This window comes from Shewanella sp. 6_MG-2023 (genome assembly GCF_030547195.1).
GTDB lineage: Bacteria > Pseudomonadota > Gammaproteobacteria > Enterobacterales > Shewanellaceae > Shewanella.
In genome coordinates this window covers 1-57,671 of the sequence record NZ_JAUOQU010000027.1, presented here as the reverse complement: position 1 = coordinate 57,671, position 57,671 = coordinate 1, and the positions used below count along the sequence as shown (strand labels likewise).

The 57,671-nt window shown below is 40.1% G+C and carries 50 protein-coding genes, 1 pseudogene and 1 riboswitch (1 of these 52 running past the window's edge); of the genes and pseudogenes, 26 read left to right on the top strand and 25 right to left on the bottom strand.

Annotated features, from left to right (window positions below):
• The 3 genes from Q4533_RS15300 to Q4533_RS15290 form a co-directional block, all read right to left on the bottom strand.
• Nucleotides 1-535, bottom strand: partial view of an HNH endonuclease domain-containing protein gene (locus Q4533_RS15300; protein WP_303503161.1) — the beginning only. Its footprint begins 599 nt before the window's first position; only the first 535 of its 1,134 coding nucleotides appear in the window; the start codon lies at nt 533-535; its stop codon lies beyond the left edge, outside the window.
• 28 nt (nt 536-563) lie between these two features.
• The gene (locus tag Q4533_RS15295; RefSeq protein ID WP_303503159.1) at nt 564-2,609 is read right to left on the bottom strand and encodes a DNA phosphorothioation-associated putative methyltransferase; all 2,046 of its coding nucleotides are present in this window, start codon (nt 2,607-2,609) and stop codon (nt 564-566) included.
• Nucleotides 2,610-2,829: 220 nt separating this feature from the next.
• Entirely contained in the window at nt 2,830-3,408 is a 579-nt protein-coding gene (locus Q4533_RS15290) for a hypothetical protein (protein WP_303503157.1), read from the bottom strand.
• Nucleotides 3,409-4,119: 711 nt separating this feature from the next.
• Between Q4533_RS15290 and Q4533_RS15285 the strand changes: the two genes are divergently transcribed.
• The gene (locus Q4533_RS15285) at nt 4,120-5,103 is read left to right on the top strand and encodes an MDR family oxidoreductase (RefSeq protein ID WP_303503154.1); all 984 of its coding nucleotides are present in this window, start codon (nt 4,120-4,122) and stop codon (nt 5,101-5,103) included.
• 112 nt (nt 5,104-5,215) lie between these two features.
• Here the strand turns inward: Q4533_RS15285 and Q4533_RS15280 are convergent, their stop codons facing one another.
• The 4 genes from Q4533_RS15280 to egtB all read right to left on the bottom strand — a co-directional run bounded on the left by Q4533_RS15280 (nt 5,216) and on the right by egtB (nt 9,023).
• On the bottom strand, nt 5,216-6,142 hold the full coding sequence (locus tag Q4533_RS15280) for a LysR family transcriptional regulator (RefSeq protein ID WP_102476273.1): 927 nt from the start codon (nt 6,140-6,142) through the stop codon (nt 5,216-5,218).
• Between the two features lie 124 nt (nt 6,143-6,266).
• Nucleotides 6,267-6,647, bottom strand: a complete 381-nt coding sequence (locus Q4533_RS15275; protein ID WP_102436146.1) for a nuclear transport factor 2 family protein — start codon at nt 6,645-6,647, stop codon at nt 6,267-6,269.
• A gap of 124 nt (nt 6,648-6,771) precedes the next feature.
• Nucleotides 6,772-7,761: an L-histidine N(alpha)-methyltransferase gene (locus Q4533_RS15270; protein WP_241903446.1), complete on the bottom strand. Its 990-nt coding sequence runs from the start codon at nt 7,759-7,761 to the stop codon at nt 6,772-6,774.
• Nucleotides 7,758-9,023, bottom strand: a complete 1,266-nt coding sequence (gene egtB / locus Q4533_RS15265; RefSeq protein WP_303411677.1) for an ergothioneine biosynthesis protein EgtB — start codon at nt 9,021-9,023, stop codon at nt 7,758-7,760. Before egtB ends, Q4533_RS15270 begins: the two co-directional genes overlap by 4 nt.
• A gap of 439 nt (nt 9,024-9,462) precedes the next feature.
• Between egtB and Q4533_RS15260 the strand changes: the two genes are divergently transcribed.
• Nucleotides 9,463-9,987 carry a DUF3087 domain-containing protein gene (locus Q4533_RS15260; protein WP_102476277.1) on the top strand — a complete coding sequence of 175 codons (525 nt, stop codon included), beginning with the start codon at nt 9,463-9,465 and terminating at the stop codon, nt 9,985-9,987.
• Nucleotides 9,988-10,085: 98 nt separating this feature from the next.
• Here the strand turns inward: Q4533_RS15260 and Q4533_RS15255 are convergent, their stop codons facing one another.
• Complete coding sequence (locus Q4533_RS15255) at nt 10,086-10,508, bottom strand: organic hydroperoxide resistance protein (protein ID WP_102436154.1); 423 nt, start codon at nt 10,506-10,508, stop codon at nt 10,086-10,088.
• 422 nt (nt 10,509-10,930) lie between these two features.
• Between Q4533_RS15255 and Q4533_RS15250 the strand changes: the two genes are divergently transcribed.
• Nucleotides 10,931-11,575: a hypothetical protein gene (locus tag Q4533_RS15250; RefSeq protein WP_303503147.1), complete on the top strand. Its 645-nt coding sequence runs from the start codon at nt 10,931-10,933 to the stop codon at nt 11,573-11,575.
• Between the two features lie 22 nt (nt 11,576-11,597).
• Here Q4533_RS15250 and Q4533_RS15245 read toward each other — a convergent pair whose 3' ends face one another.
• Both Q4533_RS15245 and Q4533_RS15240 read right to left on the bottom strand, forming a co-directional pair.
• A complete protein-coding gene (locus Q4533_RS15245; RefSeq protein WP_303445722.1) occupies nt 11,598-12,509 on the bottom strand; it encodes a TIGR03899 family protein in 912 nt (303 codons plus the stop codon).
• Nucleotides 12,510-12,540: 31 nt separating this feature from the next.
• A complete protein-coding gene (locus tag Q4533_RS15240; RefSeq protein ID WP_303411671.1) occupies nt 12,541-13,740 on the bottom strand; it encodes an MFS transporter in 1,200 nt (399 codons plus the stop codon).
• Nucleotides 13,741-13,926: 186 nt separating this feature from the next.
• Here Q4533_RS15240 and Q4533_RS15235 point away from each other — a divergent pair, with 186 nt between their 5' ends.
• The 5 genes from Q4533_RS15235 to Q4533_RS15215 all read left to right on the top strand — a co-directional run bounded on the left by Q4533_RS15235 (nt 13,927) and on the right by Q4533_RS15215 (nt 19,854).
• Nucleotides 13,927-15,351 carry a hypothetical protein gene (locus Q4533_RS15235; RefSeq protein WP_303503145.1) on the top strand — a complete coding sequence of 475 codons (1,425 nt, stop codon included), beginning with the start codon at nt 13,927-13,929 and terminating at the stop codon, nt 15,349-15,351.
• Nucleotides 15,352-15,437: 86 nt separating this feature from the next.
• A complete protein-coding gene (locus Q4533_RS15230) occupies nt 15,438-16,601 on the top strand; it encodes an imelysin family protein (RefSeq protein WP_303503143.1) in 1,164 nt (387 codons plus the stop codon).
• Between the two features lie 251 nt (nt 16,602-16,852).
• Complete coding sequence (locus Q4533_RS15225; protein ID WP_303503190.1) at nt 16,853-18,493, top strand: di-heme oxidoredictase family protein; 1,641 nt, start codon at nt 16,853-16,855, stop codon at nt 18,491-18,493.
• 251 nt (nt 18,494-18,744) lie between these two features.
• Nucleotides 18,745-19,266 carry a menaquinone-dependent protoporphyrinogen IX dehydrogenase gene (hemG, locus tag Q4533_RS15220; RefSeq protein WP_303503141.1) on the top strand — a complete coding sequence of 174 codons (522 nt, stop codon included), beginning with the start codon at nt 18,745-18,747 and terminating at the stop codon, nt 19,264-19,266.
• Between the two features lie 57 nt (nt 19,267-19,323).
• A complete protein-coding gene (locus tag Q4533_RS15215; protein ID WP_303503139.1) occupies nt 19,324-19,854 on the top strand; it encodes a cytochrome b/b6 domain-containing protein in 531 nt (176 codons plus the stop codon).
• A 112-nt stretch (nt 19,855-19,966) separates the two neighbouring features.
• On the opposite strand, the gene Q4533_RS15210 is transcribed toward Q4533_RS15215, so the two are convergent.
• Nucleotides 19,967-20,722: a thiol:disulfide interchange protein DsbA/DsbL gene (locus Q4533_RS15210; protein WP_303503136.1), complete on the bottom strand. Its 756-nt coding sequence runs from the start codon at nt 20,720-20,722 to the stop codon at nt 19,967-19,969.
• A gap of 500 nt (nt 20,723-21,222) precedes the next feature.
• Between Q4533_RS15210 and Q4533_RS15205 the strand changes: the two genes are divergently transcribed.
• The 6 genes from Q4533_RS15205 to Q4533_RS15180 all read left to right on the top strand — a co-directional run bounded on the left by Q4533_RS15205 (nt 21,223) and on the right by Q4533_RS15180 (nt 28,601).
• Nucleotides 21,223-21,789, top strand: coding sequence for a phosphoribosyltransferase (locus Q4533_RS15205; protein WP_076541549.1), 567 nt, complete (start codon nt 21,223-21,225; stop codon nt 21,787-21,789).
• A gap of 141 nt (nt 21,790-21,930) precedes the next feature.
• Nucleotides 21,931-23,901 (top strand): U32 family peptidase, encoded by a 1,971-nt coding sequence (locus Q4533_RS15200; protein WP_303503134.1) that lies wholly within the window; start codon nt 21,931-21,933, stop codon nt 23,899-23,901.
• A 79-nt stretch (nt 23,902-23,980) separates the two neighbouring features.
• Nucleotides 23,981-24,319, top strand: coding sequence for a DUF3622 domain-containing protein (locus Q4533_RS15195; RefSeq protein WP_102440458.1), 339 nt, complete (start codon nt 23,981-23,983; stop codon nt 24,317-24,319).
• A 175-nt stretch (nt 24,320-24,494) separates the two neighbouring features.
• Nucleotides 24,495-25,079, top strand: a complete 585-nt coding sequence (locus Q4533_RS15190; RefSeq protein ID WP_133126429.1) for a hypothetical protein — start codon at nt 24,495-24,497, stop codon at nt 25,077-25,079.
• A gap of 215 nt (nt 25,080-25,294) precedes the next feature.
• Nucleotides 25,295-25,514, top strand: a riboswitch (cobalamin riboswitch).
• Nucleotides 25,515-25,646: 132 nt separating this feature from the next.
• Nucleotides 25,647-27,632, top strand: a complete 1,986-nt coding sequence (locus Q4533_RS15185; RefSeq protein WP_303503132.1) for a TonB-dependent receptor — start codon at nt 25,647-25,649, stop codon at nt 27,630-27,632.
• A 216-nt stretch (nt 27,633-27,848) separates the two neighbouring features.
• Nucleotides 27,849-28,601: an HDOD domain-containing protein gene (locus tag Q4533_RS15180; RefSeq protein ID WP_102476285.1), complete on the top strand. Its 753-nt coding sequence runs from the start codon at nt 27,849-27,851 to the stop codon at nt 28,599-28,601.
• An 89-nt stretch (nt 28,602-28,690) separates the two neighbouring features.
• Here the strand turns inward: Q4533_RS15180 and Q4533_RS15175 are convergent, their stop codons facing one another.
• Entirely contained in the window at nt 28,691-29,623 is a 933-nt protein-coding gene (locus Q4533_RS15175; protein WP_102440462.1) for a LysR family transcriptional regulator, read from the bottom strand.
• Nucleotides 29,624-29,969: 346 nt separating this feature from the next.
• Here Q4533_RS15175 and Q4533_RS15170 point away from each other — a divergent pair, with 346 nt between their 5' ends.
• Nucleotides 29,970-30,188, top strand: coding sequence for a dodecin (locus Q4533_RS15170; RefSeq protein ID WP_076541563.1), 219 nt, complete (start codon nt 29,970-29,972; stop codon nt 30,186-30,188).
• 37 nt (nt 30,189-30,225) lie between these two features.
• Here Q4533_RS15170 and queG read toward each other — a convergent pair whose 3' ends face one another.
• From queG to Q4533_RS15155, 3 genes are all read right to left on the bottom strand, one after another.
• Nucleotides 30,226-31,398, bottom strand: coding sequence for a tRNA epoxyqueuosine(34) reductase QueG (gene queG / locus Q4533_RS15165; RefSeq protein ID WP_303503187.1), 1,173 nt, complete (start codon nt 31,396-31,398; stop codon nt 30,226-30,228).
• 179 nt (nt 31,399-31,577) lie between these two features.
• Entirely contained in the window at nt 31,578-33,509 is a 1,932-nt protein-coding gene (locus tag Q4533_RS15160) for a tetratricopeptide repeat-containing diguanylate cyclase (RefSeq protein ID WP_303503130.1), read from the bottom strand.
• Nucleotides 33,510-33,512: 3 nt separating this feature from the next.
• Entirely contained in the window at nt 33,513-35,408 is a 1,896-nt protein-coding gene (locus Q4533_RS15155) for a tetratricopeptide repeat-containing diguanylate cyclase (protein WP_303503127.1), read from the bottom strand.
• 1,180 nt (nt 35,409-36,588) lie between these two features.
• Here Q4533_RS15155 and Q4533_RS15150 point away from each other — a divergent pair.
• Nucleotides 36,589-37,023 carry a DUF3069 domain-containing protein gene (locus Q4533_RS15150; RefSeq protein WP_102440466.1) on the top strand — a complete coding sequence of 145 codons (435 nt, stop codon included), beginning with the start codon at nt 36,589-36,591 and terminating at the stop codon, nt 37,021-37,023.
• Between the two features lie 30 nt (nt 37,024-37,053).
• Nucleotides 37,054-37,737: a Crp/Fnr family transcriptional regulator gene (locus tag Q4533_RS15145; protein ID WP_102440467.1), complete on the top strand. Its 684-nt coding sequence runs from the start codon at nt 37,054-37,056 to the stop codon at nt 37,735-37,737.
• Between the two features lie 160 nt (nt 37,738-37,897).
• Here the strand turns inward: Q4533_RS15145 and Q4533_RS19695 are convergent.
• From Q4533_RS19695 to rpiA, 5 genes and pseudogenes are all read right to left on the bottom strand, one after another.
• Nucleotides 37,898-37,969 (bottom strand): annotated as a pseudogene (locus tag Q4533_RS19695) (GlyGly-CTERM sorting domain-containing protein); the annotation flags it as partial.
• 30 nt (nt 37,970-37,999) lie between these two features.
• Nucleotides 38,000-38,971 (bottom strand): DUF4097 family beta strand repeat-containing protein, encoded by a 972-nt coding sequence (locus tag Q4533_RS15140; RefSeq protein WP_241903591.1) that lies wholly within the window; start codon nt 38,969-38,971, stop codon nt 38,000-38,002.
• Nucleotides 38,968-39,585, bottom strand: a complete 618-nt coding sequence (locus Q4533_RS15135; RefSeq protein ID WP_102440468.1) for an anti-sigma factor — start codon at nt 39,583-39,585, stop codon at nt 38,968-38,970. The genes Q4533_RS15140 and Q4533_RS15135 overlap by 4 nt, the downstream gene beginning before the upstream one ends.
• Nucleotides 39,582-40,127, bottom strand: coding sequence for an RNA polymerase sigma factor (locus Q4533_RS15130; protein ID WP_102440488.1), 546 nt, complete (start codon nt 40,125-40,127; stop codon nt 39,582-39,584). Before Q4533_RS15130 ends, Q4533_RS15135 begins: the two co-directional genes overlap by 4 nt.
• Before the next feature lie 382 nt (nt 40,128-40,509).
• Nucleotides 40,510-41,172 (bottom strand): ribose-5-phosphate isomerase RpiA, encoded by a 663-nt coding sequence (rpiA, locus tag Q4533_RS15125; RefSeq protein ID WP_102440469.1) that lies wholly within the window; start codon nt 41,170-41,172, stop codon nt 40,510-40,512.
• Between the two features lie 559 nt (nt 41,173-41,731).
• On the opposite strand from rpiA, the gene Q4533_RS15120 reads away from it, so the two are divergent.
• From Q4533_RS15120 to Q4533_RS15110, 3 genes are all read left to right on the top strand, one after another.
• Nucleotides 41,732-42,721 carry a cytochrome-c peroxidase gene (locus tag Q4533_RS15120; protein ID WP_102476288.1) on the top strand — a complete coding sequence of 330 codons (990 nt, stop codon included), beginning with the start codon at nt 41,732-41,734 and terminating at the stop codon, nt 42,719-42,721.
• A 262-nt stretch (nt 42,722-42,983) separates the two neighbouring features.
• Nucleotides 42,984-43,640 carry a cupin domain-containing protein gene (locus Q4533_RS15115; RefSeq protein WP_303503125.1) on the top strand — a complete coding sequence of 219 codons (657 nt, stop codon included), beginning with the start codon at nt 42,984-42,986 and terminating at the stop codon, nt 43,638-43,640.
• Nucleotides 43,641-43,732: 92 nt separating this feature from the next.
• Nucleotides 43,733-44,104: a HopJ type III effector protein gene (locus Q4533_RS15110; RefSeq protein ID WP_102476290.1), complete on the top strand. Its 372-nt coding sequence runs from the start codon at nt 43,733-43,735 to the stop codon at nt 44,102-44,104.
• A 25-nt stretch (nt 44,105-44,129) separates the two neighbouring features.
• Here Q4533_RS15110 and Q4533_RS15105 read toward each other — a convergent pair whose 3' ends face one another.
• Together Q4533_RS15105 and Q4533_RS15100 are read right to left on the bottom strand one after the other, a co-directional pair.
• Nucleotides 44,130-44,717, bottom strand: a complete 588-nt coding sequence (locus Q4533_RS15105; protein WP_144210697.1) for a NapC/NirT family cytochrome c — start codon at nt 44,715-44,717, stop codon at nt 44,130-44,132.
• Between the two features lie 250 nt (nt 44,718-44,967).
• Complete coding sequence (locus tag Q4533_RS15100; RefSeq protein WP_157936463.1) at nt 44,968-46,053, bottom strand: GGDEF domain-containing protein; 1,086 nt, start codon at nt 46,051-46,053, stop codon at nt 44,968-44,970.
• A 452-nt stretch (nt 46,054-46,505) separates the two neighbouring features.
• Here Q4533_RS15100 and Q4533_RS15095 point away from each other — a divergent pair, with 452 nt between their 5' ends.
• From Q4533_RS15095 to Q4533_RS15085, 3 genes are all read left to right on the top strand, one after another.
• Entirely contained in the window at nt 46,506-47,261 is a 756-nt protein-coding gene (locus tag Q4533_RS15095; RefSeq protein WP_303503121.1) for an outer membrane protein OmpK, read from the top strand.
• A 268-nt stretch (nt 47,262-47,529) separates the two neighbouring features.
• On the top strand, nt 47,530-48,486 hold the full coding sequence (locus Q4533_RS15090; RefSeq protein ID WP_303503119.1) for a GGDEF domain-containing protein: 957 nt from the start codon (nt 47,530-47,532) through the stop codon (nt 48,484-48,486).
• Nucleotides 48,487-48,902: 416 nt separating this feature from the next.
• Nucleotides 48,903-50,015 carry a hypothetical protein gene (locus tag Q4533_RS15085; protein ID WP_102440479.1) on the top strand — a complete coding sequence of 371 codons (1,113 nt, stop codon included), beginning with the start codon at nt 48,903-48,905 and terminating at the stop codon, nt 50,013-50,015.
• Between the two features lie 311 nt (nt 50,016-50,326).
• Here Q4533_RS15085 and Q4533_RS15080 read toward each other — a convergent pair whose 3' ends face one another.
• Together Q4533_RS15080 and Q4533_RS15075 are read right to left on the bottom strand one after the other, a co-directional pair.
• Nucleotides 50,327-50,767: a PACE efflux transporter gene (locus tag Q4533_RS15080; RefSeq protein WP_303503116.1), complete on the bottom strand. Its 441-nt coding sequence runs from the start codon at nt 50,765-50,767 to the stop codon at nt 50,327-50,329.
• Between the two features lie 368 nt (nt 50,768-51,135).
• Complete coding sequence (locus Q4533_RS15075) at nt 51,136-51,480, bottom strand: TM2 domain-containing protein (protein ID WP_102440481.1); 345 nt, start codon at nt 51,478-51,480, stop codon at nt 51,136-51,138.
• 689 nt (nt 51,481-52,169) lie between these two features.
• On the opposite strand from Q4533_RS15075, the gene Q4533_RS15070 reads away from it, so the two are divergent.
• Nucleotides 52,170-52,661 carry an Sbal_3080 family lipoprotein gene (locus tag Q4533_RS15070; RefSeq protein ID WP_303503114.1) on the top strand — a complete coding sequence of 164 codons (492 nt, stop codon included), beginning with the start codon at nt 52,170-52,172 and terminating at the stop codon, nt 52,659-52,661.
• A gap of 473 nt (nt 52,662-53,134) precedes the next feature.
• Nucleotides 53,135-53,509 (top strand): hypothetical protein, encoded by a 375-nt coding sequence (locus tag Q4533_RS15065; protein WP_303503112.1) that lies wholly within the window; start codon nt 53,135-53,137, stop codon nt 53,507-53,509.
• A gap of 488 nt (nt 53,510-53,997) precedes the next feature.
• On the opposite strand, the gene Q4533_RS15060 is transcribed toward Q4533_RS15065, so the two are convergent.
• A complete protein-coding gene (locus Q4533_RS15060; protein WP_102438692.1) occupies nt 53,998-54,327 on the bottom strand; it encodes a hypothetical protein in 330 nt (109 codons plus the stop codon).
• Between the two features lie 866 nt (nt 54,328-55,193).
• Here Q4533_RS15060 and secA2 point away from each other — a divergent pair.
• Nucleotides 55,194-57,521 carry an accessory Sec system translocase SecA2 gene (gene secA2, locus Q4533_RS15055; protein ID WP_102531041.1) on the top strand — a complete coding sequence of 776 codons (2,328 nt, stop codon included), beginning with the start codon at nt 55,194-55,196 and terminating at the stop codon, nt 57,519-57,521.
• The last annotated feature ends 150 nt before the right edge of the window (nt 57,522-57,671 follow it).

Here is a 57,671-nt window from a genome sequence, read left to right as displayed (position 1 = left end):
GAGCATGTATCGTTAATTTAACCAACTTATCTGTTTTACAATGTTCAATTTTATAAATTGGATATTTATCATCGAAATGAAGACAAGAGAGCGTGGTGGTTAATGCATTTTTGATGGCATCTTTCTTACCTTGCAATTCATCACTAAAAAAAGGCTGTAGCAGTCTATAGGGGACATATTTTAGTATATCTTTAGTGATTACTTCATCGTTATTCCGGCTGATTGTGTCTGTAATCAATTCAAAATGATTTTTACTGCTACTCGCGAGATCAATATCCAACAAAGACAATACATAAAGATGTTTATAAATTTGGTCTTGTGACCCTAAGTTGAGTTTGTAATAAACAGAAGGTACCCAAGCATGAGCAAGAATAAGGCTCGAGAGTTGTTTGCTATCAATAACACCATTTACATGTAAATTTGAGCTTATGATTGTTAACAGTGATTTGAACAGAAGTAGTTTATATGAGTTTGTTGTGTTGTTGAAAATTCTGCTAAACGCCGCTATGTCTAGCGTTGGATCATTGGGTAGCATTTGGATTTATGTTTTCCGTTTCAACACATTAAGATTTTTGTACTTTACCAGATTTTATTGTGTGATTGACTATTATCTTGTTATATTTTTTCAGAATAGATTCAATATATTGTAATGATAAATTAGCTAGTTCATCAGTTTCCTTGAACAACATATTTTGTAGTTTTTGTTCGAAAATTAATTGCTTCTGATAACACGAAGAGTTATTTGCTAGATAACAATGCTTATCCATCAACACCGGCCGTTTATCTACTTCCACATAGTCAAAAAAATCCACATCAAGCTGCCACATTTTGACTTTAATGCGTTCGCGTAATGTTGGAAGTGGAGTCGTGTCGAAGTTGTCATATCCCATAAAGCTGACTTTGCCAGATGTAATATGAATTTTGATTAAATCGATTTCATCAAGTTCACCATAAAGTTGTACTGCTGCCCCAACATAAACACGCAGCAATGCTGGTAAGTAGCTTAAAAACTTTTTATGTAGTTCTAATGAATGACCTTCATTTAGCTTACTTGCAGGTAGAGTTTCATGTGCTTTAATGCAAGCCTGTTCGATAAGGCTTGTATCTGCAATCGCAAACAAAAGTGCTTTAGCTTTTGCTACGGCGATTTTGTAAGTGTCAAAAAAAATCTTTATATCGCGCTTTTGCTCGTCAGGTAAATGTACGTATCCTTTGCGTTGCTCAAATTGACATAACGCGAAATAAACTAACAAGTCTTCTTGCCGTAATTTGATAGCTTGTTCAAACTCTTGCTCAGCTTGTTCTCCTTGAACTTGCATAAGTAATTTAAATGCTTTTTTAGCATTACCAAAATGCATTTTGATGTTGGCTGAATCGGTAAACTCTTCATCAATGGGGATTCGCCCAAGCTCTAGGCATCTATCCCAAAATTGGCTCAGCAAATCTTGGTGTTGGGTGAACAGTAACCTAGCTTGCTCTTCACTTGTTGGCGCTGGAGTGGTTATTTGGTGCCATTGATGGTGACGTTGATGTCGCCTTGCAAGGAAGCGTTGTTCTTCTATTTTATCTCTAAAGACATAATAAATACCTGGAGCAATCGCAATGGCATTTTCATCCAATACTCTCTCAATGTAGCCCTTAAGCTCGGCTTGTGCGTAGTACTTTTGAAATGTATTACGTGAGGTAATAACTCCATCTTTATAGGGAGTGAACTGGCTGATGTAACTGTCATTTGCCAGCATTGCAGATACAACGAGTAATTTAGTACACAGTTGCCAAGCACCAATCACGGCCTCAGAACGTTCAACTTGATCTTCAATGACATTAATAACAAAGCCGATATTTACAACGTCAGATGTAAGCTTTCCTGCATCGGGACAAAAATTAGGATCCCAGCCTAATGCTTCAAGGCCATGAGCTTGAAGCTCGCGTAAGTCATCACCGCGGCCGCAACCATAATCAAATAGACTGTAGTCACCATTTAAAAAACCTTGCTTGGCGAGTTGTTTCATTGGTGAGCTTAGTTCATGTCTGACTAAGGCCGTTTTGTGTCTATCGATAGTGCTTTCATTGTTGGGTGATGAATTTAATGCTGAGGCTCTAAACAATCTACCATCAACCAGTTCGTACCCATGTTCTGCAATTATTCGCTCCCATGACTGTTTAAATCCAATCATCCGGCTTTTTTCATACAAGCCTGCATTTTCACCTTCTTGGGTGATGTGCACAAAGCTTTCATAAGCTTCGTGTGTAATGGGTATCATGGTTTCTTTACGGTGAAGAATTGGTGGGTTATCGCTTTCTTCATACTTTGTGATTCTATGGGTTAGCTTGACTAAATCGATGGTGACACTTTGAGTTAACGCTGGATAAGGTTCGGTAAAAAAGGTTGGATAAGACAGCAATGATAATTTGAATTCATTTTTGTTGAGTTTGACTAAATCCCAACTACCTTGTTCAATTTTAAGCGCATTGCTGACTGCATAGATAAAGTCCGTTAACTCTGCGGAAATTTCGCTTAAGCCGTCTTTGTGGATGTAATGAGCATCAGGTAGCTTTTTACCAATAGGCATTGTTGATACAAGTTGCTTAAACAGTGTGGCATCCATTTAGACGTTCCATCCTAATAAATTCATGATTAGTTTTATTTAATTTGTTTTAAACTGTTCACTTGGTAGAAATAACCATTTCCACGTTTTATAGATTTTATTCTATTGGCTACTCTGAGATGCATCAACTCGCAACTCGTTACCTTGAGAAGCTTCATGGTTTCTTGGCTGTTAGTGTATTCGATCGTTTCAGCCGCTGAGTCGATAATTATCTTATCCATTAGTAACTCACTTTATCAATAAGCTGTATCACTTTATCACCTGGCCCCTTAAAAGAAGGGGAGCGGTGCTTGGTTGCATTGTGTGTTTTCATTAGCTGCAAAAACTGATTCATCTCAGGGCCATAACTAATATGGAGAGGTGCGTTTTTACCATAGTAATACATTCTATCGAACTTGAGATTTTGGCTTATCCATTTGGCTACAACTTGCATATCAACTGATTTATCTTGAATAAAGAAGTCACAGGCAGCGCCTAAACGATTGCAAATTATCTTATGGTTACGGTTCAATTCATGTGAGCAATGCTGATCTAGTGAGGGGGCAATATGTGGATTTTTATTTTTAGCTATCAGCCTTGCTAATTGTGGTGAGCAAAAACCGTAAGTTAATTCTAGTGGGCCGAATTGCTCATAAACTGGATCAAGGATTTGTGTGGCAAGCTGACTAAGTGCTATCCATGTTTGGGTCTGCTTTGGCAGATTATCGGTTTGAGTTAACGCAAGCGTTTCACCGCATTGAATTAATTGTTCAAAGCTAAAATATTGACTAGCTTGTTGACTAAGATGAAATTCTTCCAATGTAAATCTGACCTTATGAAAGCAGTAACCCACAATAACGTTATTCGGTTCTTAAAAAAAGTAAGATTTGGTCATTAAGTAAGGTTAAAACTGGCGAAATTACATTTATTCAAAAAGAATGACAGATTGAAATGTTCTGATTACAGTTTATTTTTTTTATAGATATTCATTTTTAATTCCGCTATTATTTTAACCTATCTATCTGATTATTATTGTATAAAACGTAATTGCACTATTATTGTATAAAACGTAATTGCACTATTATTTTAGAAATGGTGTCTCTTGCCAGCACCTTTGTATTATCAAGGATGAACAATGAAATCATTTTTGAATACTCTAGATATTCTTCTAGGGTACCTTTAGGTGTCACCTTCTTCCTGACTATTTACGCCTTTGTATTAAACTTAAGCTACGATCATATTAGGGCTTATATCATAAAAAAATAAGGCGTTAAAGCAACAGGTAAGCTGCTCTTTATAGGTTAAATAGTGACAGCCATATCGGCGATGGCATTGTTAAAGTACCACCAAGACTCGCTGATGCTAAATGTAGTAGTACGAGCTGGCAGGATTTGTCGATAGTAGCGGTTTTATTATCTGGCTTGAATACTGCGATATGCGCCATGCGAATTAATAGTATGCAAAAGATGCAGTGTATTCATGGTGGTTTTTACACTATGATAATTTTATCTAAAATGTAAGGAGCGCCACCATGTTCAACGCACTTGTATTAACCCAAAATGATAAGCAGACCCAAGCTGAGGTTCGCCAATTATCTGTTGCAGATCTTCCTGAAGGTGAAGTGTTAGTTGATGTAAGTTATTCATCGCTAAATTACAAAGATGGCTTAGCTGTTACTGGGTTAGGCAAAATTATTCGTCAGTTTCCTATGGTGCCTGGGATTGATTTTGCGGGTGTGGTGAGTGAGTCTGCAGATCCGCGTTATAAAGTTGGTGATGAGGTAATCCTAACGGGTTGGGGCGTTGGTGAAAACCATTGGGGCGGTATGGCCCAGAAGGCTCGTGTTAAAGCTGATTGGTTAGTACCTATGCCTCAAAATGCTGATGCTGCTAAAGCTATGATGGTTGGCACTGCAGGGTTAACTGCGATGTTGTGTGTGCAAGCATTACAGCAGGCTGGTGTTACACCTGAACAAGGTGAAGTGCTAGTAACGGGTGCCAGTGGCGGTGTTGGCTCTGTTGCTGTGACGTTACTGTCAGCGCTTGGCTATAGCGTTGTGGCAAGTTCTGGCCGTGTTGAGTCTAATGGTGAGCTACTTAAACAGCTTGGCGCTAGTGATGTTATCGACCGCAGCGAGTTTGAACAAGCGGGTCGCCCTTTAGATAAACAGCGCTGGGCTGGGGTGGTTGATACCGTCGGTAATCAAGTGTTGGCTACCGCGTTAACCCAAATCAATTATGGTGGTAGTGCCGCTATTTGTGGTTTAGCAGGTGGCTTTGCCTTACCAACCACAGTGATGCCGTTTATTTTACGTGGAGTTAACTTGTTGGGTGTTGACTCTGTTGCTTGCCCGTTTGAAAAACGCGTGAAGGCATGGGAGCAAGTTATTGCCTTGTTGCCAGAGAGTTTTTACCAGCAAGCCTGTCAAACTGTTGCTCTTGAACAAGTACCTGAATTTGCACAGCAGATTGTTAAAGGTAAGGTGACGGGGCGGGTATTAGTTAATTGCCAATAATTTATTAGCTTGAAGCTATTCATTAAAGATTAATTTTTTAGCTCAAGCATTTATTTAAAAGATCGTAAAGCGGCTTTAATAGCCGCTTTTTTGTGTCTTTTTTTAGTGCTCATTATTGCCTGTTACTGATAAGCAAAGGCTTAATTAAGTCGACTATTTTATCCCTTAGCCAGCGCTGACCTTTATCTAATTCACAGCGTGCATGCCAAAATAAATTGTAGTTTAGTGGCGCTATTGCAAACGGCAGTGGCTTTACAATTAAACCGTGTTTGGCTGCGGCGATTTCAGCCATACCCTCTGGCAAGGTAATAATTAATGGATGCAGCTCAAGCAGTGCCAGTGCACTGTCTAAGTTTGGCGCCCTTAATAACTCTTTACGTTGTGGGAATTGCGCGATAGATGAGTCGACAATGGCTTTAACACCATCACTAATGGCAATGGTAGCGTGGGGAAAGTGTAGGTAATCTTCTAGAGATAGGGCTTTATCTGCAACAGGGTGGTTATTAGAAACTAAACAGCTAACGCCCACTAAACCTAACCTTGTTTGTTGTAATTGCTCTGTTTGATCTATGGCGCGGCAAATTGCCATGTCAGCGCCTTGTAAACTTAGTTGCGATTGAAGGTATTGATGCTGCACCGGAATGACCTCAATGCCAATATTGGGTGCTAGTTGATAGAGCTTAGGTAACACCAGTGGCAGCAGACCTTGTGCGGCAAAGTCAGTGGTAGCTATGGTGAATTTTTGTTGGCATTCTTTGGCAATAAATTCACTGGGGGTAAGCAGTTGTAGTAATTGACCTGTAGGGCCTTGCAGCTGTTGATAGCAATCTAGGGCATATTGGGTTGGTACTAATTGTTGGCCGACCCGTGAAAAGAGAGGGTCGTTGAGCATTTCCCGCAAGCGACTTAAGATTCGACTGGTGGCAGATTGACTCAAGTGCAGCCGTTTTGCCGCTTTTGTAACACTGCACTCTTCGACTAAGATTTGTAATGCGATAAGCAAACTAAGGTCTTGTCGGTAAATTTCTTCAAGTTTCATAAGATTATTAGCAATTATTAGTCGATTTAGGTTTGATGGTTAAGCTATCACGTTAATGATTTACTGGTTTTGAAAGACTTCTATAGATAAGCAAGAAATAGCTTAATTTACGCCTAATGACGGCTTAATACATTGTATTACTATGTTTTGATTCAGCAGGTATTTGTTGAATAGAGTCCCAATGTTCGACTATCTTGCCTTGGTCATCAAATCGAAAGAAATCCATGGTGACATACTGATCGTTACCTGGCCACACTTGATGGGTATGCAGCGCCACTAAATCATCTTCTGCTATGGCCCTGACAAACTCAATCGTTTTTCCTTTATATTCAGCCATCTCAATGAAGTAATCGATGAAAGCCTGTTTACCATCTGCCACAATCGGATTGTGTTGAATGTATTCTGCGCCAACATATTTTTCAACGGCCTTAACAGGGTCGCCTAAATAAGCGCAGCGGTAAAATGCGATAGCATTGTGTTTATTGGCTTGAAGATCTTGGGCCATAGTTCGCTCCTGAGTTTGAATGGTTTTAAGTCTCTTTCATGCAAGGTATTAAATCGCCACTGCCAAAGCCTAGTTTGCCGCGGTTGTTATCGCAAGATGACGTCATAGTATTAAAATAGGGTGGTTACTTGTTAACTTGCCACAATGAATCAATGAAATAGTCGCGCTCATCTGAAAAGTGTTTAATGACCTCAAAACCGGTATGTTGGCTAATAAAGTCAATATCACTTTTGAGAAACTTAAAGGAGTACTCTAAATGAATCGGTTCAAAGGCGTCGAAATGAAATTGTCTTTTTAGCGCCGAGATATAAACATTTTGAGGCTTTGAGGCGATGACGTAGCTTTCCATAGCGCCCAGAAGGGGGCTGTAAATGCCAAAGTGCTGAAAATTATCCACCACAAAGTTAGCCCCAAGCTCGTTGTTGATCCGTGTTAATAAATTCAGGTTAAAGTCTTTGGTGAGTCCACTGGAGTCGTTATAAGCTCGGGTCAGTACATCGACATCTTTTTTTAGGTCAAAACCCACCAGAGCGTAGTCGCCAGCATTCATGCTCATCCACAAACGACGTAAAAAGCCTTGGTTTTGAACTCGATCAAAATTGCCAATATTGGAGCCTAAAAACAATACCAGTTGTTTGTTGGTCGATTTTTCTCTCACCAGCCTTAAGCCTTCAAAGTATTCCGCTACTATGCCGTGACATTCAACATTAGGGTGATCGCAAATGTTGTCTTCTAACATCAGCATGGCTTCTTCTGAAATGTCGATGGGGTAGTAATTGACTTTGCAGTTGTGATCCACGAACCCATCAATGATTAATTGGCTTTTATGACCGTCGCCTGCTCCGAGTTCGATAATATCAATTTCCTGTTCACCTATAAGCTCCGCCAGTTCATGTTTGATGGTGTTTAAAATTTCAAACTCAGTGCGAGTGGGGTAGTAATCTTCATGTTGGGTAATTTGCTGAAAAATCTTACTGCCAGTATCGTCGTAGAAGTATTTAGCTTGTAAGGTTTTTGGGCTAGCGCTAAGGCCAGTTAATACATCAATCGCAAATTGCTCTTTATTTATTGCGTCAATATTGTCACTTTTATAATCAATTTTAGAAATCTTCACACGATATCCTTTGCTAATCTGATCCCTGAAAACATCCATTGCTGGTGTGGTTGATAAAAATTTCTATAACTATGTCGATAGTGATGTGGCGGTGTGGCAATACAGCCGCCTCTAAGCACAAACTGATTACACATAAACTTGCCATTGTATTCTTCTAACTTGCCTTCAAAGGGCTTATAGCCGGGGTAGGCTGAATAATGGCTTTGGCTCCAACACCAGACTTGACCTGAAGTATCACCTGCATTGATGGGGTGTAACTGAGGTTGATGATAACTTGCTGGTGGCAGGCCTTGGGCTGAGATTAAGGCTTGATTGTCGCTACTGCGTAAATAATGCTCTAGCTCTTGCTCTGTGGGTAAGCGGCATTGGCGCCAATTGGCAAAGGCGTTGGCCTCAAAATAACTGACATGAACCACAGGGGCACTTAAGTCTAAAGGTGTTAGGCCATGAAGGGTGTATTCAAACCATTTTCCATCGAGATTTCGCCAATACAAAGGCGATGTAATACCGTTCTCGTTAAGCCAATCCCAGCCCATGCTTAACCAGTATTTTGGCGTTTGATAGCCTGCTGACTCAATAAACGCTAAATACTCACCATTAGTGATAAGAGTGTCAGAGATTGAGAAATCTGTCAGGTAAGTTTTATGAGGCGGTGATTCATTATCAAATGCGTAGCCTTCGCCACAATGACCAATTTCCACCAGTTGCTGAGTATAAGTGTGCCATGAGCCAGTGACCGCTTGTGCGCTCATTAACGGTGTTTTGCTGTAGCGAGGACTGCTGGGATTGCAATGCAGAATATACTTAATGTCCATATACAGAAGCTCTTGATGCTGCTGCTCATGATGAATACCAATTTCAATAATGGTAGCAATTTCTTCTGATATCCCAGCATTGAGTAAGCTTAGAATTAGCTCATCAATTTGCTGACGGTATTGGGCTATTTGCGCTACCGTAGGCCTAGACAAGTTACCGCGATCTTTTTGGGTCCAATGCAGGCCTGCTGATTTATAGTAAGAGTTAAAAATTAAGCTAAAATGCTCATCAAAGCGCTGATAACCTGCAACAAACTGGCGTAATATTAGCTCTTCAAAAAACCAAGTAGTATGTCCCAAATGCCATTTAGGTGGACTGACGTCGGCGCAGGGCTGAATACACAGATCTTCTATTTCTAACGGGGCGCATATTTCGGTTGTGGCGGCTCTGGTGGCAATATAGCGTTTAATTAACTGGTTACACTCTAAGCTCCCCTTGATATCCATCTATAAATCCCTTTCTGCAACGATATACTTAGAAGCACTATGACAATAATTCCTTTCAAGCTGATGACAGGCAACAGCAATAGGCATCTATAATTCATCTTTTGGCTTTTATGTGTCTTTTAAGACTTATCAACTGAGCTGGTTGTTTTTAATTTTTTCTAATTGGTTAAAATAACTACTAATGTTAAGCCTAGTCAAAATAAACCAAGATGAAAGTTTTTTATCATAAAATCATCTAGGTAGCATTTTACTAAGTGGTTAAGTTAAATCTGAAAATATTGGCTATAGGCTGTTGACGCGTGCACATTAAAAACTAAGGCTGAAGTTTTGCTACTAACACGACAAAGGTTTACTCCCTAATTAAAATAGCCTTAGCAATGGCTACTTTGCGATCTTATTCAGTGTAAAATAAGTCATCATATTTTTTTAAGGTTGTTGCATGCAGTTAATGAAGGTTGATAAGGCGCTATATCGTCAACGTTTGAATGTGGTTCTAGTGTCATTAGTGGCGAGTTTAACCCTATTATCCCTCGGTTTTGGTACCGTGCTAATTGAATTTTTTGGTAATAAAACGGTGGCCAGTGGTGAATCTACTGGGCACTTTCACCTAAACTTGTTAGGCGTTATCCTCGCGGTACTCACCTGCAGCTTAGTAATGAACTTTTATAAGAAGCATGAATACCTAAAAGAGATTTACTGGGTATGGAAGTTAAAACAACTGCATAATCGAATTTATCGCAAACTGGCTAAAATCAAACTGGCCGCTAGGGACAATGATCCAGATGCGTTAACGGTTTTATTGTTTTATTTGACGACTCAAAAGCAAGTGTTTGAGTTAGACAATAACACCCTGACACTGGCCACACTTCAAGCTGATATCAGTGCTATCGAATCAAAACTTGCCGATTTAAACCTTGAAATAACGACAAAGGACTTCTCTGAAAATTTACTCGAAAAGTTCTAAATCATTTAAACAAAAAGCCCCTAATTACGCTATAAATGAGTAATTTGGGGGCTTTTTTGATCAGTGTTTAGAGCAATAGTCTCAACAGCTGTTTATGCTTAAACCAGTGACAGCTCAACGCGAATGTTACCGCGAGTTGCATTGGAATAAGGGCAAACTTGATGAGCTTTTTCGATTAAGGCTTGCGCTGCTACTTTATCCATTGCTGGTAAATCAATGCGAAGTGCCACCTCAATGGCAAACCCAGCGCCTTGGGTATTTGCGCCAATGCCCACGGTTGCTTCTACTGACAAATCAGCACTGAGTATTTTCTTATCTTGGGCCGCAACAAATTTCATCGCGCCAATAAAACAGGCTGAATAGCCGGCTGCAAAAAGCTGTTCTGGATTAGTTCCTTCTCCGCCTGCGCCACCTAATTCTTTTGGTGTACTTAACTCAACAGAAAGTTTGTTGTCTGAAGATACTGAGCGTCCATCACGACCGCCGGTAGTTTTTGCTGATGCTGAATAAATGATGTCCATTATTACTCCAAATTACATAATTAAAATCATTATCTTGATATGCACACTTGAATTTAGGTTGTGCGCAACCTAACTGGGAGTAACAATAAACCCAAATTAGATTGCGCGCAACCTAATTGTGATTTATTTATTTTTCCCAAGATTATTTTGAAAATGATATGGCGCTAAATAGCTGGCGCTAGATTTACTCACAGTGGGTGGATGACTTAAGTATGCTTGAGATAATTGATTCGAAAGTCGTTGAATCACGAGCTGGTTTCAAGTAGGTGGCTAACTCTTTCTAGGTATAGGGTAAATGTTGAAAGCCTATAATTTTATTGGTTTTTATTAAAACTGAACATTTCTACATGTTTGAATAAATGTAGCTTGCGTGTTAATATTTTTAGGCTATCTTAAAGTATAAACATCAGGGAGGATTGACAATGACTTCAACATTAACCAAAGAAGAGTTAGCCTGTTTCAGTGAACTTTTTGCCAAGCAGCCTCCTGTTGTTAGTAAAAGTGATACTGATTCCGTTGCTGTGACCACTGAAATGCCCGAGGCTTTAGCCAGCCTGTTAGGGAAAACTCAGATGACGTTACTAGCTGAAATTGGTCACTACCGTTTATGGTTTCCTTTCTCTTTAAAAATGGATGAACTGGGCCAATTTGTGTCTCAACTGGGGATCCCTGAAGTCGTGGATACCCGAGGTGCAGATAGAAGCTGGCGCATGAAAGAGTTAGATAATGTCAGAATTATTGATTTTGATACAAATTTAGCCATTGATGTGTTGTCGCTTTCAAGCACTGGCGTCACTTTAGATGCACCGCAAATTATTGAGTCAAGTAAATCAAGGCGCGGCACCTTGGTGCTTACCCATGAAATTAGTTTTGATATTGAATATAAAAAAGTTCGCTCAGACAATGGCGTTATTGCAGCAACAATTATTGTCGGAGAAGACTCAAGAGAAACCCTCAGACAATTTTTATTTTCGATGCATAAAGCTCAGCATTCTTCTCTTTATAAGCATGGTGAGACGCAAGCGGATGTTCAAGCCACAGTCGCCTCAACTAAAGACTTTAAATAGTCTCGCATCTATATAGCTGCTATTAACTTTCTACCTTAAAGTCTCTGCTAAGTAGTGCGGTTAAATCCTTTACAAAAGCACTATCAACCTTAGGATGAACCAATTGGCTGAGTTCATCTCCAATGGGGGTAAAACGGTAATAACTGAATAGTAAGTTATTGCTATTAGGCTCAATAGCTATTTTGTTGTCTATCATATTTAATTGAATTTTAACGCCTTTGTCTAAGGTGCCAGTTTCAAATTCACTGCTGTGAAGTATTCCCGCATCAATTAAGGTCAATATACTCGAATAGGGCAAACCATATTTCGATAGCCCGAAATTCATCAGAGTCGATTTTCTAAAATATTGTTTGATACCGCCATGTATACGGTAGCCACTGAGCAGTTTATAACGGCTTTCGTGATTAAGTTTTACTGACATTCCCAAGGCTTTTTCAAGAATATGGGCTTCTCTTTGGGTCAGTTGTTTAAGGGTTGCCAATGTTCTTAGGCTAAAATTACCCGGTTTAACTATTTCACTGGCTAAAATGCGTGCCCATAAATCTTGCATTCTGCGGCTATTAATTTGCTCAGCCATTTGAAAAAACTGGTAACTCCAATCAGGGTCTAAATCTTCTCCTGTCACATCTGTAGGCGTATAAGTGAGAGCCAATTTAAAGATGGTTTCCAGATTAAGCTGATGCTGAGAGTGTAGTTTTCGTAGTCGAAACTCAGCTCGCTCAGCAATGGATGCACTGGAAGGGCGATAATCTTCTTCACTGGCTAATCCCAGTACTTTACCCAGCAAAAGCGCTTTTTTACTTGCTGAAACCTTAGCGCCGTTGTCGTTTGCCTGTGCTGAGTTTAGCGGCTTAGTCGAAGCTTTAGTTGAGGCCTTAGTTGTGGCCTTAGTTGAGACTTGGGCTTCAGAGATTTGCGGTTGAATGTTTGCCATTGTTTTATTCTTATTGTTTATTCTTATTGTTTTATGGTGTTTTGAGTTTTGATGTTTTTGTTACAAAACGCCAATTAGTTTCATTGCCAGCAGCAGGAGATGTCGGGATGTTTAATGCCAATATTAACGAGCATATAGCAAAGCCGACTCCAATCATAAATACCCATTGAGGCGAGCTTAACCATAATATGCCTAACAGTGCCGGAATAATCACTGCGGCAATATGATTAATGGTAAAGCTTACCGACATACTAGCGGCAATATCTTTAGGATCGGCAATTTTTTGAAAGTAGGTTTTCATGGCGATAGCCATAGCAAATAATAGATGGTCAAAAACATACAGCGCAGCAGCTATGGTGGCATGTTCAACTACGGCGTAGCTAGCAAAAACAATAATTAATCCAAGGTACTCAATTACTAAGGCGTTACGTTCACCTATGCGGCTAATAAAGCGGCCAATGGCTGGGGCAAATAGCAAATTAACCACGTAATTGATTAAAAACAGTGAGGTGATTTGGGTGACTGAATAGCCAAACTTTTCCACCATCATAAAACCGGCAAAGACCATAAAGATTTGTCTTCTGGCGCCTGATAAAAACGTCAGTGCGTAGTAAAGCCAGTAACGCTGTCTAAAGATAAGCTTTTTGTGCTGCGGCTCAGCAATAGGGAAATGTGGGTAATACAGACTCATCATGATAACCGCAATTAAGCCTAAGCCGCCAATGATGGCATACATCCACACATAATCGAGTTTAAGCCAAGTCATTACCAGCCAAATACTGCCATAACCCAGTAATGCAGCCGCAGAACGCCACGCTAATGCTTTACCTAAAAACTCTGCGGTGTGTTGTTTATCGACCCATTGTAGTGTCAAAGATTGATTAACGGTTTCAAAATAATGAAAGCCAATCGACATTAAAACTGTGGTGATATAAAGCCCTAATACACTGGGGAAAAAGCCAGTTATAGCAATGCCAATGGCTAATACCGCCAGTGACAACAGCGCGAAGGTTTGCTCTCTAATTAGCAGTAATACAAATATAGCGGTAAAGGCTAAAAAGCCGGGTACTTCACGCAAACTTTGCAGCATGCCAATTTCAGCCCCAGTAAATGCCGCTTTCTCGATAACAAAATTATTGAGTAAGGCTTGCCATACGGCAAACACCATCGACATGATGAAGGTCATCCACAATAACAATTGCTGTGGATTTTTGTCTGAAACTGCGGGCATTACGGTCACTTTTTCTTGTCTGTCAATATTAACCTCATAGTTACATAGATAGCCTTTGATCGCTAAGTGTAAATTTGATGTAAACGAAGTTGTAAAAATAAATGTAAATTCTAATGCAAATGATTATCATTTGGTATATCGTGTTGCAATATTAACAAATCAAGTGCAAATATTGCGGAGAATGAGATGAGCAAAAAGTTAACGCTGTTGGCAGTATCAATCGCCAGTGTTATTGGTTTTGGGGCAACGGCTAATGTCAGTGCAGCCACTTCGGCAGACGACTTAGCTAAAGCTATTGCCAAACAAGAAGCTGAGATTGCAACACTAAAGCAGCAATTACAGCAGCTTGCACAGCAACAGTCTGAGCAATTAGCTTCTCAAAAACAGATTGAAGTTGCACAGCAGAAGCAAAGTGTTGCCGTGAAAGAAGTCAGCGACACCGTTGTTGCTGCTGCAGATCGTTACAGTAAATTCTCATTCAAATCCTATGGCACTGCTAATTTCACCAGTGATGAATACTTTGATAACGTCCAAGATACGTCGCCAGAAAGACGAAATCGTTTTGATCTTGAGCGTATCGTTACCGAATTTGGATACCAGTTCACTGATGAGTGGAGCATGGAAGTTGAAATCGAATACGAACATGGCGGCACTGGCGCAGCACTTGAGTACGATGGTTTTGATGAGTTTGGTGAGTTTGAAACTGAAACGGAAGCAGGTGGTGAAGTCTTAGTTGAAAAGGCTGAAATTCGTTATCGTCCTAGCGATGCATTTGGCGTTAAGTTCGGTAACATCCATTTGCCAATCGGCCTTTCAAGTACCTTGCACAAGCCTAACCAATACTTAACCGTTCTTCGTCACAAGAGTGAAGCTGCGATGATCCCAGCTGTATGGAATGAAAACGGTATTGGTGTTTACGGTGAACTTGCAGATTTTCATTATCAAGCACAAGTTGTCAGCGGCCTTAATTCTGAGTATTTCAGAACATATGATTGGGTTGCTTCAGGGCATCAGAAACGTTTTGAGCATGTTAACGCTGATGATTTAGCCTTTGCTGGCCGTATCGACTATGGCAACTTTAAAACCGGCAGTGCAATTGGTGTGTCTTATTATTATGGCAATACCAGCGGTAACCGTAACAAAAGTAATAAATTAAATGTTGATGGCACATTGAGCATTGTGACAGCTGCAGCGGCTTTTGTTGAAGGCCCTTGGGTGCTTCGTGGTCAATATATGTATGGCACGTTAAGTGATGCCGATGCCATTACTCTTGCAAACAAAACCACCCCAGGTTTACAGCCAGGTAACTTCGCCCAGTTAGGCTCTAAGTCGCAATCATTTTTTGTTGAAGCTGGCTTTAAGTTAGATGAATACATCGATGTTCCCTTAACTGTTTTTGCCAATATTGATTACTCAAACCCATTAATGGAAGTAGAAAGCGGTACTGCTACCCAGCGTTATGAAAATACCTGGAGCAGTATTGGGGTTAACTATTTCCCTATTCCAGAGATTGTGATTAAAGCTGAAGGTGGCCTGCAGCAAGTGGCTGTAGCCAGTATTCCAGATACTAACTTTTTTGCCCTCGGTGTGGGTTATCAGTTCTCGCTTTAACAGCAGCAGATTTTAGCTAGTTTAATTTTAAGAAAAATACTGACCATCTTCAGTAAAAAATATTATCGATTAAAATGGAGTATTACATGAATTTTAAGTACACAGCAATTGCATTCGCACTAGTAGGAACCCTGTCAGCATGTGGTGGTTCAGGCTCAGAGATTGAAGAAGTTATAGCACCACTACTACCAGAAACAGGGTTTACTTTTTCAGCAACAGAGTTGGTCACCAATTTAACTGATGATGTCATTGTTGCTGGTTATGCCAATCTAGCTGCACAAGGCGTTGCCTTGTTATCTGCGACGCAAGTATTGTTAAATTCTACATCTCAAGCTGACTTAACAGCAGCGCAAGAAGCATGGAAAGCCGCTCGTAAACCATGGGAACAAGGTGAGTCACATATCTTTGGTCCTGTAGATTCATTAAGTATTGATCCACATTTAGATAGCTGGCCGTTAAACACCACTGACTTACAAACCCAATTAGCTAACAATAGTGGTTTTGATGCTGAGACTATTAAAAGCTGGAACGATGATGTTCAAGGTTTTCATACCATGGAATATTTATTATTTGGTGATGGCGTAGATGACAATACGAAATTAATTGCAGAATTAACGACGGCTGAACGTGAATATGTCATTGCATTGGCTGAAGTATTTCGCGACTACACAGCGCAGTTAGATGATGCTTGGCAGGTTTCTCATAACCCACAAGATACCAATGCACTGCCTTATGCAGATTTATTGAAAACGCCTGGCTCTGCTAATAATACCGTTTATTCATCAGAACTTGCGGTTATTGAAGAATTAATTAACGGCATGATAGGTATTGTTGATGAAGTGGGTAATGGCAAAATTGCTGATCCATTTGGTGACTCATTAGCCACAGCTGACACCTCAAAAGTTGAGTCGCAATACTCTTGGAATTCATTGACCGATTTTGCTGACAACATCCAAGGTGTTAGTAATGTTTACCATGGTGAGTTCACCGGTAGTGCAGATAAGCAAGGCATTATTGACTTTGTCGCCGCAGCAGACAGTGCACTTTCAATTCGTATATCAAGTGAAATTGATGATGCAATTTTTAAAATTCAAGCTATTGCCGGTAGTGACGATATGCCATTTCGCCAAGCCATTTTAGATGAATCTGGCCGTGAACGTGTTGCGACTGCTGTCACTGCATTAACTAAGCTGCAAACCTCGTTAGAGTCTGACGTAATCCCATTATTATCAGACTGGAATGCGCAATAATTTAAAGCATTGTTAAGTGCTGTGACTAATTGAAACTGCTCTACCTTGTCATAGGTAGAGCCATTCTTTAAGTGCACAGCCTTACTTTAATTATAATTTCAGTTATAAAAGCTCAGTTTTATAAAGCTCAGATTTAAAAGCATCGATATAAAAACACAGATAAAAGCTGACCAATAGAGTATGGCATGTCTGTCTTCGTTCAAATCTTAAATTATCTGCGTATTAGATAATGACTTCAGAGTGTGAAAATGATGAATAAGAACCCCAAATTATCCATATTATCTCTATCGCTAGCGAGCACCATTTTATTGTCGGCCTGTGGTGGTAGCGGCGATGAAGAGCCCAGTACAACGCCTCCAATTGATACACCACCAACAGTTATTTACCCAAACTTTACCGATATTAGTGCTTCAGGCGGTGATACCACCACATTTGATGCCGGTAATTCTGGTCATGGGTTTTCAACCCCAGCGCCCAATTTATCAGCTGAAAACCTTGAACTTCACCTTGAAGGTGATGCCAATTTTGAAATGTCATTTACAACCGCACCTAACACTGCACACCCAGAGCTAGATGGCCTAGGTCCAGTATTCAATAATGCTGATTGTAATTCTTGTCATCAACGAGATGGTCGTAATTCAACGCCATATTTAGCGGCGGATGAAACGCGGGTTAAACTGGGTTCTGATGCAGGTATTTTCTTACGAATTAGTAAAGCGCCCGCTGAAGAGTGTGTAACCCCGACAGCTGAAAATGATTACTGCGCGCCAATAGCAGTGCCTGATTTTGGTGGACAATTATTTCATCGCGGCGTACTAAAAGCCCGTGCTGATTGGGAAGATAATGCCTTTGGTGGTCAAGCTGATGTGTATTTGTCATACGAGAAAACCACGGTTACTTATGCTGATGGTCGTGAAGTTGTCTTAAAGAAACCCATTTTTGAAGTCGAAAATCCTTATGATGCACCAAGTGAAACTAAGCACAGTGCCAATGTGACATCAAATCTACTGCAAGATGATGTGCTTATGGGCTGGCGTAATGGCATGCCGGTGTTTGGCTTAGGCTTATTAGAAGCAATTCCTGAAGCTGACATTCTAGCTAACGCAGATGCTGACGATGCCAATAATGATGGTATTTCAGGGCGTCCAAACTGGGTATTTGATGCGATAAAAGCGCAGAATGGCGCTGAAAAGCCTGTGTCAATGGGACGTTTTGGTTGGAAAGCGAATACGCCAAGTGTCAGAGTGCAGTCATTAGGCGCTTTACGTGGTGATATTGGTATTACTAATCCGCTGTTCCCTAATGAAAGTATTGTTGGAACAAGTTTGCATGACTCTTACTTAACTCGTACAGGTTTTGTTGATATTGGCAGCGATGAGAATGGTGCCCCAGAAGCTGATGCCGCATTTAGTGATGCTGTGGTTTTTTACGCCGAAACATTAGCGGTACCCGCGAGACGTAATGTCACTGATGATAACGTTCGCGAGGGGGCAAGACTATTTGAACAGGTTAACTGTACTGGTTGTCATATGGCTAGCTTTACCACCCAAACTGCAGGCGATATCGGTGGCTTACCTATGCCTGACTCGCTAAAAGGACAAGTAATTTATCCGTTTACAGATATGTTACTGCATGACATGGGTGAAGAACTTGCTGATGGTCGCCCAGACTTTCTTGCTAACGGTAATGAGTGGAAAACCCGTCCATTATGGGGGCTTGGTTTAACACACACAGTAAACCCACAGGCTGGTTTTTTACATGATGGCCGCGCAGCAACCGTAGAAGAGGCTATTTTATGGCATGGCGGCGAAGCTAAAAATAGCAAAGATGAGTTTATGGCATTATCACAAGCTGAACGAGATCAGCTGGTGGCATTTTTGATGTCTTTATAAATCTCTTGCTAGTATTGATTCGCTGACAAGATTATTCAGTGGGCGTAAGTTCAATTATTGATGTGACATAATGATAATTGCTAAGTGGATGAACCGTAAGGTTTATCCACTTTTTTGTGAGCTAGTCAAAAGTCCTGATTATTAATAGGCGTTGCGACTAATTTGTCGTGATCTGATCCATGTAATTGTTGCGCCAATTCAATTAAGATGAAGTTAATGACAGATAACACTTTTTTAAAATTGAGGTTAACGTGAGTAGCATTTTAATTATTTATTCAACGGTTCACGGTCAAACCCGTAAAATTTGCAATTATATGCAAGAAAAACTAATCGCAGCAGGTAATACTGTTACCTTAGCAGCATTGCAAGATAAACCGGATGTTAGCGCATTTGATAAAGTGTTTATCGGTGCCAGTATTCGTCATGGTAAGCATAGAGCAGAGTTATATACGTTTACGGCGAACAATAAAGCGATACTAGATAGTAAACCTAATGGGTTTTTCTCAGTGAGTTTAGTGGCGAGAAAGCCAGGTAAAAACACCCCTGATACCAACATGTATATGCAAGCCTTTTTGAAACAAAGTGACTGGCAACCCAAAGTGCTGGAAGTGTTTGGGGGGAATTTAGATTATCAAGGTTATGGCCCAATGGATCGTAATATTATTCGCTTTATCATGTGGATGACCAAAGGGCCTACCGATCCTAATACCCAAGTTGAGTACACCGACTGGGAAAAAGTCGATGCCTATGTAGACCAAATTCATAGCGCTTAACGAGCTTAAGACTGAGAATAAGTTAAGTGCTTATCATTGCAAAAGGAAGGTAAATTCATGAGTCAAAAGTCATCTGCTTTGGTTAGTGCTATTGCCGAAAAACTGCATGTCATTGTGATAACCCTAAGCGTATTTTTGGTGGTAACTAGCCCATGGATCCTAATCGGTCGGCAATTAAGAGCCAATGCCAGTATTTGGGACAGTTTGCATGTGTATCTAGGCTTAGTGGCAGCTATATTTGGTTTGTTATTTATGCTGAAGAATCTGTTAAATGGCCACTGGCGTCAGTTCTTTCCGTGGTTAAGATTAGACTTTTCCCAATGTGTAGATGAAGTTAAACAGTTAAAAAAGGGCACTTTACCGAGCTCTGGAGGCAAAGGTATCTTCAGTGTTGTTGAAGGAATAGGGCTGATTTTAATCGCGCTAGTGAGTATTACCGGCATCGCATGGTTTATCACTCAAGGTAGCAGTGATGCGTTAATGTGGCGTAAATACCACATTCTTTTTGCCCAAGGCTTTGTGGGTTTCTTGATGGTACATATCGTGTTTGCCATGTTCCATATTATTGATATGGTCAGAAACTCTTAAGACTGTATAAATGCCATAATTTATTAAAGATAATAAAAAGCCCAAGCATGATTATCATGATTGGGCTTTTTAATACGCTAAATATCATACTTAGAAATGATACTTTTCTAGCTTATTTCTTTTCTAACGCTAGGTAATTCATCACGTCAATTAGATCGTCAAGAGTACGCATTTCATTCATGTTGATAGCATATTTATCGTTAACGATGAAAGTCGGTACGCTTTGAACGCGGTACATGATTTGCTGTTGGCGCCATTGAGACAATTTCTTATCTGTAGCTTCGCTGTCAGCAATCTTGTCATAAGCGGCGCTATCGATACCGTGAGCTGCAAACACTTGTTTGATATCGTCACGATTGTTGATTTCAGGCTCGTCATGGCTATGACCTGGAGCACTGTGGTCGTGGTGTCCACCTTCGCCTTGAATCGCTTGGAACATGGCTTTATTTAATACATCCGCATTACCCACTTCATGAATAACGGCTAAAGCGCGCATGACTTCAGTACCAATATCACTGTTCATAAAGTCAACGTGCTTGGTTTCAAAGTTAATTTCTTTATTCAAGTTACCTTTAATTTCTGGCAGGTACTGGGTTTCCATGTTGTAACAGTTATGGCAGTAGAAAGAGAAAAATTCAGAAATCTTAGGTTCAGTTGATGCTGGTGCATCAGAAATTTGAGTGTAATGTTGACCTTCAACAAACCTAGATGGAGTTACAGCAGTTTTTTCAACAGTTTCTACAGCCGTTTCAACAGCAGTTTTTTCTGCAGTTGTAACCGTTGTATCAGCAGGTTTGCCACAGCCCGTTAGGGTTAATGTGAATGCAGCAACAGCCAGCGTGAATGCAATATGTTTAATCTTTACCATGTATGCCTCGACAAAGTGGGGTGATGTTGGCGATATATCGCGAGAGATAATTAAGCTTACGCAACTTAAATAACTCAAGCAACTTAAGCACTTGCTTAATTGCCATAAAGTTAGCTGCGATTATGACTGAATCCGTTAGCAGTGTCAGTGTTAAAACTGTGATGGCCTAGTGCTTTTTAGTAAAAAGCACTGCAATTTAAACTAGCTTTTATAACGACTCAGTACGCAGAATTTGCCAAGCTTCACAAACTTGCCGAAATCGCTCACTGTCGTCACTATTGTCTCTTTGCCACTTTTGTCACTATAGCCCGCTTAATTGTGACTATTTACACTGGCACTTTGATGAGTGGCAGTTGAGACTTATTATATTTTGGTGATTTTATACCAAGTCGTCATTGTGCGGTTTGAGGCTTATTTGATAAATATTTCTCTTCCTCACAGACAAGTTACCTATAATTGGTATAAAATCCGCCGCAATAAAATAATAGGGGCCTTATCCAATGACAGAGAAACATTATATTAGCGCACAGCAGTTGCTTGAAGACTCATTCAAATTAGCAGCACAAGTGTACGATAGTGGCTTTAGACCGCAATTTATTGTGGGGATTTGGCGTGGCGGTGCTCCAATCGGTATTGCAGTGCAAGAATTTTATGATTTTAAGAATGTTGAAACCGATCATATCGCAGTAAGAACGTCATCTTATTACGGTATTGGTACTGATAAGCAAAGCAAGAAAATCAAAGTTCATGGCCTACATTACATCATTGAAAATGCAAATGCTGACGATGGGCTATTAATTGTGGATGATGTATTTGATTCTGGCCGCAGTGTTGATGCATTAATTGATAAATTGCAAAAATTTATGCGCAAAAATATCCCGACAGATATTCGAGTGGCTTGTCCTTATTACAAACCAAAAAATACCGCAGTTGATTTAAAACCGGATTATTTTATCCATGAGTCTGAAGAATGGCTTGTTTTTCCTCATGAAGTGTCAGGTTTAAACCCGCAAGAAATCGCTGAAGGTAAAACAGATTTTAAGAATATTCAGCATTTGTTTAAGTAAAAGCATCGATATTGGTTATTTTTTGCTAAACTAGCAGCTCAACAGTGCGTCAAGAGAGTGCCTGACACGTGGTTATTGTCCGTGTTTAATTCACCTTCTTGATGCATTTTTTATTATTACCCTGAAAAGATACTGCCCATTATGAGCTCTGTTGAGATATTTTCCCCACAACAAACCACTGATAAGCCTCTAGATACTCAATCTCTAGGTTCTCAATCTTTAGCGAGCAAGTCGCAAGAGAAAAAGCAGCTTGAACTACTGGCACCCGCTAAAAATGCTGATTACGGCATTGAAGCTATTCGTCATGGTGCTGATGCTGTATATATTGGCGGACCTGCATTTGGTGCACGCCATAATGCCGGTAATAGTGTGGAAGACATTGCCAGGCTGGCAGAGTTTGCTCATCGTTATCATGCTCAAGTGTTTGTAGCGTTAAATACCATTTTAATGGATGACGAAATTGCCAAAGCGCAGGCACTTATTTGGGAATTATACGAAGCAGGTGTGGATGCATTAATTATTCAAGATATGGGCTTGTTGCAGTTAGATTTACCGCCAATTGCACTGCACGCGAGTACCCAAATGGATAATCGCACCCCAGAAAAAGCAGTGTTTTTAGAACAGGTCGGTTTTTCACAGGTGGTATTAGCCCGTGAGCTGAATTTACCGCAAATTAAAGAAATTGCAGCCAGTACGCAACTTAAGCTTGAGTACTTTGTTCATGGCGCATTGTGCGTCAGTTATAGCGGCTTATGTAATATCAGTCATGCGTTTTCTAATCGCAGTGCTAACCGTGGTGAATGTTCACAAATGTGCCGTTTGCCTTGCGATTTATCCACCCGTGATGGGGAAGTGTTAGCTGAAAATCAGCATTTGTTGTCATTAAAAGACAACAACCAAACTGAGAATTTAGAAGCATTAATTGATGCAGGCGTAACATCATTTAAAGTGGAAGGCCGTTTAAAAGATATTAGTTATCTTAAAAACGTCACCGCCCATTATCGCCAGCAGTTAGATGCGATTATTGATCGCCGCAGCGATCTTGAGTCAATGTCTCATGGTCGAAGCGAATTTACTTTTACGCCAGATCCTGAAAAAAGCTTTAACCGCGGTAAGACAGATTACTTTATTAATCAACGTACTGAGCAAATTGAGCATTTTAGCTCGCCAAAGTACATTGGTGAAAAAGTGGGGGTTATCACCAGTGTTGGCCGCGATTTTATTAAAGTCGATAGCAGTAAAGCGGGTAAAGCCGTTGAGTTTAATAACGGTGATGGCTTGTGCTTCTTTATTGATGGTTATCAAAAGCAGCGTTTATCTGATAACAAAACCAAAGGCTTAAGGGTTAACCGCGCTGATGGTAATACTTTATATCTGACCGATGTGTCGAAAGACTTAAAAGTCGGTGTGGAGTTATTTAGAAACTTCGATCATCAATTTGATGCTTTGCTATCAAAAGACTCTGCTAGCCGTAACATTGCGGTTGATATGGTATTGGCTGATACGCCGCAAGGCATTTCACTGACCATCAGTGACAAGCATGCCCATAGCGTTACAGTAGAGCTTGAGTGGGCAAAAGAGCCGGCGAAAGATTACGCTAAAGCAGATGCAAGCCTGCGAACGCAGCTCGGCAAACTGGGTAACAGTGACTATCAGTTACAGCAGTTAACGATTGAATGTGCTAATCGTTGGTTTTTACCAGCGTCAGTGATTAATGGTTTAAGGCGAGATGCCATTGCCGCCTTTCATGACGCCAGAGTAAAAGGCTACCAGCGACCACAGCGAGCTGAGCATGATAAGTCAGCGCGTTTCCCGCAAAAGTATTTAAGTTTTTTATCTAATGTTGCAAACGATAAGTCTCGTGAATTTTATGAGCAACACGGTGTGGTTCAAATTGAAGACACTTACGAGAAAAACAAACTATTAACCGATGCACCATTAATGGTGACTAAGCATTGCTTACGTTACAGCTTTAATTTATGCCCTAAAGAAGTTGAAGGCATTAAAGCTGACCCAATGGTGCTCGATATTGGCAAAGACCGCTTAAAGCTGGTTTTCGATTGCCTAAAATGTGAAATGATGATCGTTGGATCAAATCAATTAGTAAAGTAATCAGGTGATGTCATCTTATTACTCAATAACCATTATCACGCGCGATGCGTGGCGATAAATTTGTAGGAAAAAGCCCAAAATGACTAAAGCAAAAAAATATGATTTTAGAGTAAAACAAGTTGGTACAACTTGGAAAACTGAAATCACTCGTCGTATGACTGCAACTAAGACTATTGTGTCTAAAAGTCATGACGGATTTGCATCAGAAGCCGAGGCTGAAGCTTGGGGTAAGCAAGAGCTTCCCGCTTTTTTAACCACGCAAGCTGAACGCAATAAACGTAAAACAGAAAAACAACTTAAGGCTAAATCAATTGCAGATGCAATTGCTGCAGAAGCATTAACCGATGAAGCAGATGCATTATCAGATGATGCTAAGCAAATAGATGCTGCCGATAGCGCAGATGTTGTTGAAGATTAAGCGTTAAAACATTACAGTAATGCAACAACTTGGTGACAAGGTTTGCCGTATTTATTTTTGAATAAACCAAACTTCACCTTTCAGCACCAATACCAAGGACGAATTAGGTATGAAAGCTTGCTTTACGACAATAATATTTTCAGGGCTGTTGTTATTAGGCCCTGGAAATAAAGTAATGGCCAAAGAGTCACAGTCTTACCTCAATAGCACCACCAATCAATCAGCAGATGCAACTAACGCTGCAAAAAGAGAGTTATCAATATTTTCCAAAAGTGTGTCTTTTGAGCTGCCTATTGGCTGGAATATGGCATTTAATTCTAGCAAAGGGAATATGTATAAAGCTGAGTTTGTTCCTGCTGGAGAAAGTTTAAATAATTGGTCTGATTTATTCTGTATTCAAGGCTTTGAGGGCTTGGCAGAAAATATCGAGCCTGAGCGATTTTTAAATAATTTTGCTAGCACCTACCAAGACAGCTGCCAAGGTGAGGTGGTTTATGAGCAACTTGGAAAAACCCAGATGGGTGGTCAAGAAGCGTATCACGGCATTATCGGCTGTACCGTTATGGCTAACTTTTTACAGCAAGGTGGCTCAGTTAAACAGCAAGGTGAAATAGGTTATTACGCCGTAATTAAAGGCGTTGAAGACTTGTACTTTATGCATAAGTCTATGCGCGGCGATGTTTTTAATAAAAACTCAGCGCCATTAAAATCGACCAATCATCGTCAATTTATGTCGAATTTTAAGCAGTTACGATTCTAGACATTTTCTTTTTATCAATAATTGGTTTATCAACAATCCGCTTATCAGTAAGCGAGCTATTAATGAGTAATCATATTATTCAAACTATTTTTCAATAAGTTGAATAATATGATTGATTCATTTTCGTTATATCAAAAATCCCCATAAGCACGTTATACTATATCAGCTTGTTATATGGCTGCTTTAAGTCGTAGCAATCAAAAAATTTATATAATTTATCGTCAATTTATAGTGGTGCCTGTGTACGACACGGGATAATCGGGAAACTAGTGAAAATCTAGTACTGCCCCCGCAACGGTAATGGTGAGGACTGAGTGCGTTAAAGCTTGTAGCTGTGAAATTTAAGCTGCTATTTAACGTTAAAAATTCATGTTCGTCAGTAGCTTTGCTACTTTAACCTAAGTCCGGAGACCGGCCCTATAGATGATTTTGAGATTTCGGTGGGCAGATCTCGAAATGTAGCTCGTTGCTTGTAAATAATCATGGCTTATCGCTAACAGATAAATTTACGAGTACGATGCGCTGCGGCAAATATGCCCCATTTTTCCTTTCAGGAGTTAAAGGTAAATGGGTACAAATCTAACAAAAATCGCATCAGCATTAAGCCTAGTATTTGGTCTAGCTGCTTCAACAACCTCAGTTGTTTACGCTGACACCACAACAGACAATTCTGCCAATGCAGAGGTTGAAAAAATTGTGGTTATTGGTCGTCAAGATGCAAATCCTCTTAATATTGCAGCGAATGTAAATGTGATCGACCAAGCTGATATTCAGCTTAGTGGTGCGGTGAGCTTAACGGAGTTATTACGTTCTCAAGCGGGTATTCAAGTGTCTGATAACAACTCAGGTACGACTTTTGCCATGCGCGGTTTTTCAGCGTCTCAAGCCGCCAGCAATACCTTAATTTTGATTGATGGTCGCCGCTTAAACAATATTGATATTGCGGCTCCTAGCATTAATGCAGTGCCGTTAAATCAAGTTGAGCGGGTGGAAATATTATCAGGTAGTGCTGGGGTACTTTATGGCGATCAAGCTGTTGGCGGGGTGATTAACATCATCACTAAAGCGCCTAATAAAGACGGCGGCGGACTGCAATTAAGTGCTGGCAGCTTTGATACTTATGAAGCTAAAGGGGATATTTCAGGCAAAATTAATGACGCTTGGCATTATTACTTGGCCGGCAGTTACAATCAAAGTGATAACTATCGCGATAATAACGACAGTGAAACCGGCTCAATTCTAGGCCGTTTGCAATATCAAACTGATTTACAAAATTTCTTTGTTGAAGCCAGCTACTTCGATAATGATCGCCAGGCCCCTGGTGCGCTAACACTGGAGCAGTATCTGCAAGATCCAACTCAGGCCGCACCTTTTACCGATGATGATTATGTTCATGAAATGACCACAGCGCTGCGCAGTGGCTATGAGTACCAATTAACTAAAGAATGGGCTTTGGCCACTGATTTAACTTACTCTGATACTCTAACCACTAACTTTATTTGGGGCAGTGCTGGGCGTATCGAGCGAAGTTTATTAAGCTTTTCACCCAAAGCCACAGCAAATTATCAGCTAGATAATGGTGATTTAGACATTATTGCTGGGGTTGATTTAAGTATCGGAGAGGCCGATTTTGATACTGCTTACATTCAACGTAATAATGAACAGAAAGTGACCAGTGCTTATGTGCAAGCCTCAGTGCCATTAACGCAGTCATTATCCTATGTAGTTGGTGGGCGTTACAGTGAAGTGACAGATGACTTAACAGATCAATTATCATACGCAAATGGTGTTGAGCTTGATAATGATGCCCATGCATTTGAGTTAGGGTTAAATTATCGTCCAAGCCTTGCGCATCGTTTTTATATTCGCGCCAATGATAATTTCCGTTTTGCCAAAGTGGATGAGCAAGCCTATACCCCAATTACCACCCTTGGTCTTGATCCACAAACCGGCCGCTCATATGAAGCAGGTTGGGACTGGACCACTACAACACAAACCTTCAAATTAAACCTTTACCGTTTAGATTTGGAAGATGAAATTGTATATGACGCAGGGCGCACTGATGGTCCACAGGGCGGCGGTGCTAACGTTAATGCTGATGCTTCAACTCGTTTTGGCGTTAATGCCGCTTATGATGTGCAAATCGCTGCAGATTGGTTGCTGGGCGCATCATATGATTACATTGATGCTGAATTTACCGAAGGCGAGAACGAAGGCAAGGCGCTTTCTTGGGTTGCGGAGCATAATGCCCGTGCGTATGTGAGTTATGATATTGCCCAACAGTGGCAAATCTTCGCTGAAGGTATTTATACTGGTGAGCGTTATGTGGAAGGCGATAATGCCAATATCGACCCTAAATTATCAAGCTATGTATTGGCTAATTTAGCCATTAACTATACCCGTAATGAGTGGAGTGCCAGTTTACGTGCTGACAACTTGTTAGATAAGCAATATGTCAGTGCTGGCTATTATGTTCCTGAGGAATGGGGCGGCAGCGGTTATTACTCGGGTAATGGTCGCTCAATTCGCTTAACCTTAGGTTATCGTTTTTAAAATCCCTTTGTAATGAACTAACAGATAATAAGCGAAGCGTCTGATTTTTAGACGATAATAACTTGTTATCTAGCTAATTACACTGAAGATACTAAAGCCGACAAAGCACTTGTCGGCTTTTTGTCTTAATTAGCATTAATCACTTGACCTTTGTAGGGTTTCTATGGATAAATTCGTTAATCGAGAACGAAGAATTATACAGGGAAGCATCGCTTTATGACCTACCTTGAGCAGCAGGTACTCACTCAAGTAAAAGCTATTATTGGCAACGAAGAACAAGTCATTGGGCGCCGTGGTATTTTGATCCCTTTAAAAAAGGCCTTAATTAATGAAGCAGATATCCGCATTATTATCGATATCATTGCCAGCGATCCCGCGCTTGCCGCTCATTTACTTTGGCGCAGTAATACCGCTCAAGCTGGTGGCGTAATCGCGACAAAAAATCGCAGTATAAAAGATGCGCTTATCCGTTTAGGCCAAGTCAATATTTACCGCTATAGCTTCTCATTTTATCTAAAAGAACGCTTAGATGAATTACCTGAACCATATTGTAAATTAGTTAAGGGCTATTGGGCGCTTACTGAAAATATCGCTACCGATGCAGTGCATTATTTACGTGAGCTTGAAGACAATAAACAAGCTATAGATATTGATGCAGATGAACTGCAAACCTTGGCGCTATTTAGTGTATTTGGTCAAGTGATTACCTTAAGTGCGTTTGCATTTTTAAATGCCGCCTCAGAAAAGCCCATAGCATTACAGGTGATAAAAAAGCTCATTGATACCCAGCAGCAAAGTTTATCTATAGAAGCATTTGAGGCTCTTGGGTTAGATGATGAGTTACGGAATGAATTTATGGTGGCCCATAATATTAACCAAACGAGCAATGTAAACTCTGCAGGCTTAGTGCTTAGAGCTGTGCTGAGCAAACGTAATGTATTGATAAACCCAATTAATGAATCTAATTAATGAAGCTAGTATAGCGAGTTGATTTAATCCCATGACATAAAAAATGCCACCTTAATCGTGGCATTTTTTATGGATTTTTCACAACTTGTTTATGCACATTCTAAGAGCGATTGGTGCTTTTGACTTAATCTTTGTAACTTTAGCCCTTCAGCAGCCACTAAGGTTAGCCATTTTTGAATTAAATGGGTATTGGATGTATTAAGGCGGTAGGCTGCAAATAACGGCCTTTTTAAGCCTTCGCTGCCAAGTTTTACAGAACTTAAGTTAAGTCCATGGCCTTCATTAATTGACCAGCTTGGCAGCGCCGCTACGCCATCATTACAAGCAATACGTTGAAGCAGCATCGCTGTTAAGTCACATTGCTTTTGTTCACCCACCTCAACACCAGCAGGTTCTAAAAAGTGCTTATAAATATCAAGGCGCTGCAATGGAACAGGGTAAGTGATCAGTGTTTGCTTGGCGAGCTGCTCAGGTTTAATGAATGGCTGTTTTGCTAGAGGATGCTCATTTGAAACGACTAACTTCACTTCAAAATCAAACAAATGTTGATAGGCAAGTGCATGCCCTGGTACTGGATCTGAAGTGAGTACAATATCCAACTCACCAAGCGCTAAGGCATTTAATGAATCAAATAAATGACGGCTAGATAAATCAATACGGCCATCTGGTGCGATTTGTTTAAAGGCCTCGGTCACCGGCATTAACCAGCGAAAGCAGCTATGGCATTCAATGCCCAATTTTAAAGATTGCGCCTCTCCATCAAGGCCTTTTTTCAGATCTGATTCTGTCACCATCACTTTAGGGAGAATTTCCTCCGCCAAATTAAGTAGTCGAGTGCCTTCTTGAGTAAAAGATAATGGTTTGCTCTTTCGAATAAAAATAGACGAATTAATGCGTGTTTCTAATTCTTTTATTTGATGAGATAGCGCTGATTGAGTTACGAAGCGTTTTTTCGCAGCACCAGCAAGGCTACCACTTTCTTTAAGTGCCATCAGAGTTCGAAGGTGTCTCAGCTCTATCATATAATCCTCACATGAATTTTGCTCAACTTACGGGTGAAATCAATTCGGTTGCTTGTATCAAGACTACCACAACAAACTTCTAGACGTCCAGACGCCTGTGTAATTTATTTACGAAAATGTAGTCTCTTTGTTAACTTTTGTGATTATTTTGACGTGAAAATTACAGCTTTTGATTTTATAAAAAGTGACTTTAATAAGTGATCACTAGTTTAAAGGTCATTGAGAGAGGGCTTTTTGAGGTTTTTAATCTGCGACTACGCAGTTTTGCTAGGCTTATCTATACTCAGACTGGTATTGCTTTATTTAATTTCTATGTTGATTGAGTTTAAAATGACTGGAGTCATAAATGAGCCACACTTATAAAATTATTGAGTTAACAGGATCGTCACCTATCAGCTCTGATGATGCGATAAAAAATGCAATTGCAGCAGCTAATGAATCGCTTAAACATTTACGTTGGTTTCAGGTTGTTGAGACCAGAGGTCACCTAGAAGAAGGTTTAATTGCTCACTGGCAAGTCACTATTAAAGTCGGTTTTACTTTAGATCAGAAATCACCTCATTGAAGACGTGGTGTCTGAAAGATGACAATAAGTAAAAGGTTTAAGCGTCTCTAGGTAAGCCTTTTTCAACACTGCGGATCACTCGCAAGGTTTTACGGCTTAAATGACTTTTAGGCGCCGTTTTTGTTTTATCGTCAGGGGTTAAATCTTGCTGTTTAAGTGCTTGTTGCGCTAGTGCCCAATCAATATGTTCTATGACCATTTCATCGACTTCATCGCTACATCTGCGTAGGTTAAGCGCATCAATAATTTGCTGATTAAACGGCGCGTTACCTAAGGCAATCGCAATGTTTCTTAACCAGCTTTTATGGCCAATTCGACGTATAGGGCTGCCTTCTGTAAGTGATAGAAATTGCTTTTCAGTCCAAGCAAACAAGCTTAGTAAATCAGGTTGGATCAGTTGTTTACGAATATGAAAATCAGTTTGCTGAGTTAGCGGCGCTTTACTGTTAACAGGGCACACTAATTGGCAATCATCACAACCATAAATGCGATTGCCAATGGCTTGGCGAAATTCTTCAGGTATCACGCCTTGTAATTCAATGGTGAGGTAAGAGATACAGCGGCGACCATCGACGACATTGTTGTCTAATATGGCATTAGTCGGGCATGATTTTATGCAGGCTACGCAGCTATTACAGCTTTGGTGGATAGGAATATCTACAGGCAAAGGTAAGTTAATTAACACTTCGCCTAAAAAGAACCAACTGCCAGCCTCAGGGTTTAGTAATAATGAATGTTTACCTGTCCAGCCAAGACCTGCTTTTTCCGCTAATGGCCGTTCAAGGATTGGGGCAGAGTCCACAAACGGTCTGAAATCAATGCCATCAAGCCCTAAGTTATGGCAGTGTGACACGATTTTATCACCGAGTTTTTTAAGCTGTTTACGAATCAGTTTATGGTAATCTCTGCCGCCTGCATAACGAGAAATATAACCTAAGTTTGGGTCTGATAAGTTAGTGGCAAAGCCAGCTTGTGGCGGTAAATAATCCATCCGAGCACTGAGTACTCTGACGGTACCAGGGTGAAGCTCATGGGGGCGAGCGCGCATCATGCCGTGATTAGCCATGTAAGCCATTTCACCGTGATAACCATTATCGAGCCATTGTTGTAACTTGCTCTCTTCGCTTTTTAAATCGGTATCGGTGATCCCAAGCTGAGAAAACCCTAATTCAAACGCCCAGCTCTTTATTAAGTAAGCTAACTCCGCCATCTCAGTGGCTGAAAGCTTATGCGCTAATGGCTGTAATAGTCCTGAGGGGGTTGTGGCAGACTCCTTTTCCCTAGCATTAAGCGCAGTATTAGTATTAGCCGCTGGATTAGCATTAGGAGGTATATTTGAATTAGGCATGATGACAGCTATTTACGCTAGGTTAGTGATTCACTTTTCTATTATAACCTCTGTGAGTCATCATGGTAATACGATAGCTGATTTCGGCCATTTCTTTTGGCTTGGTAAAGCGCCATGTCAGATTTTTTAATCAGTTCTGATAATGTTTGTTCGTCATAATAAGTGCTTACTCCAGCACTGATAGTGACCTTTAGCTGCGGGCTAATAGCTGAGAAATCATAACTTGATACTTGGTCGATGATCGCTTGTGTGAGTGAAATCGCGGCAGTAGAACGGATTTGCGGCAGCAACACTAAGAACTCTTCGCCACCAACCCTGCCGATGACAGCATTTGGTGGCAGCTTAGCACGACAAGTTTTGGCTATCGCTTTCAGTACGCGATCGCCAGCATCATGACCATAGCTGTCATTAACTTGCTTAAAGTGATCGACATCAAAAGACACAATAGCCAAAGTTTGCTGATTGATTAAGGCATTATTAAATAATTGATTTGCCTGTTGATACAAGGCAAGGCGGTTTGGCAACTGGGTTAGTAAATCGGTCAATGCTAACTGTTTAAATTGTTTCGACTTCTTGTTTGAGTAGAGAGTAAATATAAACAGTAATATTAATGACGCACCGCCCAGTATTAGTGCAATAATTTGTAATCTTTTATTGTCTTGTTGGGTGACTAACTGTTGCTCTTTCAGTAATTGGAATGCGATCAATTTAGCATTTTCAGCTTCAATTTTTTCACTATCAAACTTGACTAGCATTTCAGTGCTGCTTTGATTTTCCATCGCCTTATCAATTAGCTGATGTATCTCATACAGGCTAATTTGTGCGTCATAGGCTTGCTGCCAATCTTGTAAGGATTCATATATCTCTATTTTTGATTTGAGTAGCATTTCATGGCCGCGCTTATTGTGATTGCGCTCAAACCCTGCGGTAGCTTTGTCTAAATAAGGTATTGCTTGCTCTTCGAGCCCTAACCCATGTTTCGCTTGGGCAAAGAACAATTGCATAAAACTATAATGAGTATCTACATTAGGGCCGATGACATCTTCATATTCCTTGAGATAATCAAGGGCGAGTTGATATTTACCTAGTTCAATAAGTGAATACGACATATCTACAGCTACCCGTGCAGGGTATGTAGGGTCGGTATAGATAGTCTGAAAATAGTCCAATACGGTTAAGTAGTGGTCGGCAGCTTTTTGGTATTGGTGTAAATCTTCATAGGCATAGGCCATGTCCATTTTTACCATCATGGCTAAATCAAGCTGGTTGCTCTTGGTAAAGGCTTGCTCAAGCTGGAGATAATATTTTAGGGCGGTGTCCGTTTCGCCCATACGGCGATAAGTGACCGCTAAATCTAGTAGGCTGAGGTGCTGTCTAGTGGGTAAATCAAACTCTTTATACAGCTCATGAGCCAATAATAAGTTTTTCAGCGCCATCGCGAAATCAGCGGTATAGGAGGCGATTTGACCAAGCTGTGAATAGGCATCAGCCATTAAGCGGCGATTGTTAATCCCTTCTGCTGCTAACAAACTTTCACGAATAAGGGCATTTGCCGCTGAGGTATCGCCGCGGTAACGCATGATAGTTGCTTCACAGAGTTTCAACTCTATTCGAGTACTTGTTGGCATTGCTGGGTAAGTTTTTAAGGTATCAATAATGAACTGATCGGCTAATTTATTTTCATCGCCATGGAAAACATTATGACTAAGACACTGTTTAGGCAGTAACAAGTAAGTGCGTTCGATATCTTCTACATCGAGCAAGCTTTCAAGGTCTTTAACCATTTTCGGAAAACTAGGATCGTTAATATCGGTTTGATCGGCGGCGTTAAAGAGTGTATCAAACTCAGGGTTTTCTATTTTGGCAAAGCTTGAGAAACTCATACTGAGCATAGTTAAACCTAAGCCAATAATGAGCAATGGCTTACGAACTAGCATTTGGATAAATAGGCTTTTTTGATTGCAGCAGTTCATGTATCAATGGCCCTCCTTAATGATGTCTGGGAGGTATTGATAATGCCTATAGCAGTCTCTGCCGTTATTTTTGGCTTCATATAGGGCAATATCAGCTTTTTTCAAAATAGTAGAAATACTGCTTTCATCAGTCGCGCTAGCAATGCCGATACTGACTGAAAATATCAAGCTATCGTTTAATTGCGGGGAACTCACAAGTTTCATTTTGTGATTAATCCGCTCAGAGAAAGCCATAGATTGCTCAATATTTGTCTTTGGCATAATGATCAGAAACTCTTCACCACCAATACGCGCCACAGTATCTTCCTCGCGGCAATTTTGCTGACAAGTTTGAGCAATGAGTTGTAGTGCTATATCACCGATGTCATGGCCGAATCGGTCATTGACACTCTTAAAGTGATCTACGTCGATAAGTAAGATAGAAAATTGCACTTTTTGCTTTAGCAGCTTTTGCATGACCTCGTAGGCATGTAAGCGATTAGGGATGTTGGTGAGTGGATCTTTTAATGCTATTTGTCGATATTGTTGTGACTTTTTTTGCAGCTTAATAATTAAAATAATTAATATTAACAAGAAGATAAGTGTCATTGCGAGGGCGGTATATTGTAATTTTTGCTGAGTTTTTACGGCATTAAGCTGAATGTCTTTAAGCGCTTGGAACTCAATTAACTGTGCTTGTTTATCTTCTAGGTTATCTGAGTCAAACTTGAGTCTCATGTCGGAATTATAGGTGTCCAGCCTTAATTGATCGAGTTGTTTGTGAATGCTTAAGAACTGATGGTGCCAGTAGTTAGCTGACTTATAATCAGCTTGGATAGCAAATAACTGACTGGCTAACTGATAACTAATAGCTAAACCTTTTTGCATATTATACTTTTGAAAGTTAGCTGTTGCTGCATTGAAATGCTCAAAGGCGCTAGCATAGTTGCCTTGTAACATGCGCAGTTCTAAATAATAGCTATGCATATATCCATAGTGAGAGTACATCTCGGGGGTCATGTAAGGTCGAGCTTGATTTAGCCACTTTTCTGCTTCTGCTAATCGGCCAAGTTTAATCAGCGGCGCTGACATATCAATCGCAACTCTAGCGGTGTAAAGCGGATCATTGATCCCCTCGATGACCTGATAGACTTTTTCAAAGTATCCCAGTGCTTGCTGATAATCACCACTATCTAGTTTTATATAAGCTAGGGAGTTTTCAACGTTGGCAAGTAACATTAAGTCTCTGGTTTTATTAAGGTAACCCTTTATTCTGTTGTAGTAATAAAGTGCTTTTTCGTTATCGCCTGAGCGCCGGTAAATACCTGCTAAATTCAGTAAGTCTAAGCTAGCTGCATGCTGTAAGCCTATTTGTTGATTGAGCTCAAAAGACTGAGTGAAGCTATCAATCGCTTTGGAAAACTGACCTTGATAAAGTGCTTGTTTGGCAATGTTATTATGGGCTTTGGCGATGATATGCTTGTCATTTAGTGCTAAGGCTTGTTCAAGTGCAGCCTGATTTAGTTTAATCGCGCTGCTATGTTGGTCAAGGTATCTGAATGCTTTTGAACGACATAAATTCAGCAAAATTGGAATTTGTGGACTAAAAAAAGATTGCTGCTCAATGTTGTTTGTCGTGGTAATAAAGTTGTTGTTTTGCTCACTGTCACTGGAGCTAAAGGTTTTACATTGCTCAGTAAGTAACAGCTGCTGGCGCTCAATATCGTTACTGGCAATAATGTTCTCGAGTTTGAGTAATGTTTGCTCTATGACAAGTAAATCTGTGATCTGTTCTGTTTTTAATTGATGGAACAAGTCATCAGCTGCCTTGTTATCAAAAGTAAAAGCAGTCACTGAAGCACTATTCAGTAAACCGACTAATACCAACAATAACAGCAGCTGATTGATGTAACGACTCACCTGGTGACAGTAAAGGCCGTTAAAAACGCTAATTGTTGAATTATAATTATTATGCAATTTTTTATACTTGCTTTACGCAGTTCCTTCATGCTGTTTTTGTTTGTTAACTAAGGCTGTAAACTGGCTTGTTAACTCGCAACAATCCTTTTAAGCACAACTTTTACAAAAGTGCTAATCAACTTGAGCAAAACAGTGCTCAGTGCTTTTTATTGTTAGGCTACAGGTTAAAAATTGGCCGCTTTGCTTAATATCGGCCATGCAACTTTTCCCTGAATTAATATTTTTGTATTTTATTATTTAGTATTTGATAACAATATAAAAAGTTCAATTAGCCACTAGGATCAATAATATCTTTTTTCTGCAGGTGAGTATCAACAAATTTACTTAACTTTACTAACTTATTGTTATCAGCTTGGTAACTATTGCTGGTGCAGCTATCTAGGTATGTCGAATTACGTAAAGCTGCATAAATCGTTAAGCAGGCATAAAAGTTAATAAAAAAAGAGATAAGATCTATATCAAAGATTGCTAATTTAACTTACTGGCTTCACAACATTATGACAGAAATTTTGGTTTGTTCAATCAAAGCTGAATAAGTAGCGCTGTTATGGCTAAGCTTCTGTTTAAAAGGGTAAATAAATAAGTATGTGTCACGCAAAGAACACTTCAGCCTGTGCTTTTGTTAATATTTACTCGCGTTTTTTTGTTTAAATGCACTGTGAGGTAATCTGATTAATTGTTTATTTCATCTTTTAAAAATAGCTGTTGCTAATATAGTTCGTTAACTGTGTTTACCATAGTGAAAACACCTTAAAAAGAGTCGATAAATGTTAAAAGCATCATCATTCATGAGTCAAGTTGTTTGCATTCATTTTATGTGTTTAACGGGCCACTTTTAATGTAACTGGATAAGATCACATTATTGACTGGGTAGGTATTTGCAGCTTCACAAAAACAACCAATATATATGTCTATAACCTATAAAGGCGTTGATAATATCGTTTATACTAGTCTGTTGCTAAATAACATAAAGCTTAAAGGTTTAATGGCAGTATTTTCTGCGATAGAAACCTTATGCCTGTGCCATTTTAAGTGCTGTTAATGCGACTTAGTTACTCAAACTGCGTTAATCACATGAATTCATGGCGCTAACTTAATCATTGAAATAGAGAACAAACTAATGAGTCAACTAAGCGAAGAGTATAAAGCAACAGCAAAGCAGATTTCTTTTAATGTCGCTAATAAAGTGCTGCCGATGGATAAATTACCAGAGACTTTACTTGAGGCTTATGAAGGTTTGTTTAATGAGCTAATTGAAGACAAGGCTGAGTTATTTGCTAAAAGCTGGCAAGCAATGCCTGCGAGTGCACAAAAATTACTGCCCAAGGCAGAGTTTCATGGTTTTTATATTGCCAATGCGTGGATGCAGTTAAGCCGTGTTGCCCAAGAAATTGCAGATGAGGCTGAGTCAGAAAAAGAAATTGATGAAAAAGAATATGATGGTGTATTTGGCCGCTTGGCAGAGCAATCATTAAAAGAAAGTATTAGAAAATTAAAAAAAGCACGTACAGATCGCTCAATGCTTAATAGCTTTAAACAAGTTATGTCTGCTTAACGCTTGCTGAAATGTTTGACTGGAGAATAAATGACACTCGCGTTACGTAAACAAATAAACTGGCCCTGTGAATTGAGCGAAAGAACCAAAGCTGAGATCATGGATATTGCTGTCGATGATCAAGGCATTGAGAAATACAGTAACCTACTGGCTGATGACAGTGAACGGGGGTATTTTTACTGTATCGATGGTCTGGGTACATTTGCCACCACCAGTGCTGATAACCGCCCTTTAGCGAGTTTTATATTTGGTAAAGAAATGTGGGTTGGGGCTGTAGCGGTTGAGATTTTCCCTAAAATTAGTCTTTATACCAATGAACTGGAACCGATCAACAGCTTGTTTTTCCCTAAATGTGAACTCACTGAGTTAGCTAACATTAACCCTGAGATTTATAAGTTTATTTATAGCATTATGCGCCGTAATACCCCTAAACTGGTTCAAGGTATGCACTTGTCATTTTATGGTATTGAAGAACGTATCATTCATTTTTTATTAGAATTAGTACGTGCTAAACGCATGATTGATTTGCCCGTTATTGAACTAAAAATCACCCAGCAGCAACTGAGTGAAATTGCCAATGTAAGTCGCCCTCGAGTCAATGAAGTACTCAATAAGTTGGCTGAAGATGGCTATATTGATTTAGTCAGAGGCAAGATGATTATTTTAGATTATACAAGGTTGTCAGAATTATTAGCGCTACGAGTGACAATGTAATACGAGTGATTATGTAAAACGAATGACTATGTTATACGAGTGAATTGTCACAATCTCGACGGGTTTATAGCTGCTATTCGGGTTAGGTTGTGAGCTGGCGTTAAATGAAAAAAAAGGGCCTTCTTTGTAGAAGGCCCAAGCACTAGTTTGGAATGCTATCCTAGTGTAGTTTACGGCGACGTTTAGCGCCTAATGTGCCGAGTAATATCAGACTTAAGATCCCCATGCTAGCGCCTGTAACTGCAGCATGAAGATAAAAACGCTACTTCAATTCGATATTGCCGCTTATGGTATTAACGCTAAATTTACCTGTGGCATCGCCGGTTGTAAATTGGATGCTTTCTCTTGCTGAATACTTAGTTTTTAGCGGTTTATCATCGGTTAATTCGTTATTAATATCGCCTCCTGGGCCACCATCAATCTCAAATGTCAGGTTAGGCATTTGAGTGAATTTGACTTCAACATCACCGCTAACCGTATCAAATGATGCCTTAGTGACTTTGGCGCTTAAACTGATGTCGATATCGCCACTGACACTGACAATTTTGATTTTTTCTACCGCGCTAAAGTTGCCTTCAATATCACCTGATACTTGATCGATACTAAGCTTAGTGACTTGGTTATCTTTAGACTCTAACTCGCCACTGACGAGGCGATACTGAGCTTTGCCTGCAGAGCTTTTATCCTTGATATCGCCAGAAACGGTTTCTAATTCAAGCTTGCCATTGAGCTTGTCTGACTCAATATTGCCTGACACTGTTTGTAGTTTTATGTCGCCATCCATGTGGTTAGCTTTTAAGTTACCACTGACTAATGCCAAGTCTATTTCGCCTGACAGATTTTCAATCTTGTAATCTGCTGAAACCCCTTCAGCTTCAAGCATTAGCTTTATGGGTAATTTGATGACTAAATTTGAGCCATCTTCATCATGACCCCGATAGCTGTTGGGTAGCTTATCTTCAATAGTGATTTGATTGCCTTTTTGCTCAAAGATAAACCCTTCAGACAATTCATCTAACTGACCGGATACTGTGATGAGGTCTTTGTCCCAGCCGATGATCTCTACTTTGCCGCGCTGCACTTTTAGCTCAATTTGTGGTTTCGCATTAACCGTCATTTCTTGTTCAACGGATTGTGCTGCAAAGGCCATTGTTGATGTCATGAGTGTTGTTGTGAATAGCAGGCTGCCGCCAATGATAAGTCGGCTGATAAACTGACTAGTTTGATTGTTCATATGGAATTTCCTTGAGTCGATGGAGTCGTGTTAATTGGGGTGCGTTGTTGCTGTTGTAACAGCTGTATTTCGCGCTTCATTACCCATAACCATAAATCCCACACTTGCTTGTTATTGGGATCGCTTTTAAGGGCTTTTTGGATCTCTTTTGATGCAAGCTGCAATTCGCTATAACCCTTATTGAATGGATTAGTAAGGTCATCAAGCTGCATGCCAACAGTATATTTGTTGTCATCAAAGCCATTAATTTGCTGTTGATGGGTCAGGGCTATTTGATCAACCAAGGCAATTAAATCTTCAGTAGACTGATTGCTAAGGGCATTTGTGACGGTGATAGGCTCAAGGCTTGGCTTTTGTGCTGTAGGGCTTGTTAATAGCCAGCCTAATACCAATACAAAACTAATACTGGCGGCAACGGCAAGATGTCGCCAGTATTGCGAGTTAGCGCTGCGGTACTGAGTTGCAGCATCAGTTTGCTTTGCTGGCACTGAAGAATTTGTTGGGGCGCTTATTTTCGCCTCAATGTCTTGCCATAGATCTTTGTTTGGTGAGATCTCTTTTGGCAAGCTATCAATAAGCCTTGTTAATTGTTGCTGCTGATTGCTATTTTTCATGCCAACATCTCCTGTAGCATCTGCTTTGCTCTGTGGTATTGGGCTTTACTGGTGCCAACGGCAATATCCAAAATCTGCGCAACTTCATCATGTTGATAACCTTCAATTGCGCACAGTACAAACACCACGCGGGTGCGTTGTGGCAGTTGCATAATTAATTTATCAAGGCGGTGATACTCTTGATGGCCGTTTTGCGTTTGATGATTTTCGCTGAGACTTTGATGATGCTCACTCAAGCTCGATTCTGGTAAAAATCGATGCCAAAAGCTTTGCTTTGCTTTCATGCTGTTAATAGCTTGGTGGACACACAGCTTATATAACCAAGTCGTAAACTGACTATCGCCATTAAACTGATTTAGCTTTTGCCATAATCTGACAAAGCAGTCTTGGCAAATTTCATCGGCATGATCAGCGCTACCACTTAAACGCAAACAAATTGCATACACACGGCCTTGATGGCGCTGATAAAGTAGCTTAAACGCTGCTTTATCGCCGCCCTTAGCTTTCGCCACTAAAGCGTCATCTAAGCAGGCATTATTGATTTCACCAGCTTCAGCAGCGCGAGTATTACTGCTGAGTTGATTATCAATGTCTGTGATATTGCTTGAGGTTAAGTTCACCAATTATTCCAATGTGATGTGAGTTACTAGATTAGACATTAGCAAGTTGCTAAAAGGTTTACTTGATTAAATAAAATATTTTTTTGATTACTATGGGGAGTCAAAATGCTGAAAAGCATCTGCTTGAGTAAGCTTAGGTGTGAAAGGTTAAAGTGAAAATTTTAAGTGGAAGCAAGTAGGATAGGGGCTTGGCACAACTTTAAGGGCTTTATGGTTATAAAAACAAAAATGCCCAATGGTGAATTGAGCATTTTATCAGTGCGATTAACTTTAATTACCGGACTTAAGCAACTAGCCTTTAGGACTATTTGGCGACAATCGTGTTAACGCCATCTGGGCTGCCAACCAGCAATACATCAGCACCGCGGTTAGCAAATAAACCATTAGTGACCACACCAACAATATCATTTAATTGCTTTTCTAAGGTTTTAGGATCAAGAATGCGGTAGTTGTACATATCCAAAATTACATTACCATTGTCAGTGACGACACCTTCACGGTAAACCGGATCGCCACCTAATTTTACTAATTCACGAGCAACGTAAGAGCGCGCCATTGGGATCACTTCAATAGGCAGTGGAAACTCACCTAAAATCTCAACTTGCTTGGTATTATCAACAATACAAACAAACTTTTTAGCCACAGCCGCGACAATTTTTTCACGGGTTAATGCCGCGCCGCCGCCTTTAATCATGTCCATATGGTCATTGATTTCATCAGCGCCATCAACGTACACAGATAGATCTGAGACACTATTGAGATCAAATACTTCAATGCCTAAACTTTTTAGTTTTTGGGTTGAGGCTTCAGAGCTTGATACGGCGCCTTCAATGTCATCTTTCATTGTCGCTAACGCATCAATAAAGTGATTAACCGTTGAACCTGTTCCAACACCAACAATTGAACCTTCTTCAACATATTTAAGTGCAGCCCATCCAGCGGCTTTTTTCATTTCGTCTTGGGTCATATCAACATCCTGAGGTGGCAATCTACCAATGGTAAGTAATAAATTTGGTTAAGTATAACAAATGCTAAGCCATAGCAGGTACGTTGTTGGCTGATTTATTAACTGGCAGTTACACGAATCGTTACACTCAAGAGTTATAAGTGTATTGCCATATGCGTCAGTAAATCCCTATATACTTAACTTCGGTAAATAATATAGCTAAGCCATATGGGCGAGAAAATCAGCTTTAAGGAGTGATGGAGCTTAATAGGCAAGAATAAGCTGCATTTTTTATCGCGATATTACACCTGTAAAAAGTCATTTGTATCAATATTGGCGCAGTGTTTGATACAAAAGGATGTGATCTACAGCAATCTTAATCGCTATTGGTGGTGTGCAGGTTTAATTTAATCGAATGGTTCGTTAACCTATCTTATTTTTAAAAATAAACAGTGACTTAAGCCGCATAAATAGAATTTGCGATTGCGATGGACTTAATCGGATTTTACCGTTTTAACCTAAGATATAGAACAATTAAGATGCTTGCCATTAAACCATACTATGAACAAGGTTATTTATTATGACTAAGCTGACCACCGTTGCTGTAATGCTAGCTTCGATTTTTTCTATTTCAACTTCTCAGGCCAGTGAGCCCATTGAAGTCATTAAGCCTGCGGTGATCACCGAGCCTGAAAAAGTTGAGCTAGGTAAAATGCTTTTCTTTGAGCCACGTCTATCAATGTCTGGTTTTATCTCATGTAACTCATGTCATAACTTGTCCCTTGGTGGTGTGGATGCACTGCCGACCTCAATTGGTCATGAGTGGCAACAAGGTCCAATAAACTCGCCTACAGTCTTAAACGCTGATTATATGCTGGCGCAATTTTGGGATGGCCGCGCTGCAACCTTAAAAGAGCAAGCTGCAGGTCCTATCGATAATCCAAAAGAAATGGGTTATACCCATGATTTAGCAGTAGATACTATCGCTTCAATGCCTGCATATGTTGCGCGTTTTAATGACATTTATGGTTCAAATGAAGTCAACATCGACCGTATTACAGATGCCATAGCGACATTCGAAAAAACCTTAGTGACGCCAAATAGCCCATTTGATAAATATTTAGAAGGCGATAAAAAAGCCATCTCTGCAGATGCACAAACGGGTTATCAGTTATTTAAAGACAAAGGGTGTGTCGCGTGTCATAACGGCCCAGCGGTTGGCGGCACTATGTACATGAAAATGGGCTTAATTAAACCATTCCACACAGACAATCCAGCAGAAGGGCGTAAAGGGGTAACCGGTAAAGAAGCTGATAAGTTCGTCTTTAAAGTACCAACCCTACGTAACATCGAGCTTACCTACCCATACTTCCATGACGGTAGCGTATGGAACCTAGATGAAGCGGTTAATACCATGGCCGACATTCAACTAGGCCAGAAAATGTCAGCTAAAGAAACAGCGCAAATGGTTGAGTTTTTGAACAGTTTAACCGGTGAACAGCCACAAATAATGTTACCGATTTTACCGCCTTCAAATGCGAATACACCGCGCCCAGTGCCGTTTAAATAATAATGCCGTTTAAATAATAATGCCGTTTAAATAATAGTGCCGTTTAAATAATAATGCCTTTTAATAATAGCGGCGTTTAAACAGTATTGAAGTCGCGATAACACTTCAGCTTAACTTTACGCCTAGCTGAACATTATCTGCAACTCCCTCAAAACCTGCGCTAGTAATAGTGCAGGTTTTTTATTTCCCCGCTATTTAAGTGTGCGCTATTCATTTAGTTTAAGTCCTATTACACTGATATAAAAAATAGCAGGAACTCATAATGCTTAACATGGATTTTTCTCAGCGGGTTGTAATTGATACCAATAAACTTCAATGGGACAAAAGCCCAGCTCAAGGAGTGTGGCGTAAACGATTGGCCAGAGAAGAAGCTGAACGTGGTCATGCGACCAGTGTGGTGAAGTATGACGCTGGAGCAAGTTTTTCATCGCACCCGCATCCATTAGGTGAAGAGATATTAGTGTTATCAGGGGTGTTTTCAGATGAAAGCGGCGATTATCCCGCTGGCAGTTATATTCGTAACCCTGAAGGCTTTAGTCATGCGCCCTTTAGCGTTCAAGGCTGTGAATTACTAGTAAAGCTACATCAATTTCAAGCTAGCGATGGCGCTCAAGTTCGTATCGATACTAACAATACACCATGGTCTGCTGGGCAAGGTGATTTAAAGGTGATGCCGCTGCATCAACATCTTACCGAATCGACAGCCTTAGTTTTTTGGCCTGCAGGTTGCCAATTTCAGCCTCATCGTCATTTTGGTGGTGAAGAAATTTACGTTATTAGCGGTGAGTTTATTGATGAATTAGGTCGTTATCCTGCAGGCACTTGGATCCGCAGTCCACATTTAAGTCAGCATAATCCTTATGTTGAACAAGATACGCTTATTTGGGTGAAAGTGGGTCATTTGCTGCTGGATGAGTAAGTTACACATTTTATAAGGACGATGGGTTAATCTTTTTATATGATGTTTATAGGATTTTTCACACTGTTTATGACAGCAATACAGGATTTAACATGACTGAACTGACAAATACCCAAGCTGATGTTGTCAGCTTTATCGAAACACTGTCTCAAACAACTGCTGAACCCGTTCGCTTTGAAGACACGATGGCAATCATCGATGCTCACTATGATTTCACTCCAAGCGCTTTTACTAATGGTAAACAAGCTAATGACGCTGGCGAAAACTCAGGTTCTTGTAAGGTGTTTTCGTTTGCGCAAATTCACCATTTAACCCAGCCTCAAACGCTGCAATTATTTGGTCAATATTATCGGGATGTATTAGCCATGCCTGAGGGAAAAGATCATCAAAACATTCGTCAATTTATGCTTAATGGTTGGCAAGGGATTGAGTTTAGCCAAGTCGCATTAGTGCTGAAAGCTTGATTTAATAATGTTCTTTATTTTAGCTTTACCAGCCTTCTACGCCTTCCATATCTGGTAGTTGATGGGCAATACCTTTGTGGCAATCAATACAGGTTTGTTCGCCGCTCTCTAAATACTTTGAGTGCATATTAGCAGCCCTATCAGATTGGCGAGTGAAGTCCATATAATCGTATTCATGACAATTTCGACATTCGAGTGAGTTATTGGCTTTTAATCGACGCCATTCATGTCCAGCAAGCTCACGACGTTTTGCTTCAAATTTTTCAGGGGTATCAATGGTGCCGACTAAGTCTGCCCATATTTCTTTAGACGCTTGCATTTTTCGGGCAATTTTATCGGTCCATTTATGGGGCACATGACAATCATGACAAGTCGCTCTTACACCACTGCGATTGGTGAAATGAATGGTAGGTTTCATTTCTTCGTAAACATTTTGATGACAGCTACTACAGAATTCTTCAGTGCTCGACATTTCTAATGCAGTATTAAATGCCCCCCAAAATATGACACCCGCTATAAAGCCGCCGATAACTAAGAAGCCTAAACTGTAATGAACACTAGGCTTTTTAATTACTCGCCACACGGTACTTAATAATGCTTTTAGCTTTTCCATTGAATCACCTTATTGGAATGTCGGGGCAGAATGAGTGGTGCAGAATCATTTGAGGTAAATGAACTAGAGCTATAAATATAGCTGAATAATACCTAAGTGGTACTTATAATTTGGTTTTTTTGCAGAAGTGAATGACACAAAAATTGGGTGCTTTATAGAGCTTAGTTTATGTGTTTTAAGCTTGCCGTAGTTATGAATCATTGTAAAAATAGATCTTTAGTATTAATACCCTACCACCTAATGGTAGTGTTTATTGCGTGTATTGGACAAAGCAATTACGGCCTTGTTCTTTGGCTTGATAAAGCGCTTTATCTGCTTTTTTGACCATAGAGATTTTGTCTGATAGCTGATTAATTTGCTCTAAATAGAATCCAACTGAGCAAGTGACATAATGCTGCCCTGCTACTTTGCCGTGGGGTTCTTTTAAATCTCGCCATTGGTTAATGATGTTATTGGCAAGTTCAAGGCATTGCTCTTGCGTCACTTGCGTTGAAACCACCACAAACTCCTCACCGCCATATCGGGCGACAATATCAGATGATCTACGGAAGACTTTTTTTAAGTTACTGGCTTGTAACTTAATAATATTGTCTCCTTTTACGTGGCCATAGCCATCGTTGTAACCTTTAAAATAATCAAGGTCGATAATAAATACACAAATACAATTTCCTGATCTGTTTTGCAAACTGAGTTGCTCTGAAAAGCGTGCTTCAAAAGTCCGGCGATTATAAATACCGGTTAAATGGTCTATCTGACTTAATCGATTCAATTTTTTATTAGCTTTTGACAGCTGTTTTAATGCCCGTTCTATTTGTAATACTCCTAGCAGGCCAACAATCAAGCCTACGACAACAAAACCTAAACTGACGGCCGTTTTATTACCATAAATAGGCTCTGTGAGTACGATGCTGGCAAAACCAATCAGCACTATTAATGAATAAGGTACAGAATATTTAAATGACATACGAAATACGAATAGGGTAAATAAGCTATACATAACAGTGCCTTCATAAGGAAAGGCAAAGGCTTCCATTTGCCAACACATTAGTATTAACCAATAGTTGATAAAGGTGAGCAACAGCATGGTGACGGCAAGCGCCATTTGGTAGAACTTCGAAAATTGCGGGTGAAAAGAGGCTAACAAAAAAGTAATACAGACAGGCAACTGCAGGTATAAACGAGAAGTGATGTATATATCGCTTACGGCATCAGGTACTAGGGCTAAATCTGCAATCATAAAGCTGCCAAGTAAAGCCGTGCCAATAATGACCAATAGCCTAAATTGAAAAAGGCTTAAAGACGTGTTGCCTATGGTGTTGGTATGTTTGTTACCCAAGCATATTGGCCTTTGTGTCATTAATTCGTTTAATATCAATATAAATAGTATGGTCATTTGATGTTAGCACAAATCGTTAATGGCGAAACAAGTCTTTATAGTCTCAATAATATCATCGACATAGCACAACTAGTGTAGCGGCGCTTTTTGTACTGGAGCTTGTTGTTTTAACAAGTCCTTGATTCAGAATTCACTTATCAAGCAATTTGGCAATGTAACGCTTAAGTATCTAAAACGTTACTGGCATAATCTCCACCGTTGTTATTGCATTACTATTGATGTCGCTTGTGATAGACACTCTGATATCGACTCGAAAGCGATAAAATTGTTATCACAGCAAGGATCATAATACGCTGTTACCTTATGAGAAACCTATTGCACTAATGCTGAAATCATTCAAGGCCAATCCCTTAATGGCTTATATCAATTAAACTTATTTAAAAGGATGTAATATGAAACGCCTGCTTATAGCCTTGTTAGCGAGTTACGCACCATTTGCTGCTGCCAATGACGTGGTTCAGTGGCAAGACAATAGTTTAACTTACCTATATGGTGACGACTTTAAGGTTAATCCTGAAATTCAACAAACACTGACTTTTGAACATGTTAGCGGTTGGAGTGTTGGCGATTTATTTATGTTTGTCGATTTCACTAAATACAATGGTGAAGAAGACTTTTTAAACGGTAAAAGCGCCTATTATGGTGAATTTAGCCCGCGCTTTAGCTTCAGTAAAATGCTTGGTGAACCGGTTGAAATGGGGGTTGTTAAAGATGTACTGCTAGCAACCACCGTTGAGTTTGGCGAAGGCGATGTTGAATCATTTTTAATTGGTGCAGGTATTGATTTAGCCATTCCTGGTTTTGATTTTTTTCAGTTTAATATGTATCGCCGCTTCCCCGATGGCCGCGATGGTGATACTTGGCAAATCACCCCTGCCTGGAAAGTCACCTGGCCTGTAGGCGATTCAAATATCGTATTTGATGGTTTTATTGATTGGGTAGTTGATTCTGATGGCAGTTATGAAAAGAACTTTCATTTCAATCCACAACTTAAATATGATTTAGGTAAGCAAGTCGGTATGCGAGATAGTGCACTTTATGTGGGTATTGAATATGACTATTGGAAAAACAAGTACGGTATTAAGAGCAGCTCGGGCTTTAATACCAATCAAAATGTGACTAGCTTATTGGTAAAGTACCACTTTTAAATATGCGAGTTGAACATTGCTAAGCGATCAGGGGAGTCACAGTCAGATCCCCCTGAGTTTTGTTGTTAATGATTATATTTTAATTATCCAGTGACACTCTAATCATTCATTTTGTCCCCTGACATCCCCTCTAATAGTTGCCCATAAATAAGCCCTAAACATTTTAGTTTTTAACGGACTGCTAAATTGCCATTAATTGCAGGCTTGAGGAAAGTGTTAGCTAACATGTCTATACTCAAAGAGCATGATTTTTTACTAGTGAGTAGATATGGCCTTAACAAACCCCTTAGCTCCACACGATTTATTGGTGTTTTTTAGCGCGGATAACCCTCTTTTGCAGTTTACGATTGATACGCTTCCGGTGCCGATTTTTTACAAAGATGTGAATGGGGTTTATTTGGGCTGTAATCGGGCTTTTGAAGACTTCATAAAAATATCGAGACAACAACTGGTGGGGTTTAGCGTATATCAATTGTTTGATAAAGCCTTGGCGGATAGTTACCAACAAGCGGATCAAGCCTTGTTTGATAATCCTGGGGTGCAAATTTATGAAAAAGAAATTCGCACCAATAGCGGAGATATTGTGTTTGTAAAATTTCACAAAACCAGCTTTTTTGATGCGGAAGGTAATGTGGCTGGTTTAATCGGAGTAATATTCGATATAACCGAACAAAAAGCCTTAGAAGCCAAATTGACTCAACATGCCACTTTTGATGACTTAACAGGCTTTTATAATCGCCGTGAAGGCGCGGCTATCGCGGTAGAAAACATGGTATTAGCGGTAAATGGCGAAATTGAATTTGGGGTGATCATGCTGGATGTTGACCACTTTAAACGTGTAAATGATCAATTCGGTCATGGCGTTGGAGATCTGGCCTTGCAACATATCGCTGCCATTATTAAGCAATCAAATTCGCCTGAAACCACAGTAATTCGATGGGGCGGTGAAGAGTTTCTTATGTTAATCAAAGCGCCTCTTAGCGATACTGTTGCTAGCCGCTCTAATGATGAGCACGATTTTAAACATGACATGCTCGTCATTGCTAACGATATTCGTGAGGCAGTTGCTTCAACGCCAATTAAACTCGACTCGCAACTTGTTCATCTTAGCATTAGCTGTGGGGTGAGTTGTTATACGAAGCAAAGCTTACGCGCACTCATTAATGAAGCTGATGAACTTTTGTATCAAGCTAAAAATAACGGCCGTAATCAAGTTTGCGGTTAATTTAGCGCTATGACCGCAAACTTATAACAAGCAGGACGATAGCGTTTTCTGAGGTATTCTTTTCATACAATCGCTTTCGTATTTCGGGCTGAACAAACTTATTCCTCAATCTTTACTCCATAAACCTTAACCCACACACCTTACGCCATACTCCACATGCCATCGTTTTAGCAGACTAGCTTCAAAATTATTGAGTTCAAGGGAGGGTTACAGACTGTCTCGCAGATTAAGCTTTTTATCAATAACGCTAGTTGTTGCATAAAGGTTAAATGACGTTTACCTTAAAATATGTGATTAAAAAATAATAAAAATTTAGCTTAGCAGTTCTTGTGCTAACGAGAACTCGATAACAAAGTTGAACTTAAGGCGGAGAAAGTCAGCTGCAACTGACTCATAAAATAATAATGGACTCAAACATGATTAAGGTAATACAGATTTATTTTATCCCCGCAGCGGTATTTCTGTCAGTGCTTATTGGTGGTGGTTATGGGACGGGCAGAGAGGTTATCGAGTTTTTTACCCAATACGGCCAAATGGGAGGCGTATTAGCCATATGCACGGCAACGGTAATTTTTGCAATAGTATTAGGAATAACCTTTGAATTTGCACGGGTGTTTAAGGTTTATGATTATCGCCATTTCTTTAAGAAATTAATTGGGCCTTTTTGGGTTGTATTTGAAATCTTATACATCTTACTGTTTTTGTTAGTGCTGGGGGTGGTGAGCGCCGCTGCGGGTAACACTTTGCAAGAGCGCTTTGATGTGCCTGCCACAATAGGGCTAATTTTAATGCCAATATTGGTGGCTTTGTTTGTGCTTTTTGGGCGACTGGTGGTTGAGAAGGCGTTAGCCTTGTGGTCAGTGCTGATGTACGGGGTATTTATTACTTATTTCGTCATTGTGGTTGGCCAATCTGATACGGATTTATTAGCCGCTACTGCGCTAACGGATATTGAGCCAAGCTGGTGGTTTGGCGGCGCATTGTATGCGATGTATAACTTGGCGATTGCCCCAGGGTTATTATTTTCTACCCGCGATATTGTAACTCGGCAGCAGGCTTTCGTGTCAGCTGCGATTGCCGCAGTTGCTATTATGATCCCGGCGTTGCTGTTCCACTTAAGTTACAGCGTTGGCTATCCTGATGTATTAGATAAACCGCTGCCCAATTATTGGATGATCCAGCAATTTGCCCCCGATTGGCTGTTAATGCTATTTATCATCGCTTTGTTTGGCACGCTTATCGAAACCGGTGTCGGCTTAGTGCAAAGTGTTATTGAACGTATCCCTGCCACCAGTGATGAGGCTAATGCAAAGCCTTGGTTAAGAGCGCTCATCGCCTTCGGTACAGTGTCATTGGCTGCATTGCTTGGCACCATAGGCATTGTCGATCTCATAGGTAAAGGTTACAGCTTGATGTCTTACGGATTTGCATGTGTTTATGTGCTGCCAATATGTACCCTTGGTGTTTATAAGGTGGTTAAAGCAGGCAATGGTGGGGCGCTAGAAATGCCACTGACTGAGGTTCAATAACAATAAAGTTTATTCTTCATCGCATGTGTCGAGTTAGATGCCTATATCGTCATTTTAGATGGCGTAACAGGCGCTATTAACACAGCGGGAACATTAATCAAAACGGACTGTTAAGCCTATTCAGTGCATCTTTCAGCATGAGGTTAAGAGCGAACTCTGTCGCTCTTGACTCTAGATTCTATCTCTTAATTCTTAATTCTTAACTCCTAGCACCTAACGCCGATATAGACTGTCACTCTAGTATTATTGCTTTATTTGACGAACTTGGGATTAACCTAAGTATCGTTTCATATACCTAAAGCTGGGCTAGCTTAACTGACGGCAGCATTATTGGCTGCAGCGCGAGCGGAGACAATACGCGCTCGAAGTTGGTCATAGCACCAATTGTATATAATCGCGTATATCAAGAAGAATGCCACCACCCCAATGTTCATCATAAACACCGTCCAGAAATCTAACTGCAACACCCACATCATAAAGGGCTGTGTGGCAAAAATAAGACCAAACTCAAAACCTAGACCATGACCTAAGCGCATTTTAAGGGTGCGTTTAATACGGTTATGACCAAATATATGGTCAAAGCCTAAGTTGTATGCATAATTCCAACTCATTGCAATTAGCGATAAGCCTACCGCTAAGCCTGTAGCAGACTTTGGGCCCGCATCAGTAAATAAAGTTGCGGCGCCGATAACAAATGCTAAAGCAATCGCTTCAAATAATACGCTGTGAAAAATGCGCTCTTTGGTGTTCATGGTCATTCTCATTTCTGTTGGGTAGTGGTTCTTGGTTGCTAAAGTTATCATTAATGACAAAAGAATAAAGTGAGTGACTACCTTAAAAAGTGATAGATAAAATGTAAAACAGCTTGGAATATTGTTGTAGCAGCCCAGTAAGGGGGATTTTCAGCCTTTTGCAAAAGAAGTTTCACACTAAACCTATGAGAAATCCCCGGCGTTAATGTGGCTTAGCGATGTCATCGTTGACGTCTTAAATCATTAAAGCTCACGAGACTGTGGCATTATTAATAGGAAGCTATTCAATAGGATTTTATAAATCGAGTTTTATAAATAGGGAGCAATATGCAACTCCCTACTCATTTAGGAGGATAAGCTAGTTTTAGTTAAGCGGAGTACTGACTCGCTTTACGTGAGTAACGCTGCTGAAAACTAAATGGACTCATTTTCAAGGTGCGAATCGCATCAACCCAGCCAGCTACCATAGGCACCAGTGTCCAGCTAAACACTAAGTACAAGCTACCCTTGAGATACTGACCTAAATAGAATTTATGCAAACCTAAGCCTCCAAACAGCACACTAAACCATATTGCAAGCTTCTGATTTTTGATGCGAACATCTGGGTCGACGCCACCGAGGGCATCTAAACCTAGCGCGGCATGACATTGTGGGCAAGTCACTTGGTTAAGGTCGATTTTTTGGCTGCACTGTGGGCAATTAATCTGTTGCATCGCAAACTCCAATGGTCAATATCGCTGATAAGGCATTATGGGTACAAGTGTGCGCTGAACAAAGGTGCATAGTTCACAAAACGAAAATAAAGCCAGAATCTAATAAGCTTTTAAGGTCTCTAGGCAAAGGCTAGCGGGTTTACAAATGCTTTTTTGATAGGTGATTAACTTGAACACTTCACATCAGTCATCCTCAGTGTATTTTGAAAATAGCGAACAATCTAATCACTCTTCTAGCATTCAAGCAGGGTAGCTGGCTTTGGTTGGCATTTAAATATTAATAGAAAGTTTGTGGCAATAGCTAACGCTTGCGGTGGGGCTCCTATGCCCCGCGAACGCTATCCTGATTCTGATAGGCTTACGCCATTTATCTGCATACACTTCGGCAACTTCCTACTGGGAATCATCCAGCGTCTGACTTCATTTAATTTATAGGTTTTTATTTAATAAGTTGCTTAACTAACTGTAAATATAAATATTTAATAGACAAATTAAGGCTTAATCGTTATCTTAATCCTGCTTTGCAAGGATGAAAAATCCGAGAGTAAACGGTTTTAAAGCCACCCTAATGTCAGTCTTAGTTTTCAGCCTGTTCATTAATATGTTGTACGCTTGAAAGAAAATCCCATTTACCTTTAAATTAGTTTTGAAATGGGTTACCAAAAAATAAAATCAAATCAAGGAAGAAAATGAATAATAACTTAAAAACTAGCCTGTTGATGGCATTGTCTGTTTTAAGCTTGTCAGCATGTTCAATCAAGCAAAAAATTGATCCTATTGAAGTGACTAATGAAACTGAAGTTTGTATCGTTGAAAATAAAGATGTACGTCCAGGATTTTTAGTTGAGTTTGAAAAAGTACTGCAGCAGAAAAAGATTAAATACAGTTTAGTTCAAGAGTTAAATGCAGAAGATGGTTGTGAGTGGACTGCCACCTATACGGCAAATTGGGCTTGGGATTTAGCTTTATACATGGTTTATGCGGAGATAAAAGTGTTTCATCAAGGCAGGTTAGACGGTGAAGCTATTTATGATGCACGTATGGGCGGCGCTAATATGAATAAATTTATTGATGCAGAACCTAAAATTCGTGAATTAGTTGAGCAACTTATGCAACAAAAGCAAGCTCGTATTCAATGGAAGGGATCAAGCCCGTTCGATTATTCACAGATGGCAATTTAAGAGTAAGCTACCTCAAAATAATTTGGGGCATACTTGGTCTTTCACAAGACCAAGTATCAAACACTGCGTCAGCCTCAAATATTTACCATTCCAAGTTGCTGCAATACGAATATGAAAATACCGTATAACCACCATGATCTTTCTCCTGTATCCATGCACTTCAAGATATTCATATAAGTTGGATCTGGGTAAACTGTTTTCGTCGCTAAAAATAAAGTCATAACGCTTCGCGCGATATTTTGTTGAGAGTGAGCAAAGTGAGTTAGTGCGGCCGCCGCTAACTCTTGGTAAGCATTAGTTCTAAGCCTTAGTTTTCGAAACGCGAACGATTTTCAATGGGTTAATTCAGCGTCTGGTGAAATTGGGTTTTAGGGTTAAGTTAACTTTTTATTTTATAATGGATTGATATTGCACTAGTCATAGGGCAGGTTGGTTGGAGATATATGAGTAAGTTAAATTAACAGGGACACAGAATGGGTAGCCCACTAGGTGGTTTTTATATGTCGGCTTTACAGCGACAGCAACAACATCAGTTTGAATTAGACCAACGGATTGGAGTAGTGCTGCAATTACGCCTTGAGCAAAACGGACATTGCCTGCTTGAACAATCGCAGTCGTTATTTATTGGCGAGGCGGTTGAATATAGCTCTGGTACGACGTCAATCAGTTGTACTTCGCAACTACTTAACTCAGGCTTATTTCAGATTGAGTGCCTAGTGGATGTGAATAACTCAAGCAGTATCGTCAATTATTGCCAAACCTTCGCACTCGCCCCAAATGAAACCACCCAATCTAATCTTGCAGACTCACCTGACTATTGTTTAACGCTGATGGCAACACAAGCCTAGCTGGTTTTTCTGTCGGAGTGTTGTGGATTAAGTTTACGCTGAGCTCACTTGTTATGGCTTTCAGTTTCACCTTGAATTTATGAGGTTCGATTTAGACCTTTTAATTGAGCACAGTGCTAATGATTTTATAAACCGTGAAAGCTCAAGTTTGATACAGGCTGAATTAACAATTACAAGCACGTCAACAAGGCGTATGAACCTGCTATTAAGTGATTTTTAGACAAAATGGTTGTTACATATTTACGAAATTATTATTAGATTTAGGCTGTCATCTGCTTTTAAACACTTTTCTACATCAGTTAAGTTCATGCTGTTTCTCCCGCCATCTCCAGTGAAACAAACTCTTTGGAAATAGCATTGATGCTTCTAAATTGGTACCACTGCAACCCGCATATCAACAACGAACACACAATAAAGCTGATAACGGGAAGCAGAAGCATTGAGATTAATGGGTCTGCTAAATTAAGTAACATCATTAAATCCATTTATTAGTCCTCATTACTTACTAATGCTGTATCTGGCTCTGTTACTGATTCAGTCAACTCAAGAGAGGTACTTAGCTCAAATAGTTGCTCTGCGATTTTACTATGCAGATTCAAAGTAATTTCTTGTTTCGCAGTTTGTAGCATTTCTGTGGTTGCTTCAGTAAAACGTGTTTCTAATGCACTCACGACATCAGCACTACTCAATTCATTCGCTTGAGCGCCAATACTTGCTGTTGCAATAACGGCAATTAACGCTAATTTTTTAAATGTACGGTTAGTTTTTGTAGATGCTGAACGAGCTACTAAATTTGTATTTGAGGTTGAGTTAAACATGGTGTCTTCCTTTTCAATTATGGGGTACACCTAGGTTATTACAAGCTGCGTGCCAAGTTTTGAGGTAATCACTTAAGCAACTGATTTAAAGTGATTTTAAGTAGTTTTAATCAAAAGGAAATCAAAAACAAATCAAAACATATTCAATTTGCACCTGTGTGATAAATAAACAGTTAGTCATTTTAACCACCTAAATAGTGAGTTTAGCTAACTCTTAATTGGCAAACCGCAAATACAAAAAAATAGCTTAATCAGTGGTGATATTATTAGGGTAGGAAGTGACATCTGAAATATGTTGGATCAGAGTAAACTAAATCCAAACACGTAGCAGTCTCCAATACTTTTTAATAATGGGTGGCATGTTTAGTTTTGCTGCTAATTCTAAGCCCAGCCCTAATCCTAACCCTGAACATTAGAAATTTAGCCTGAGTCGTTATGGTCAGGCTCTGATCCATTTATTCTCAAATTTTTACGGTATTAATGGCGGAGAAAGCCGTAGCGCTTTGCCCATACTAAACGAAAGGAAACCAAAAGCATTTCCCTTTTCGCTTCTTGCATCAAACGTCTTGCAGTCCTCATTGATACAGCATTCACCTCATGGGGTTAGACCTAATTTAAACTGATGAGTTTTAGATTAAGTTACTCTTGCCACTGACTCTACACACTGACTCTACCCACTTACTTTTAACCTATTTCCTTTAAAGTTTTCTTTATTAATTGGAAATAAAATCATTGCTTTAGGAGTTATTTTAGGTGCGGTAGTTAGCATTGGTTAGATTGAGAAACAAGGATTTAAAGGCTTTTGACTTGAATTAAGCCTTTCCACAACCAATATATATTTTAAGCATAAACAAACAGGTGGAAGTATGTTTAAAAGGGTTATGGAAAAACTGCAAAGGTCATCGATTGAATCCGACCTTAAACCGTTTAAGAAAACGTTGACACAAATAAACTCCTTTAGCGAGACATTGAAATCGCTTTGTGATGATGAACTCAAAGCACAGCTACAATCACTGTGTGCTTCTATTTCCCCGCCAATGAATATATCCACTCAAGTTAAAATTTTTGCTTCTGTGTCAGAAATATCAAACAGACTATTAGGCATGAGGCCCTTCGATAGCCAAATGTTGGCCGGGTTAGCATTACATGACGGTTATATTGTCGATATGAAAACCGGGGAAGGTAAAACATTGGCCGCAGCTGCCCCCGTTATTGTTAACGCATTAGCTGGCCGCAAAGTTCACGTACTCACCTTTAATGACTATCTGGCTAAACGAGACAGTCACTTTTTACAGCCCCTCTATCAATTTTTTGGTTTGAGCGTGGGAATGATCCAAGCTGACATGTCGTGTAAACAACGCAAAAAAGCTCATGCCTGCGACATTGTTTATGCCACAGCCCGAGAAGTTGGCTTTGATTATTTACGTGATCAATTGGTGCATTATAAACAGCAAAAAGTATTGTCGGGATTAGATGTTGCCATTGTTGATGAAGCCGATTCGATTCTAATTGACGAAGCCCGTATTCCTCTGGTTATTTCAGGTGATATCCACCAAAACAATGATCAACTGACGCACATTGCGACGGTAATTAAACAATTAGACAAAACAAACGATTATGCGGTCGATGAATTTAGCACCTCTGTTCACTTGACGGACAGCGGCAGTCGTAAAATAGAGCAACAATTTGGCTGTGAAAACCTATTTGATATCGATAATTTGCCCTTGCTGACCAGCGTCAATCTAGCACTGCACGTCGAGGTTTTGCTGGTCAAAGACATAGATTACATAGTTAAAGACAACAGCATCAAACTGGTTGATGAATTCACAGGTAGAATTGCCGAAAAGCACCGCTGGCCAGATGGTATGCAATCGGCATTGGAATCCAAAGAAGGTCTGCCAGTCAAAAAGGAAGGTCAAACCCTAGGTTCAATCACCTTGCAACATTTGATGTGTTTGTTTAAGAAAGTGAGCGGCATGACCGGCACCGCGGTGTTGGCAGCGCAAGAGTTTGAGCTGTTATACCAATTAAAAACCTGTGTTATTCCACCGCGTAAACCCTGCATTAGAATAGACAAGCCAGATCGGGTGTTCAGTACAAAAGCCGAAAAAACCATTGCCATTTGCAATGAAATATCCTTGATTCAACGTACAGGGCAACCTGTTTTGGTGGGCACGCCCAATGTCCGCGAGTCTGAAAACTTATATGCTTTGTTAGTTGAAAAAGGGATTGAGTGTTGTCTGCTCAATGCTAAAAATGATGAGCAGGAAGCCCAAATAATTGCTCAGGCAGGTGCTTGGGGGGCCGTCACCATCTGTACCAACTTGGCCGGACGCGGTACAGATATTTTACTGGGGGCAAAAGACACTGCAAGCAATATACAAGTAAAAAAGGCAGGTGGCCTGCATATTATCGGCACTAGCCGATTTGAGTCGAGACGGATAGATGATCAATTACGTGGACGGGCGGCAAGGCAAGGCGAGCCTGGGTCTTCGCAATATTTTGTCAGCCTTGAAGACAAATTGTTTAATCACTTGGGGCAGGATGGCTTGTTGTCTGGCAAAAGTGACACTGGGGAGTTGCTATCCAATGCCCGTATCAGCAAAAAAATTGCGCACGGCCAGCGAGTGCTAGAAGGCGCGAATCTTGATAGACGCAAAGCGTTATACAAATACAGTGATTTGGTTGAACAGCAAAGGCAAATGATCCACCAACTACGGAATGACATTTTACAGGGGGAAGGGGCTGAAGAGTTTAAAAGCAAAGTCACATCGCGTTGGCAAAATCTCAGTACAGTCGTGAGTGATGAAAAGCTCAATGAAGCCCTGAATATTGTAGTTATGCACGCCATCGACAAACTATGGGTCCAGCATTTGTCTGAGATTGACTATATCAAAGAAGGCATTAATTTAGTGGGGACTGCGGGCACCAGTTTTATGTTAAGTGGTAACGAGCCTTACCATGTGTTTATCCAGCAGGTGCAGCAAGTTTTTGAACAATTATTGGCAGAATTAAAAACGGTGGTGGTTGATTTGTTCAATAACCTTGCCATAGACGAAAACGGGATTAATCCCAACAGTGAATTATTTGCAATGACAAAATCGACCTCATCATATGTGGTCGCTGATAATCCATTTGACGCTGTAGACAGACAGTTTATAGCCAGTATATGGAAGAAGTTGAAGTTAGAATAAAATTTATTGGAGGTAGAGAAACTAACTTCGATTGTAGGAACATGTTGGGGAAAATGAATATTTTACGTCGGAGTAGAGACTGTAACTAATTTTGTGTAACTGCTTATCAACACGTACTCTATAGAGAGTCAAGGATAGGCAGATACTCAT

Coding starts and splice junctions, on each gene's coding strand:
- Q4533_RS15295 (WP_303503159.1), bottom strand. CDS start 2,609: ATGGATGCCACACTGTTTAAGCAACTTGTATCAACAATGCCTATTGGT.
- Q4533_RS15285 (WP_303503154.1), top strand. CDS start 4,120: ATGTTCAACGCACTTGTATTAACCCAAAATGATAAGCAGACCCAAGCT.
- Q4533_RS15280 (WP_102476273.1), bottom strand. CDS start 6,142: ATGAAACTTGAAGAAATTTACCGACAAGACCTTAGTTTGCTTATCGCA.
- Q4533_RS15275 (WP_102436146.1), bottom strand. CDS start 6,647: ATGGCCCAAGATCTTCAAGCCAATAAACACAATGCTATCGCATTTTAC.
- egtB (WP_303411677.1), bottom strand. CDS start 9,023: ATGGATATCAAGGGGAGCTTAGAGTGTAACCAGTTAATTAAACGCTAT.
- Q4533_RS15260 (WP_102476277.1), top strand. CDS start 9,463: ATGCAGTTAATGAAGGTTGATAAGGCGCTATATCGTCAACGTTTGAAT.
- Q4533_RS15255 (WP_102436154.1), bottom strand. CDS start 10,508: ATGGACATCATTTATTCAGCATCAGCAAAAACTACCGGCGGTCGTGAT.
- Q4533_RS15250 (WP_303503147.1), top strand. CDS start 10,931: ATGACTTCAACATTAACCAAAGAAGAGTTAGCCTGTTTCAGTGAACTT.
- Q4533_RS15245 (WP_303445722.1), bottom strand. CDS start 12,509: ATGGCAAACATTCAACCGCAAATCTCTGAAGCCCAAGTCTCAACTAAG.
- Q4533_RS15240 (WP_303411671.1), bottom strand. CDS start 13,740: ATGCCCGCAGTTTCAGACAAAAATCCACAGCAATTGTTATTGTGGATG.
- Q4533_RS15235 (WP_303503145.1), top strand. CDS start 13,927: ATGAGCAAAAAGTTAACGCTGTTGGCAGTATCAATCGCCAGTGTTATT.
- Q4533_RS15230 (WP_303503143.1), top strand. CDS start 15,438: ATGAATTTTAAGTACACAGCAATTGCATTCGCACTAGTAGGAACCCTG.
- Q4533_RS15225 (WP_303503190.1), top strand. CDS start 16,853: ATGAATAAGAACCCCAAATTATCCATATTATCTCTATCGCTAGCGAGC.
- Q4533_RS15215 (WP_303503139.1), top strand. CDS start 19,324: ATGAGTCAAAAGTCATCTGCTTTGGTTAGTGCTATTGCCGAAAAACTG.
- Q4533_RS15210 (WP_303503136.1), bottom strand. CDS start 20,722: ATGGTAAAGATTAAACATATTGCATTCACGCTGGCTGTTGCTGCATTC.
- Q4533_RS15205 (WP_076541549.1), top strand. CDS start 21,223: ATGACAGAGAAACATTATATTAGCGCACAGCAGTTGCTTGAAGACTCA.
- Q4533_RS15200 (WP_303503134.1), top strand. CDS start 21,931: ATGAGCTCTGTTGAGATATTTTCCCCACAACAAACCACTGATAAGCCT.
- Q4533_RS15195 (WP_102440458.1), top strand. CDS start 23,981: ATGACTAAAGCAAAAAAATATGATTTTAGAGTAAAACAAGTTGGTACA.
- Q4533_RS15190 (WP_133126429.1), top strand. CDS start 24,495: ATGGCCAAAGAGTCACAGTCTTACCTCAATAGCACCACCAATCAATCA.
- Q4533_RS15185 (WP_303503132.1), top strand. CDS start 25,647: ATGGGTACAAATCTAACAAAAATCGCATCAGCATTAAGCCTAGTATTT.
- Q4533_RS15180 (WP_102476285.1), top strand. CDS start 27,849: ATGACCTACCTTGAGCAGCAGGTACTCACTCAAGTAAAAGCTATTATT.
- Q4533_RS15175 (WP_102440462.1), bottom strand. CDS start 29,623: ATGATAGAGCTGAGACACCTTCGAACTCTGATGGCACTTAAAGAAAGT.
- Q4533_RS15170 (WP_076541563.1), top strand. CDS start 29,970: ATGAGCCACACTTATAAAATTATTGAGTTAACAGGATCGTCACCTATC.
- queG (WP_303503187.1), bottom strand. CDS start 31,398: ATGGCGGAGTTAGCTTACTTAATAAAGAGCTGGGCGTTTGAATTAGGG.
- Q4533_RS15160 (WP_303503130.1), bottom strand. CDS start 33,509: ATGAACTGCTGCAATCAAAAAAGCCTATTTATCCAAATGCTAGTTCGT.
- Q4533_RS15150 (WP_102440466.1), top strand. CDS start 36,589: ATGAGTCAACTAAGCGAAGAGTATAAAGCAACAGCAAAGCAGATTTCT.
- Q4533_RS15145 (WP_102440467.1), top strand. CDS start 37,054: ATGACACTCGCGTTACGTAAACAAATAAACTGGCCCTGTGAATTGAGC.
- Q4533_RS15140 (WP_241903591.1), bottom strand. CDS start 38,971: ATGAACAATCAAACTAGTCAGTTTATCAGCCGACTTATCATTGGCGGC.
- Q4533_RS15135 (WP_102440468.1), bottom strand. CDS start 39,585: ATGAAAAATAGCAATCAGCAGCAACAATTAACAAGGCTTATTGATAGC.
- rpiA (WP_102440469.1), bottom strand. CDS start 41,172: ATGACCCAAGACGAAATGAAAAAAGCCGCTGGATGGGCTGCACTTAAA.
- Q4533_RS15120 (WP_102476288.1), top strand. CDS start 41,732: ATGACTAAGCTGACCACCGTTGCTGTAATGCTAGCTTCGATTTTTTCT.
- Q4533_RS15115 (WP_303503125.1), top strand. CDS start 42,984: ATGCTTAACATGGATTTTTCTCAGCGGGTTGTAATTGATACCAATAAA.
- Q4533_RS15110 (WP_102476290.1), top strand. CDS start 43,733: ATGACTGAACTGACAAATACCCAAGCTGATGTTGTCAGCTTTATCGAA.
- Q4533_RS15105 (WP_144210697.1), bottom strand. CDS start 44,717: ATGGAAAAGCTAAAAGCATTATTAAGTACCGTGTGGCGAGTAATTAAA.
- Q4533_RS15095 (WP_303503121.1), top strand. CDS start 46,506: ATGAAACGCCTGCTTATAGCCTTGTTAGCGAGTTACGCACCATTTGCT.
- Q4533_RS15090 (WP_303503119.1), top strand. CDS start 47,530: ATGGCCTTAACAAACCCCTTAGCTCCACACGATTTATTGGTGTTTTTT.
- Q4533_RS15085 (WP_102440479.1), top strand. CDS start 48,903: ATGATTAAGGTAATACAGATTTATTTTATCCCCGCAGCGGTATTTCTG.
- Q4533_RS15080 (WP_303503116.1), bottom strand. CDS start 50,767: ATGAACACCAAAGAGCGCATTTTTCACAGCGTATTATTTGAAGCGATT.
- Q4533_RS15075 (WP_102440481.1), bottom strand. CDS start 51,480: ATGCAACAGATTAATTGCCCACAGTGCAGCCAAAAAATCGACCTTAAC.
- Q4533_RS15070 (WP_303503114.1), top strand. CDS start 52,170: ATGAATAATAACTTAAAAACTAGCCTGTTGATGGCATTGTCTGTTTTA.
- Q4533_RS15065 (WP_303503112.1), top strand. CDS start 53,135: ATGGGTAGCCCACTAGGTGGTTTTTATATGTCGGCTTTACAGCGACAG.
- Q4533_RS15060 (WP_102438692.1), bottom strand. CDS start 54,327: ATGTTTAACTCAACCTCAAATACAAATTTAGTAGCTCGTTCAGCATCT.
- secA2 (WP_102531041.1), top strand. CDS start 55,194: ATGTTTAAAAGGGTTATGGAAAAACTGCAAAGGTCATCGATTGAATCC.